General features: G+C 39.6%; 52 protein-coding genes and 2 riboswitches (2 of these 54 only partly in view). Of the genes, 29 read left to right on the forward strand and 23 right to left on the reverse strand.

Translation table 11 applies throughout. From position 1 onward, the window contains the following. Positions 1-840, forward strand: partial view of a lactonase family protein gene (locus tag ACSVI6_RS02495; RefSeq protein ID WP_491717145.1) — the 3' portion only. The gene continues 216 nt to the left of window position 1, outside the view; 840 of the gene's 1,056 nt are visible here — the last part of the coding sequence; the start codon falls outside the window, past its left edge; its stop codon occupies positions 838-840. Between the two features lie 47 nt (positions 841-887). Here ACSVI6_RS02495 and ACSVI6_RS02500 read toward each other — a convergent pair whose 3' ends face one another. Beyond that, entirely contained in the window at positions 888-3,257 is a 2,370-nt protein-coding gene (locus ACSVI6_RS02500) for an ATP-dependent DNA helicase (RefSeq protein ID WP_491717146.1), read from the reverse strand. 130 nt (positions 3,258-3,387) lie between these two features. Between ACSVI6_RS02500 and ACSVI6_RS02505 the strand changes: the two genes are divergently transcribed. Then, entirely contained in the window at positions 3,388-4,233 is an 846-nt protein-coding gene (locus tag ACSVI6_RS02505) for a DegV family protein (RefSeq protein ID WP_491717147.1), read from the forward strand. Here the strand turns inward: ACSVI6_RS02505 and ACSVI6_RS02510 are convergent. Next, positions 4,230-4,928, reverse strand: coding sequence for an aquaporin (locus ACSVI6_RS02510; RefSeq protein ID WP_491717148.1), 699 nt, complete (start codon positions 4,926-4,928; stop codon positions 4,230-4,232). The genes ACSVI6_RS02505 and ACSVI6_RS02510 overlap by 4 nt on opposite strands. A gap of 267 nt (positions 4,929-5,195) precedes the next feature. On the opposite strand from ACSVI6_RS02510, the gene ACSVI6_RS02515 reads away from it, so the two are divergent. Next, a complete protein-coding gene (locus ACSVI6_RS02515; protein WP_491717149.1) occupies positions 5,196-6,482 on the forward strand; it encodes an argininosuccinate synthase in 1,287 nt (428 codons plus the stop codon). After that, on the forward strand, positions 6,472-7,854 hold the full coding sequence (gene argH, locus ACSVI6_RS02520) for an argininosuccinate lyase (protein WP_491717150.1): 1,383 nt from the start codon (positions 6,472-6,474) through the stop codon (positions 7,852-7,854). The genes ACSVI6_RS02515 and argH overlap by 11 nt, the downstream gene beginning before the upstream one ends. Positions 7,855-7,884: 30 nt before the next feature. On the opposite strand, the gene ACSVI6_RS02525 is transcribed toward argH, so the two are convergent. Together ACSVI6_RS02525 and ACSVI6_RS02530 are read right to left on the reverse strand one after the other, a co-directional pair. Then, complete coding sequence (locus ACSVI6_RS02525) at positions 7,885-8,226, reverse strand: hypothetical protein (protein WP_491717151.1); 342 nt, start codon at positions 8,224-8,226, stop codon at positions 7,885-7,887. A 54-nt stretch (positions 8,227-8,280) separates the two neighbouring features. Next, the gene (locus tag ACSVI6_RS02530; protein ID WP_491717152.1) at positions 8,281-8,643 is read right to left on the reverse strand and encodes a hypothetical protein; all 363 of its coding nucleotides are present in this window, start codon (positions 8,641-8,643) and stop codon (positions 8,281-8,283) included. Positions 8,644-8,815: 172 nt separating this feature from the next. Here ACSVI6_RS02530 and ACSVI6_RS02535 point away from each other — a divergent pair, with 172 nt between their 5' ends. Together ACSVI6_RS02535 and ACSVI6_RS02540 are read left to right on the forward strand one after the other, a co-directional pair. Next, complete coding sequence (locus tag ACSVI6_RS02535) at positions 8,816-10,306, forward strand: ABC transporter substrate-binding protein/permease (RefSeq protein WP_491717153.1); 1,491 nt, start codon at positions 8,816-8,818, stop codon at positions 10,304-10,306. Next, a complete protein-coding gene (locus tag ACSVI6_RS02540) occupies positions 10,299-11,036 on the forward strand; it encodes an amino acid ABC transporter ATP-binding protein (protein ID WP_491717154.1) in 738 nt (245 codons plus the stop codon). The genes ACSVI6_RS02535 and ACSVI6_RS02540 overlap by 8 nt, the downstream gene beginning before the upstream one ends. Before the next feature lie 53 nt (positions 11,037-11,089). On the opposite strand, the gene ACSVI6_RS02545 is transcribed toward ACSVI6_RS02540, so the two are convergent. Further along, on the reverse strand, positions 11,090-11,515 hold the full coding sequence (locus ACSVI6_RS02545; RefSeq protein ID WP_491720908.1) for a MerR family transcriptional regulator: 426 nt from the start codon (positions 11,513-11,515) through the stop codon (positions 11,090-11,092). Between the two features lie 89 nt (positions 11,516-11,604). Here ACSVI6_RS02545 and ACSVI6_RS02550 point away from each other — a divergent pair, with 89 nt between their 5' ends. Continuing rightward, positions 11,605-12,345, forward strand: coding sequence for an SDR family oxidoreductase (locus tag ACSVI6_RS02550; RefSeq protein WP_491720125.1), 741 nt, complete (start codon positions 11,605-11,607; stop codon positions 12,343-12,345). A gap of 59 nt (positions 12,346-12,404) precedes the next feature. Here ACSVI6_RS02550 and ACSVI6_RS02555 read toward each other — a convergent pair whose 3' ends face one another. Beyond that, positions 12,405-13,700 (reverse strand): nucleobase:cation symporter-2 family protein, encoded by a 1,296-nt coding sequence (locus ACSVI6_RS02555; RefSeq protein ID WP_491717156.1) that lies wholly within the window; start codon positions 13,698-13,700, stop codon positions 12,405-12,407. 64 nt (positions 13,701-13,764) lie between these two features. Then, positions 13,765-13,863: riboswitch (purine riboswitch) on the reverse strand. A gap of 105 nt (positions 13,864-13,968) precedes the next feature. Between ACSVI6_RS02555 and ACSVI6_RS02560 the strand changes: the two genes are divergently transcribed. Together ACSVI6_RS02560 and ACSVI6_RS02565 are read left to right on the forward strand one after the other, a co-directional pair. Further along, positions 13,969-14,943: an asparaginase gene (locus ACSVI6_RS02560; RefSeq protein ID WP_491717157.1), complete on the forward strand. Its 975-nt coding sequence runs from the start codon at positions 13,969-13,971 to the stop codon at positions 14,941-14,943. A gap of 17 nt (positions 14,944-14,960) precedes the next feature. Next, a complete protein-coding gene (locus ACSVI6_RS02565; RefSeq protein WP_491720909.1) occupies positions 14,961-16,151 on the forward strand; it encodes a hypothetical protein in 1,191 nt (396 codons plus the stop codon). A gap of 30 nt (positions 16,152-16,181) precedes the next feature. Here the strand turns inward: ACSVI6_RS02565 and ACSVI6_RS02570 are convergent, their stop codons facing one another. The 4 genes from ACSVI6_RS02570 to ACSVI6_RS02585 form a co-directional block, all read right to left on the reverse strand. Next, positions 16,182-16,388: an LBP_cg2779 family protein gene (locus ACSVI6_RS02570; protein ID WP_491717159.1), complete on the reverse strand. Its 207-nt coding sequence runs from the start codon at positions 16,386-16,388 to the stop codon at positions 16,182-16,184. 76 nt (positions 16,389-16,464) lie between these two features. After that, the gene (locus tag ACSVI6_RS02575; protein WP_491717160.1) at positions 16,465-17,112 is read right to left on the reverse strand and encodes an energy-coupling factor transporter transmembrane component T family protein; all 648 of its coding nucleotides are present in this window, start codon (positions 17,110-17,112) and stop codon (positions 16,465-16,467) included. After that, positions 17,109-18,539 (reverse strand): ABC transporter ATP-binding protein, encoded by a 1,431-nt coding sequence (locus ACSVI6_RS02580; RefSeq protein WP_491720019.1) that lies wholly within the window; start codon positions 18,537-18,539, stop codon positions 17,109-17,111. Before ACSVI6_RS02580 ends, ACSVI6_RS02575 begins: the two co-directional genes overlap by 4 nt. A 103-nt stretch (positions 18,540-18,642) precedes the next feature. Further along, a complete protein-coding gene (locus ACSVI6_RS02585; protein ID WP_491717162.1) occupies positions 18,643-19,197 on the reverse strand; it encodes an ECF transporter S component in 555 nt (184 codons plus the stop codon). A 92-nt stretch (positions 19,198-19,289) separates the two neighbouring features. Further along, positions 19,290-19,381, reverse strand: a riboswitch (TPP riboswitch). 174 nt (positions 19,382-19,555) lie between these two features. Between ACSVI6_RS02585 and ACSVI6_RS02590 the strand changes: the two genes are divergently transcribed. The 3 genes from ACSVI6_RS02590 to ACSVI6_RS02600 all read left to right on the forward strand — a co-directional run bounded on the left by ACSVI6_RS02590 (position 19,556) and on the right by ACSVI6_RS02600 (position 22,097). Continuing rightward, complete coding sequence (locus ACSVI6_RS02590) at positions 19,556-20,572, forward strand: D-alanyl-D-alanine carboxypeptidase family protein (protein WP_491717163.1); 1,017 nt, start codon at positions 19,556-19,558, stop codon at positions 20,570-20,572. Positions 20,573-20,664: 92 nt separating this feature from the next. Further along, positions 20,665-21,399, forward strand: a complete 735-nt coding sequence (locus tag ACSVI6_RS02595; protein ID WP_491720910.1) for an HAD family hydrolase — start codon at positions 20,665-20,667, stop codon at positions 21,397-21,399. Positions 21,400-21,482: 83 nt separating this feature from the next. Then, positions 21,483-22,097 carry an LVIS_2131 family protein gene (locus ACSVI6_RS02600; RefSeq protein ID WP_491717165.1) on the forward strand — a complete coding sequence of 205 codons (615 nt, stop codon included), beginning with the start codon at positions 21,483-21,485 and terminating at the stop codon, positions 22,095-22,097. A 54-nt stretch (positions 22,098-22,151) separates the two neighbouring features. Here ACSVI6_RS02600 and ACSVI6_RS02605 read toward each other — a convergent pair whose 3' ends face one another. Together ACSVI6_RS02605 and ACSVI6_RS02610 are read right to left on the reverse strand one after the other, a co-directional pair. Further along, on the reverse strand, positions 22,152-23,990 hold the full coding sequence (locus tag ACSVI6_RS02605; RefSeq protein WP_491720911.1) for an FAD/NAD(P)-binding protein: 1,839 nt from the start codon (positions 23,988-23,990) through the stop codon (positions 22,152-22,154). Between the two features lie 11 nt (positions 23,991-24,001). Then, positions 24,002-24,640 carry an NAD(P)H-hydrate epimerase gene (locus tag ACSVI6_RS02610; protein ID WP_491720022.1) on the reverse strand — a complete coding sequence of 213 codons (639 nt, stop codon included), beginning with the start codon at positions 24,638-24,640 and terminating at the stop codon, positions 24,002-24,004. Positions 24,641-24,756: 116 nt separating this feature from the next. Between ACSVI6_RS02610 and ACSVI6_RS02615 the strand changes: the two genes are divergently transcribed. After that, a complete protein-coding gene (locus tag ACSVI6_RS02615; protein ID WP_491720912.1) occupies positions 24,757-25,083 on the forward strand; it encodes a hypothetical protein in 327 nt (108 codons plus the stop codon). A gap of 40 nt (positions 25,084-25,123) precedes the next feature. On the opposite strand, the gene ACSVI6_RS02620 is transcribed toward ACSVI6_RS02615, so the two are convergent. Beyond that, positions 25,124-25,633 (reverse strand): YbhB/YbcL family Raf kinase inhibitor-like protein, encoded by a 510-nt coding sequence (locus ACSVI6_RS02620; RefSeq protein WP_491717169.1) that lies wholly within the window; start codon positions 25,631-25,633, stop codon positions 25,124-25,126. Positions 25,634-25,835: 202 nt separating this feature from the next. On the opposite strand from ACSVI6_RS02620, the gene ACSVI6_RS02625 reads away from it, so the two are divergent. Both ACSVI6_RS02625 and ACSVI6_RS02630 read left to right on the forward strand, forming a co-directional pair. Further along, positions 25,836-27,443, forward strand: a complete 1,608-nt coding sequence (locus tag ACSVI6_RS02625; RefSeq protein WP_491720913.1) for a glycosyltransferase — start codon at positions 25,836-25,838, stop codon at positions 27,441-27,443. Between the two features lie 17 nt (positions 27,444-27,460). After that, positions 27,461-28,987: a glycosyltransferase gene (locus ACSVI6_RS02630; protein ID WP_491717171.1), complete on the forward strand. Its 1,527-nt coding sequence runs from the start codon at positions 27,461-27,463 to the stop codon at positions 28,985-28,987. Between the two features lie 50 nt (positions 28,988-29,037). On the opposite strand, the gene ACSVI6_RS02635 is transcribed toward ACSVI6_RS02630, so the two are convergent. From ACSVI6_RS02635 to ACSVI6_RS02665, 7 genes are all read right to left on the reverse strand, one after another. Continuing rightward, positions 29,038-29,562 (reverse strand): hypothetical protein, encoded by a 525-nt coding sequence (locus ACSVI6_RS02635; protein WP_491720024.1) that lies wholly within the window; start codon positions 29,560-29,562, stop codon positions 29,038-29,040. A gap of 101 nt (positions 29,563-29,663) precedes the next feature. After that, positions 29,664-30,434 carry an ABC transporter ATP-binding protein gene (locus ACSVI6_RS02640; protein ID WP_491720025.1) on the reverse strand — a complete coding sequence of 257 codons (771 nt, stop codon included), beginning with the start codon at positions 30,432-30,434 and terminating at the stop codon, positions 29,664-29,666. Further along, a complete protein-coding gene (locus tag ACSVI6_RS02645) occupies positions 30,427-31,326 on the reverse strand; it encodes an ABC transporter permease (RefSeq protein ID WP_491717174.1) in 900 nt (299 codons plus the stop codon). The genes ACSVI6_RS02640 and ACSVI6_RS02645 overlap by 8 nt, the downstream gene beginning before the upstream one ends. Then, complete coding sequence (trpX, locus tag ACSVI6_RS02650; RefSeq protein WP_491717175.1) at positions 31,323-32,318, reverse strand: tryptophan ABC transporter substrate-binding protein; 996 nt, start codon at positions 32,316-32,318, stop codon at positions 31,323-31,325. The genes ACSVI6_RS02645 and trpX overlap by 4 nt, the downstream gene beginning before the upstream one ends. A 390-nt stretch (positions 32,319-32,708) precedes the next feature. Continuing rightward, positions 32,709-34,325, reverse strand: a complete 1,617-nt coding sequence (locus ACSVI6_RS02655) for an APC family permease (protein WP_491717176.1) — start codon at positions 34,323-34,325, stop codon at positions 32,709-32,711. A gap of 122 nt (positions 34,326-34,447) precedes the next feature. Next, complete coding sequence (locus ACSVI6_RS02660) at positions 34,448-35,119, reverse strand: CPBP family intramembrane glutamic endopeptidase (RefSeq protein WP_491720914.1); 672 nt, start codon at positions 35,117-35,119, stop codon at positions 34,448-34,450. A 20-nt stretch (positions 35,120-35,139) separates the two neighbouring features. Next, entirely contained in the window at positions 35,140-35,520 is a 381-nt protein-coding gene (locus ACSVI6_RS02665; RefSeq protein ID WP_491720027.1) for a VOC family protein, read from the reverse strand. Positions 35,521-35,664: 144 nt separating this feature from the next. Here ACSVI6_RS02665 and ACSVI6_RS02670 point away from each other — a divergent pair, with 144 nt between their 5' ends. Together ACSVI6_RS02670 and ACSVI6_RS02675 are read left to right on the forward strand one after the other, a co-directional pair. Continuing rightward, positions 35,665-37,218: an ABC-F family ATP-binding cassette domain-containing protein gene (locus ACSVI6_RS02670; RefSeq protein WP_491720915.1), complete on the forward strand. Its 1,554-nt coding sequence runs from the start codon at positions 35,665-35,667 to the stop codon at positions 37,216-37,218. 6 nt (positions 37,219-37,224) lie between these two features. After that, positions 37,225-39,555, forward strand: coding sequence for a glycoside hydrolase family protein (locus ACSVI6_RS02675; RefSeq protein WP_491720916.1), 2,331 nt, complete (start codon positions 37,225-37,227; stop codon positions 39,553-39,555). A 29-nt stretch (positions 39,556-39,584) separates the two neighbouring features. On the opposite strand, the gene ACSVI6_RS02680 is transcribed toward ACSVI6_RS02675, so the two are convergent. Next, positions 39,585-40,496: a proline iminopeptidase-family hydrolase gene (locus ACSVI6_RS02680; RefSeq protein ID WP_491720030.1), complete on the reverse strand. Its 912-nt coding sequence runs from the start codon at positions 40,494-40,496 to the stop codon at positions 39,585-39,587. Between the two features lie 45 nt (positions 40,497-40,541). Next, a complete protein-coding gene (locus ACSVI6_RS02685; RefSeq protein WP_491720031.1) occupies positions 40,542-42,986 on the reverse strand; it encodes a Xaa-Pro dipeptidyl-peptidase in 2,445 nt (814 codons plus the stop codon). Positions 42,987-43,081: 95 nt separating this feature from the next. Between ACSVI6_RS02685 and ACSVI6_RS02690 the strand changes: the two genes are divergently transcribed. The 4 genes from ACSVI6_RS02690 to ACSVI6_RS02705 all read left to right on the forward strand — a co-directional run bounded on the left by ACSVI6_RS02690 (position 43,082) and on the right by ACSVI6_RS02705 (position 45,468). Then, on the forward strand, positions 43,082-43,492 hold the full coding sequence (locus tag ACSVI6_RS02690) for a bis(5'-nucleosyl)-tetraphosphatase (RefSeq protein WP_491717183.1): 411 nt from the start codon (positions 43,082-43,084) through the stop codon (positions 43,490-43,492). 13 nt (positions 43,493-43,505) lie between these two features. Further along, positions 43,506-44,090, forward strand: a complete 585-nt coding sequence (locus ACSVI6_RS02695; RefSeq protein ID WP_491717184.1) for a guanylate kinase — start codon at positions 43,506-43,508, stop codon at positions 44,088-44,090. Positions 44,091-44,175: 85 nt separating this feature from the next. Further along, a complete protein-coding gene (locus ACSVI6_RS02700) occupies positions 44,176-44,634 on the forward strand; it encodes a hypothetical protein (RefSeq protein ID WP_491717185.1) in 459 nt (152 codons plus the stop codon). A gap of 12 nt (positions 44,635-44,646) precedes the next feature. Continuing rightward, positions 44,647-45,468 carry a DUF6681 family protein gene (locus tag ACSVI6_RS02705; protein ID WP_491717186.1) on the forward strand — a complete coding sequence of 274 codons (822 nt, stop codon included), beginning with the start codon at positions 44,647-44,649 and terminating at the stop codon, positions 45,466-45,468. 41 nt (positions 45,469-45,509) lie between these two features. Here the strand turns inward: ACSVI6_RS02705 and hflX are convergent, their stop codons facing one another. Then, positions 45,510-46,781 carry a GTPase HflX gene (gene hflX / locus ACSVI6_RS02710; protein ID WP_491720033.1) on the reverse strand — a complete coding sequence of 424 codons (1,272 nt, stop codon included), beginning with the start codon at positions 46,779-46,781 and terminating at the stop codon, positions 45,510-45,512. A gap of 162 nt (positions 46,782-46,943) precedes the next feature. On the opposite strand from hflX, the gene ACSVI6_RS02715 reads away from it, so the two are divergent. The 8 genes from ACSVI6_RS02715 to ACSVI6_RS02750 form a co-directional block, all read left to right on the forward strand. Beyond that, complete coding sequence (locus ACSVI6_RS02715) at positions 46,944-48,014, forward strand: M24 family metallopeptidase (RefSeq protein ID WP_491720034.1); 1,071 nt, start codon at positions 46,944-46,946, stop codon at positions 48,012-48,014. Between the two features lie 212 nt (positions 48,015-48,226). After that, on the forward strand, positions 48,227-49,867 hold the full coding sequence (locus ACSVI6_RS02720) for a peptide ABC transporter substrate-binding protein (RefSeq protein ID WP_491720917.1): 1,641 nt from the start codon (positions 48,227-48,229) through the stop codon (positions 49,865-49,867). A gap of 243 nt (positions 49,868-50,110) precedes the next feature. Beyond that, positions 50,111-51,751, forward strand: coding sequence for a peptide ABC transporter substrate-binding protein (locus tag ACSVI6_RS02725; protein WP_491720036.1), 1,641 nt, complete (start codon positions 50,111-50,113; stop codon positions 51,749-51,751). Between the two features lie 101 nt (positions 51,752-51,852). Then, complete coding sequence (gene opp3b / locus ACSVI6_RS02730; RefSeq protein WP_491717191.1) at positions 51,853-52,782, forward strand: oligopeptide ABC transporter permease; 930 nt, start codon at positions 51,853-51,855, stop codon at positions 52,780-52,782. Between the two features lie 3 nt (positions 52,783-52,785). Then, entirely contained in the window at positions 52,786-53,817 is a 1,032-nt protein-coding gene (locus ACSVI6_RS02735) for an ABC transporter permease (protein WP_491717192.1), read from the forward strand. 13 nt (positions 53,818-53,830) lie between these two features. Further along, complete coding sequence (locus ACSVI6_RS02740; RefSeq protein WP_491717193.1) at positions 53,831-54,907, forward strand: ABC transporter ATP-binding protein; 1,077 nt, start codon at positions 53,831-53,833, stop codon at positions 54,905-54,907. 4 nt (positions 54,908-54,911) lie between these two features. Then, entirely contained in the window at positions 54,912-55,874 is a 963-nt protein-coding gene (locus ACSVI6_RS02745; protein ID WP_491720918.1) for an ABC transporter ATP-binding protein, read from the forward strand. A gap of 310 nt (positions 55,875-56,184) precedes the next feature. Next, positions 56,185-57,671: the 5' portion of a DUF5776 domain-containing protein gene (locus ACSVI6_RS02750; RefSeq protein WP_491720919.1), read on the forward strand. 7,213 nt of this gene lie beyond the right edge of the window; 1,487 of the gene's 8,700 nt are visible here — the first part of the coding sequence; its start codon is at positions 56,185-56,187; its stop codon lies beyond the right edge, outside the window.

The raw sequence follows: 57,671 nt of genomic DNA on the forward strand, positions 1-57,671 counted from the left end.
GATGGTAAGGAACGCCCATCAGGAACGATCGAAACTGACTACGATAAGGGTACCAATCCCGCTTATATCTCAGTCGATGAAGGACGTCAATTAGTCTACACTGCTAATTATCATACTGGTGTGATCAACGTTTACAAGATCGCTTCAGACGGTACCCTTGCAAAGGTAGACGAAGTAAAGCACGAAGGCGAAATGGGTCCCCGTCCAGAACAAGCTGATGGTCCTCATCCACACTTTGCTGACCTAACTCCAGATGGTCGCTTAGTAGTCGTTGATTTAGGCCAAGATCGCGTTTATTTATACGATGTAAGTGACAATGGTAAATTAAGCGAAGTGAGTTACTTAGAAATGGAAGATGGCTTTGGCCCTCGTCATATTCGTTTCGATGCTAAGAAGGGGGTTGCTTACTTAGTTGGAGAATTAAGTAGTAACGTCGCTGTCTTAGACTATGATGAACAAGCTGGTCAATTCTCCGTTCGCGAAGTGCACTCCACGATCCCAGAAGATTGGACTGCTCATAATGGTTGTGCTGCCATCCGTGTTTCAAGTGATGGTCGCTTTGTATACGTATCGAACCGTGGTAACAATACGATTGCAGTTTTTGAATCAGACGCTAAGGGCAGTCTTAAGTTTGTTGAACGCGCTTCTGTTGAAGGTGACTTTCCCCGTGATTTTAATTTCAATGCTGATGAAAGTCTCGTAGTGGTTGTGAACCAAGAATCCGATAATGGAACGGTTTACGAACGCAATGCTGATAATGGTAAATTAACGGTGGTTCAAAAGGACTTTGTTGTTCCCGCTGCCGTTTGTATCGCCCGTGAAGCTGAATTTTTAAACTAGTCTATCTAATCTAAAAATAACCCCCGTTAGGTTTTGCCTAATGGGGGTTATTTTTGATGGTGATAATCCCAAAATGAATTGATCTGATATGTTAATTCTTGAGGGGTGGTAACGTTATCACTAAATCGCCAACTACTAGGGAATAACTTCCGATATCGTGATTGATTAAAACGTTGGTCCATTAATACGATCGTTCCTAAGTCGCTTGCGGTCCGAATTAATCGCCCGGCGGCTTGAACAACGTGGTTCCAACCAGGAAGTTGATATGCATAGGTGAAACCATTCCCGTTTTCGGCATCAAAATAATCGCGAATTAAGTTATTTTCCTCGTTCAAGCCAGGGAGGCCGACACTAATGATTCCAACGCCAATTAATTGATTACCAATAAGGTCGATGCCTTCTGCGAAAATACCACCAAGAATCGCAAACCCACACGTTGGGCTTTCATCGTGATTAGCAAAGTAATTTAAAAACTGCTCCCGTTGTTTTAGATCCATGTTCCGTGATTGGACCACTAGTTTTTCTTTGATGGGGTGATTTCTAAAAAATTCATACACCGTTTCTAGGTATTTGAACGAAGGAAAGAAGAAGAGGTAGTGCCCAGGTTTAGAATGCACCATTGCTTTGATCATGTTATAGATCTGGGGGATGCTATCTTTTCTTTTATGATAAGTGGTTTGAATCGAACTAGTTGTTAAAACGTATTGGTTCTCGGGTGGAAATGGGGATGGTAATCGATAGCTAATACTATCCTCTTCATTGCCTAAAACCCGTTGATAGTAATTCATTGGGGAGAGGGTGGCTGAAAAGAAAATGGTACTACCACCTAAATTAAGGGTCTCTGCAATGAACTTACTTGGATCCATACAAAACTGGCGAAATGTAATGATGAGCCCCTCACGGATCAATCTGGTTCGATAGATCTTTGAATCGTATAAATCATTAATTTTGAGATAGTTCAAGCAATTAATGTAAAAATCTGTCACGGCATCGGTCGTAACATTATCGGGTTGGTTAGGAAGCCATTTATGAATTTCGATCGCAGCTTCGTTTAATGATTTGATGATGTTATTGAGTGATTCTTCAAAGACCATTGTCTCAGCCTTTTCCTTTCCCAATAATCGATAGTAATGATCAAAATCTGTTTTGATGGCTTGAATCTTCTGAACTACTTTTTTATTTTTGGCTGGGGATTGATTCAGCCTTTCGATTAAATCGGCTAAACCAGCGTTATTGATCTCAGTCGAATACATCTCACGAGAGCGGTCAACTAGGTTATGTGCTTCGTCGACTAAAAAGCAATTTTGCTTATTAGGAACGCTAAAAAAGCGTGCCAAGTGAACTTGTGGATCAAAAAGATAGTTATAATCAGCAATGATTACATCACAAAATTCGCTTAAATCGAGTGAAAATTCGAATGGATCGATTTTATACTTTTCAGCATACTTTTCCACGCATTTTTTACTAATGTGCTGATTGTGGTTTAAAACATCCTTTAAAGCTGGCTTGAGCCGATCATAATAACCGATCATATACGGGTTATCTGCAGGCTTTAAGTCCTTTTCAGCAGCGAACGTGATTTGTTCCTTAGCGGTTAACGTGATGCTTTTGGTGTTCAAGCCCTTATTGAGCATCAACGTCATTGCATCCTCTGCCACGCGTCTGGTGCTTTGCTTAGCGGTAAGGTAAAAACACCTATCAACTACTTGTTCGCCCATTGCTTTGATCGTTGGGAACAGTGTCGAAATCGTTTTACCGGTTCCAGTCGGGGCCTCTGCAAAAAGGTGTTTTTCTAACACGATGCTTTTATAAACGACCGCCGCCAAATCCCGTTGGCCATTTCTGAACTTTGCGAACGGAAATTGTAACTGTTTAGCACTTTCAATTCTTTGGTGGGTCAATTTTTCACTTAATTCAAGCCATTCTTGGTATTCATTGATAACCGAGTCAAAGAAACGTTGGGCTTGCTTAGCAGTGATCGATTCGGTCTTAGTGGTCGGGAGCTGTTTAGGAGTCTGAATATAAGTTAGCTTCAATGTCACCTTTTTAACATCTGGCTCATTAGCCATTAGGAGATGGGCGTAAATTTTAACTTGGCCCCAGTATAGATTTAAAACGCTGTTAGGGAGTTCTTTAAAATCAATATCCGAGGTTTTAATCTCTTCAATAATTGGCGTTTTGTTCATGATGACACCATCTGCACGACCATTAACTAAGTATTCATGGTTGTTGATGGTAACCGATTGTTCCAGGTATTTTTCAGATTCATAATTAGCTTCACTATGTTGATTTTGAATTATCCGGTGAATGTAAGCTCCCTGTTTACTAGTGTTTTGACTATTCAAACGGGTGTTCAAGTCACCACTTCTGAGGGTGAACTTGATTAAATCACGAACCCCGATTTTAATGGCTGGCATATTTTTACTCCTTAACGATTTATATTTGCTATAAGTAGATTTGTTAATAATAAATTCATCTAATGTTATCATTTTAATTCAATATCCATTAAAATAGGAATATAGATTAAAACTGAAGGAGATTATTTAGATGATTAAAATTGTTACGGATTCAACCTCATTGATCACTGAAGAACAGGCAAAGCAATATGGGATTACCGTGGTTCCATTAAATGTATTGATTGGAGACGAGGTTTATAAAGACGGCTCCACAATCACTGGTGAACAATTGGTTAATTACATTGAAGATAATCCCGATAAAGATTTTCCAACCACTAGCCAACCTGCGATTGGTGATTTTATTCAAGCATATGAAGACCTTACCAAAGATGGTAGTTACGTCATTTCTATCCATATGACCGAAGTATTGAGTGGTACCATTAATGCCGCCCAGCAAGCCGCACGGATGGTCGGTGAAGATAAGGTGACTGTTATCAATTCACATACGACCGATCAAAACTTGGGGTATGAGGTGATTACAGCCGCAAAAATGGCTCATTCAGGAAATGCTAGCGTTTCCGATATTGTAACAGCAGTAAATCAAATTATTGATAATAGTCAATTGTACATTGCAGTCAGTACCCTTAAAAATCTTGAACGTGGTGGCCGTATCAGTCGGGTCAAGGGCCTCCTTTCTAAGCTATTCAACCTGCATGTGGTTTTGCGTTTGACTAACGAAGACTTGGATGTTGAAGCTAAGGGGCGTGGAAATAAGACCCTTAAAAAGTGGGTTCGTGAATATGTGCAATCGATTAGCGATAAGCAATTAAAGCGCGTCGGGCTTAGTTATACTGGCAGCATTGATTTTGCGAAGTTCGTTGAAGAACAGATCAAAGCGGTTTTTCCAGATGTAGAAGTCCATATTATGTACACCAGCGCAATTGTTTCGATTCACGCTGGAATCAATGCCTGTGGGATGGAATTTATTTTTGATTAGAAGGCAACGATTATTTTCTTAATAATGATAATTACGGCGGCCCCAGTAATTGGACCTAACGTGGGAATCCATGCGTAGTGCCATTGTGACAAGGCTTGGTTAAATTTATGTGAAAAAAATGCTCGTGGAACCAAGTCTCGGGTAGGGTTAAATGCAGCACCCGTAATTGGACAAATAACGGTAATGCAGCAGGCTACCACTAATGATGAAATCGTAATGTTAATAAACGAATTGAATTTAAAGAGGCCAATTACTTGTGAATTAATCGCAATCACCGCGGTCCCGCCAGCTTCCCAGAGAAAGTTGCGTAAGTGGTGTTTTACATTACTAGGAACGGTTGCATAAAAGTTCAAGTTAATTGGCAGGGTGTATAACCAGCGTTCCCAAATCGTCCAAGTGGTTTGGGCGGCAAGCCAGGCAGCAATGATTTGGGCAATGATTTCACCTAGCATGACCAAAAATGAAATTTGGCCATTCACCGCCTGAACAATTGAAAAGACAGGGTTAAAATTCGATGTTCCAAAGATTAGTCCGGTGAGCAGTGATGAAAAATAAATGCCTAATCCCCAGTAAAGACCAGTAATGTACCTAGTTTGTAATTTCGGGTATAAAAAGTAGTTAATTAATTCACTGATTCCAAATCCAAGTGTGAGCATTGAATATGTTCCAATTAATTCACCAATGATTAGTTTCATTTGGAGATTGCCTCCTATTTATTTATAAATTTAAAGATCACCGTTGGTGGTCTTTTTTTATGATTGAAGTTGAATAACTTTATTATAGCCAATTTAACTTGAACATTAAAGCAATCATTTGAAACTATTTAATTGGCTAAATATGCACATATTTTATTAATTAATACATATTTAATCAATTTATTTTGATTTTAGGTTGTATTTATTCATTTGAAGTGATATTATAATGAATAATAAATCAAATTGAACGAAAGACGGTGCATATTTATGAAAAAGAAAGTTGTTTTAGCATATTCCGGTGGATTAGATACCTCAGTTTCAGTTGCTTGGTTGATTAACAAGGGTTACGACGTAATTGCTTGTTGTATCAACGTTGGGGAAGGAAAAGACCTTAAGAAGGTGAAGGAAAAGGCCCTTAAGGTTGGTGCTTCCGAAGTTTACGTGATTGATGGACTCGAAGAATTTGCTAATGATTACTTATCTTACGCATTGAAGGGGAACTTAATGTATGAAAATGCATATCCCGTTGTTTCAGCACTATCCAGACCATTAATTAGTAAGAAGTTAGTTGAAATCGCCCATAAGGAAGGTGCTTCCGCAGTTGCCCATGGTTGTACTGGGAAGGGAAACGATCAAGTTAGATTTGAAACTGCTGTTAATAACTTGGATCCAAACTTGGATGTTTTAACCCCAGTTAGAGATTGGCACTGGTCTAGAGAAGAAGAAATTAACTACGCAAAGGAACACAATATTCCAATTCCAATTGACTTAGACTCACCATACTCAATCGACGCTAATATTTGGGGACGGGCCAACGAATGTGGGGTTCTTGAAAATCCATGGAACCCAGCACCAGAAGATGCCTTTGGAATCACTAACCCAATTGAAAAGACACCAGACACTCCCGCAATTGTTGATATCGACTTCAAACAAGGAATTCCAGTTGCCCTTGATGGCAAGCCAATGTCATTTGAAAAAATCATCGAAGCCTTGAACAAGGTTGCCGGTGAACATGGAATCGGTAGAATCGACCACGTTGAAAATCGGTTGGTCGGCATCAAGTCCAGAGAAGTTTATGAAACACCAGCTGCCTTTGTCCTACTAAAGGCCCACAAGGAATTAGAAGATTTAACGCTTGAAAAAGACGTTGCTCACTTCAAGCCTACGATCGAAGAAAAGATGGCCAACATGGTCTACGATGCCCTTTGGTTCTCACCATTGATGGATGCTTTAAAGAGCTTTATTGACAGTACTCAAAAAGACGTTAGTGGGACCATCAAATTGAAGTTGTTCAAGGGTAACATCATTATCCTTGGTCGGAAGTCAACCAACTCCCTTTACGATGATAACTTAGCTACTTACACTTCATCAGATTCATTTGATCAATTAGCTTCTGCTGGTTTCATCAAGTTATGGAGCTTGCCAACTAAGGTTTACTCCCAAGTGAAAATCAAGAACAAGCAACACGCATTGATGGATAGCATTAACAAGCAAAACGCTAAGCAGCCAGAATACGTAACCGTTAAGAAAGAGGAAGATGAAGATGGCAAATAAAAAGTTATGGGGCGGACGGTTCCAGACCCCAACAAGTAAGGAAGTTGACCAATTTGGCGCTTCGATTTACTTCGATCAACTCATGGCTGACGAAGATATTACTTGTTCACTTGCCCATTTGCACATGTTGGCTAAGACTAAGATCATCGACCAAGCGGATGCAGATAAGATCGAAGCGGGGCTGAATGATATCAAGGCGGACCTTGCGAAGGGCAACCTGCATTTCAGCTATGAAAACGAAGATATTCATATGAATATTGAATCGATCTTGACTGATCGCATTGGTCCAGTCGCTGGAAAGTTACACACGGCACGGTCTAGAAACGATCAAGTTGCGGTTGATTTTCACCTCTACGTGAAACGGCGCTTACCAAAAGTGATCGAGTTGTTAAAGGGGCTTCAAGAAACATTGGTAACGATGGCAGAACAAAATGTTGAGACCATTATGCCAGGCTATACCCATTTACAACACGCTCAACCAATCTCATATGGACACTATTTGATGGCTTATTATCAAATGTTCAAGCGGGATTGTGAACGGTTCGAATTTAACGAACACCATACTGATATGTCACCACTAGGGGCGGCAGCATTAGCTGGGACCACGTTCCCAATCGATCGGGAAATGACGGCCAAGGAAATTGGCTTTAGTCAGGTTTATGCTAATTCACTCGATGCTGTTTCTGACCGTGACTTCGCACTAGAATTTTTAAGCAATGCTTCAATTTTAATGATGCACTTATCTAGATTCTGTGAAGAAATCAGTATGTGGGCTAGCTACGAATTCAATTACATTGAAATCAGCGATGCCTACACCACTGGAAGTTCAATCATGCCGCAAAAGAAGAATCCAGACATGGCTGAATTGATCAGAGGAAAAATTGGTCGGGTCTACGGTGATTTGATTGGCTTATTATCAACAATGAAGTCATTACCATTAGCATATAATAAGGATTTACAAGAAGATAAAGAGGGCGTTTTCGATGCATTCAACACAATTATCCCATCTATTAAAATATTTATGCACATGCTTCAGGGTATTTCGGTAAAGAAGCAAAATATGTATGATGCAACTACCAATGATTTTTCGAACGCAACGGAATTGGCTGATTATTTAGCAACCAAGGGGATGCCATTTAGACAGGCCCATGGAATCGTAGGTAAAATCGTTTATGATTGCATCGTAAAACACATCAATCTTCAAGACGTTCCGCTATCAGACTTTAAAAAGTATTCAGAATTGATTGATTCTGATATTTATGAAGAATTAAAGCCAGAAACCGCTGTTAAAAGAAGAAATTCACTCGGTGGAACCGGATTTGAACAGGTTAAAAAACAAATTCAACAGGCGAAGGCCGATTTACAAGCATAAAAAAAATCATCCATTTGGATGATTTTTTTGTTATTCACTTAGCCAGTGGTTAAATGAATCGATATTATTACCAAGATAAGCAACTGCTTCTTCGGTAATCTTCTTACCTTCTGCATCAGCTTGTGCTGGTTCTAAATCGTATAAGTTTCGCGCACAACCAGCAGCGATATCAGTGAACTTAAGGGTTCTACCGATTCCACCATCGTTGAATAGCGCATCTAAACCAGTTAAATCGCTTTTAAGAGCATTATATACGGTCCCTGCGATGTCTTTGTTTCCGCTTGGTAAAATGTTAACAGCATATGTTAATAAAAAGCTATTCATATCAACGATTGCTTTTTTACGTTCTTCGCGTTCGATCTTACTCTTCATTTAATTATCACCTCATGATGTTAATACTAAATGATTATTAACCAATCTGCAAGACTAATGACGACTTGATCGTAAATTAGAATTACCATTTAGTTTTACGTGATGCCGTTTGAATTTATTTCGGCTTCCATTAGCTTCAAATTTAAAATGGTGCATTCGACCATTGAAGGGTTGGCCCATTAATTTAGCACGAATCCACTGTTGCATTACCTTTTCCATTTCATGGGCTGAATCAACCCGTTTTTGATTTTGTTCCTGTTGAGCGACTGGAACCACGTTAGTAGCAATTTGTTGAATTAATTTTTGGTGGTATTTCAATAATTCCTGGGTAAGTGGTTCATCTTTATAACTATTGAACAGTTTTTCGATGTAACGCATGGCATCTTTAGAGTCCTTTGGTTGGTAGTATCTATTCACATGATCAACTCCTTACTAACTATTTTACAGTATTGGCCCTTCTTTACTCAAATGCGATTTATTAGATATGCAAATTATGTATATTTATCACTTGATTTAAGAAATATATTGCATATTATTACATGCAGTGTTATTATAATAGTATAAATAAACAAGAGGGGTTTTGATTTTTATGAAGGGTAAAGTTGTTAAACTATTAATGGTTTTTATTATGACGTTCAGTATGTTTGCTGGATTCATGAATAAAAATACATATACACAAGCACATGCCAGTGCAAGTGATAGTTATTTAGCAAACATTAAGAAGAAGGGGACCATCGTAATGGGGACGGCCCCAGATTATCCACCTTATGAATTTACTAAAAATGAAGGTGGTCAAGCTAAGGTTTTAGGAGCTGATATTGAATTAGCAAAGCAAATTGCTAAAAATATGGGTGTAAAGCTTAAGATTAAATCCATGAGCTTTGATTCATTATTGGTTGCGCTTCAGACTGGAAAGGTCGACATGGTCATCGCTGGATTGACCAAAACACCAGAAAGAGCGAAGAGTGTTGATTTCACGATTCCTTATTACAATGGTGGCCAAAGCTTGTTGATTAATTCAAATGATAATTCGATCAAGTCATACAAGGACTTGAAGGGCCAACCAGTTGGGGTGCAAACTGGAAGTACTCAATATAATTTGGTAAAGCAACAAGTTAAGGATCCAAGCCTAAAGGGAATGGAAAGTGTTAACGATTTAGTATTAGCGCTAAAGACCAATAAGGTCAAGGCGGTGGCTGTTGAAAGTGCAACTGGGGAAGCATATGCTGCTAATACCCCTGGTATCAAGGCCATTGATGCTAAGTTCAATACTGCTAAGGCCCAAAACGTAGTGGCCTTCCATAAGGGTGCAACATCGTTGGTGAACGCCGCTAACAAGACGATTGAAGCATCGAACAAGAGTGATGAATTTGAAAAGAAGTTCATTCCTGCCGCTTCCAAGGAAATGGGTAAGGGTGCAAAAAGCCAAAAGATTTCCGTTTGGCAACAAATGTACAACTATAAGGATTACTTCATCAAGGGGACTGAATACACGATTTTGATCTCCATTATCGGGACGATCTTGGGGTTGATCTTAGGAATCATCTTGGCATTGATGAGACTATCCAAGAACAAATTGTTCCACGGAATTGCAGTTGCCTACATTGAATTTATTAGAGGAACGCCTTTAATGGTTCAAATTATGTTTGTCTACTTCGGATTAGGAACGATCGTTAACGTTCCTGCACTAGCATCTGGGATTATCGCTGTCTTTATTAATTCCGGGGCATACGTTGCTGAAATCATCAGAAGTGGGATTGAATCGATTGATGATGGCCAAAGTGAAGCTGCTAGATCACTTGGGTTCTCAAGTAATCAAACCATGCAAATTGTTGTGCTACCCCAAGCAATTAAGAACATCCTACCAGCGTTAGGAAATGAATTCGTTTCGTTGATCAAGGAAAGTTCGATCGTTTCGATTATCGGGGTTACCGATTTAATTTACCAATTAAGAATTGTGCAAGCCGATACCTATCAAGGGGTCGTACCAATCTTCATCGTAATGGTAATTTACTTCATCCTAACGTTTGGAATTTCCAGATTGCTCAGTTTACTTGAGGGGAGATTAAAACATGAATAATGATATTTTAAAAGTTGAAAACGTTAAAAAAGAATTTAAAAATAACCTAGTGTTAAAGGGAATCGATGCTGAAGTTAAACCAGGGCAAGTGATTGCTTTGATCGGACCCTCTGGAGCTGGAAAAAGTACCTTCTTAAGATGTCTGAACATGCTAGGTAAGCCTACTTCTGGTGCGGTCTACTTTGATGGACAGGACTTAATGAAGCTTAAGGATAAGCAATTAGATAGCCTCAGAACTAAGATGGGGATGGTGTTCCAAAGCTTTAACCTATTTGACAACATGACCGTGCTCGACAATGTTAAGGTCGCACCGATTAAAGTTAAAAAAATGGCTGATCAAAAGGCAACTGAGATTGCCCATCAACTATTGAAACAAGTGGGATTAGACAACAAAGCTGATGTTTACCCAAGCAGTTTATCTGGTGGGCAAGCTCAACGGGTCGCAATTGCCAGAGCCCTTGCGATGCATCCAGAAGTAATGTTGTTCGATGAACCAACTAGTGCCTTAGATCCTGAAAAGGTGGGTGAAGTGCTCTCAGTAATGCAAGACCTTGCTCAAAAGGGAATGACAATGCTGGTGGTTACCCATGAAATGGACTTTGCCAAGAACGTGGCCAACCAAATTTGGTTCATGGACGATGGTCAAATCGTTGAAAAAAATGATCCAGAAACGTTCTTTAAGGAACCTAAGACCGATCGGGCTAAGGATTTCTTATCCAAAGTGATTTAAGATCAAAATAAAAATGGTAAGTAGCGAGTGATTGCTGCTTACCATTTTTTGGTTTAACATTCGTGATTGGTGTTATCAGTTGGCTGCCATGTATCGGGGTTCATCGGATCATTTTGTGCTCCCTGCATTTCTTCACGGTAAATTTTTTCCTTAGCATTTAGGAAATCCAGCCTTTTGCGGGCGGTGGCCAATTGTTGTTCAGCAATTGCTTGCTGTTTTGTAATTAATTGATACCGTTCTTGAATTGATTGATGTCCCTGTAGGCACAGGGCAACATAGTGTTTAACGGCCTTGATTGGCATGCCCGTTTGCCTAAGGTAGTGACAAGCACTCAGCCAGTCCAATGCATTTTGACTAAAGCGACGGTGGTTATGCGCATCCCGTTGTAGACTTGGGACCAGGCCCTGATCGGTATAATAGCGAACTGTATGTTGTGACATGCCCAGCTTTTCAGCCGCTTCTTTTACTGAATAGTTCATAAATTTGCTCCTTTCGAGATAAAAGGCTTGCCTTCGAGTTACTCGAATCCATTATCATTCATTATAACCTAAAAAAGAAAAGGGGAATTATAATGGATTTATCAAATAAAGTAGTTGTAATCATGGGTGCATCATCTGGAATCGGGGCGGCAACCAGTCGCCTATTGGCAAAGGACAACGCAACGTTGATCATTGCAGCGCGGCGGATCGAGCGCTTAACAGAAATTAAGAATGAATTTCCGAACCAAAACATTCATCCATTCGAAGCGGATGTAACTAACTTTGCTGAAGTTAAGAAGGTCATCGATTTTGCAATCAGTGAATACGGCAGAATTGACGTCCTTTATAACAACGCCGGCATTATGCCAACCGCTCCGCTAGTCGAAGGACGTCGTGATGAGTGGAAGAACATGCTAGACATCAACGTGATGGGGGTCTTGAACGGGATTGCCGCTGCGCTTCCTGAAATGGTCAAGGCTAAGCGTGGTCACATTATCACCACCGATTCCGTTGCTGGTCACGTGGTGGGACCAAGTAGTGCGGTCTATTCTGGAACTAAGTACGCAGTTCGCGCAATTATGGACGGGCTTAGAATGGAACAGGCTGAAAACAACATTAAGACGACCATCATCTCACCAGGGAGCACCGGAACTGAATTATTCAATTCGATTAACGATGCTGATCAAAAGAAGTTTGCAGAAGATTTCTTTGAACAAATTGATGGGTTACATCCCGAACAAGTGGCTTCAGCAGTTGAATTCGCAATTGGCACGCAAGCAAACATGTCAGTTAGTGAAGTAATTGTTCGCCCAACCCGACAATCATTATAATCAGAATCTAAACAAAACGAGGGGCTCAATCAATTAAGATTGAGCCCCTCGTTTTAATTTTATTGTTGTTGTTCAACTGGTTTTTTGAAGTTAAAGATGACGTTTAAGATGACGGCGGATAAACTGGTAATGACCACTCCGTTATCCAAGATGATTTTGATTGAATCAGGAAGGGCGTTTAGGATTTGGGGGTAGAATGTGATTCCCAATCCTAAACCGACTGAGACAGCGACGATCAATAGGTTATCGTTATCATCAAAGTTAACCTTTTGAAGCACCCGAATTCCTTGGACCCCAACGAGACCAAACATTGCAATCATCGCACCACCTAGCACATAGTCAGGCATGATCAATACGATCGCTGCGACCTTTGGCAATAACCCGAGTAGTAACAAGAAGAATGCGGAGTAGTAAATTGGCTTACGACTCTTGATTCCAGAGATTTGAACGACCCCAACGTTTTCTGAGAAGGTCGAATATGGGAAGGTGTTAAAAATCCCCCCTAGAATCGCAGCTAATCCTTCAGCACGGTACCCACGCTTTAGGTCGTCACTATTGATCTTTCTTTCAACGATATCACCAAGGGCGAAGAAGACCCCAGTTGATTCGACCATGGTGGTCAAGGCAACCAAACTAACGGTTACGATCGATGACCATTCAAAGTGGGGCACCCCGAAGTAAAAGGGAATTGGCAATCTGAACCAGCTAGCTTGGCCAATCGCACTCAATGATACTAAGCCCATTGCACCAGCAATCGCGGTTCCTGCTAACATCCCGATCAACACGGAAATTGCCTTGAAGAATCCCTTTGCGAACGCATTTAATAAAATAATGATCAATAACGTTGCTAACCCTACTAGTAGGTGGGTCCCATTTCCAAAACTGGCAGCGGTCGGATCACCGCCACCGATGTCTTGAACGGCAACGGGAATCAATGAGAACCCAATTACTGTGATCAAAGACCCCGTTACAACTGGTGGGAAGAAGCGGCGTAGCTTTGCAAACCAGCCTGCAATCAAGAAGATAAAGATCCCAGCCCCGATAACGGAACCATACATAGCACCGATCCCGAATTGACTACCAATCGCCTTTAATGGTGCGATATATTGAACCGCACACCCTAAAACAACTGGGAGCGCGATCCCAGTTAGTGGGGTCCGTTTTAATTGCAGTAACGTCGCGATCCCACACATAAAGATATCCGTGGAGATCAAATACGTCATGTCAGCGGCACTGAAGTGTAATGCGGTCCCAATTAAAAGCGGTACGATCACGTCTCCAGAGTACATCGTTAAAAGGTGTTGGAACCCCAATAACGCATTTTTAAATTTAGATTCAGAACGAATCTCTTGCAAATTAATCATCCTTCCAAGTGTCTGGAATAATGGCCAAACGGTGGTGATTAAAAAAGTAAACAAAGCGACAATCATCTTTGCTTATAGTCCACACTTTACGGGTGTGGGTAGAAACTAACCAACCTTATTTTGGTATTATATAGGCACATCTATTAATATAAATTACTCTAGCATTTTTTTTGTTAAAAAACAATGAAGATTTGTGAAATAGAGTTTATAATTGTTAATATTAGTGTTATAAACCAAATGGTAATTAGGAGGAATTGAATTGAAGACGATTTTAGCAATTCATACCGGTGGAACGATTTCAATGTCCGCTGATGAAAATGGGGAGGTCATCCCTAATCAAGAAAACCCGATTGCTAGTCATGATGTCACTTTGGATGGCCAGGTTGAACTAATCAACGATCCAATGTTTAACTTACCATCCCCACATGTTACCCCAAGCGTAATGTTGCAATTAAGGGATCGTATCTTAAAGGCTGAAAAAGATGGGATCGATGGAGTCGTGATTACCCATGGAACCGATACTTTGGAAGAGACGGCTTATTTCTTGGATCTGACCTTACCAAACCATTTGCCAGTGGTCTTAACTGGTGCAATGCGTTCATCAAATGAGATTGGCTCAGATGGTTTATACAATCTCCAAAGCTCAGTGGCGGTCGCAGCTTCTGAAGATGCGATCGGCAAGGGTGTGTTAGTGGTGATGAACGACGAAATTCACACTGCACGCTATGTTACTAAGACGCATACGACCAACCTAGCCACTTTTAAGACCCCGACTTTTGGACCATTGGGTATCATTAGTAAACACAAACCATACTTTTTTCAAGAATTGATCAAAAGTGAAGCGTTCAATATTGACCACGTTGAATCAGGTATCTTTTTACTAAAGGCGTTTGCTGGAATGGATGAGACCCTATTTGACGCTTTGAACAATGATCTTACTAAGGGGCTCGTGGTAGAAGGATTAGGATCTGGTAATTTACCTCCAGCCACGTTACCTGGGTTACAAAGAATTTTAGACCGTGGAATTCCAGTGATTTTAGTATCACGTTGTTACAATGGAATGGCCCAAGATATCTATGATTATCAAGGTGGCGGAATCGAATTAGAACAAATGGGAGTCAGCCTTTGTCGGGGATTGAATGGACCGAAGGCGCGAATTAAGTTAATCGTTGGGATTAGCAATGGACTTAAGGGGCAACGCCTCGCTCAGTACATGAGTACTGCAATCTCTTAAAATAACGGGGGGATTGAATGGGAATTGTTTTAAATAATTTAAAAGCAGCGTACCAACGCAATGCAATTGTAAATGTTTATCGCCTAGATGAAATTTTCTTTACTGGGTATGTATACATTTTGGATGAGGATAGCGAAGAGCTTGTCATGCGCACCTATGATGAATGGGGGATGCCTGATGGGATGGTCTATTTAAGCCTCGAGATGGTTTATGATGTGGAAGTTGAAGATAGTCCTGACCTACGGCACATGAAACGCCGCATTGAGCTTGCAAAACGGTATCATTTTAAAGAAATTGCTGAAACTAAGTTGATGCGACTGGATAAGCTAGCAAGTATTCGATTAGAAATATTAGGCCGCTCCTACGTTAATGGCCAAGTGGTAATGATTACCATTAGTAATTTAGAACGGGTTAACGATACTTATAATTGCGTTATTGATAAGATCGATTCTGAAGCGGTCTCGGTTACGGTAATCAATAAAACCGATTTTAGTGATCACTCTAAGCATACCTTCAAATTGAGCGACATTACAACGATTGAATTTCTGGGGAAAGAATTAACGATGTTGACCAAAAATAAAGCATTGTTGTTCGGCCCCTCGGTCAATACTGCAATGATTAACGGTAGTGATCCGCAAATCAATAGTGTCTATGCTGAATCTAAAGCAACTCACCATTTATATGAAATTGAATCGGTGGCTGACAATGGTTATTATTACATTGGCTACGTTGTGAATTACAATTCAGATTACGTCATTTTTAACTTAGTGACCATGAGTGGTCAATTTGGTGGATACGTCTTATTAAGAACTACCATGATTGCAAACATTTACTTAGATTCTGATTATTTACGATTGATCCAACACTTTAGTTTAGAAAACCATAACGCCAATACTTTTTTAGAGCCCGTTTTAAATGATGAACGTGAGTTTGATATGGGCAGCGATGTTTTAGAGTCACTGCTTGAACAGGCAATCAATTTAAATCAATTAGTACGAATCGCATCTGCTGGCGGGATGGGTAAATTAGGTTATCCACTTGATATTACACCGATCACGAAGCAAGTTCATTTTCAAGAAGTTGATGATAGTCGGGATGGATTGGAAGAACGAGAATCAATTCCGCTGAATCAAATTGGTGAATTAGCGTTCGATTATCTAGAAGCGTTTTTAACTGATGATGGATTGAAAAATAATCATCCAGAATAATAAAAAACCAGCCAACTGGCTGGTTTTTTATTATTCTTCTGAATCTTTTTGGTTGTTTTCAATGAAGTTTTCAATTAATTCTTTTTCTTCGTTGGTGGGTTGCTTTTCCATTGACTTGATATCGTGTAATCTTTCAACGCTGATATGTAGGTTGAAAGCTAATTGGGTATCTGGCCATGCGTTGCCCTTTTGAAAATCAATGATTTCCTTTGAAATGTTACTAATTCCGTTAGTCATAGTAAGCCTCCTGAAGTTATTTATTAATTATCATTATATTATAACAAACAATTGATTGAAAGGTTCACCGCTTAGTTTAAAAAATGAAAATTGGTAATTGCACCATGATGAGCCAAAAGGCCATGTAAGCAAAGTCGGTCCAGCGAACGTAGGTTTTTTCAACGTGGGTCCGTGGCGCATCTTCAACGAAACCATGTGAGATCATTGCTTGTGAAAGATCGCTAGACCAGTTAATGGCTGCTAAGATGGCTTTGAAATATAATTTCGGCGACCAGAGTTGCATCGTAACCCCGCGCATTAAACTGGCGTGGCGGATCGTTTGGACTTCGATGATGATCCTTGGTACCAAGTTGAATGCGGTCAATACTCCGTAGGCGAACTTGGATGGGAGTTTGAAGTTTTGTTCCAACGTGAATGCGAGGTCCTTAATGTTGCTAGTCATCGTAAAGGTAGCCCCGAGCCAGACGTAGGTGAATAACCGCGTAAACAGCACCCATCCGATAATGGCGCCATGGGTCCCGTAGATAACTTGTGACATTAAGAGTCCAAAGGCTGGAATGATCGGGTACAGGGTCAAATATGCGATCGACTTTAATTTAACCCGTTTGACCAGGAGGTAAATTAAACTGACTGCTAAGATACAAAGGTTCAATGGGACGCTTTGGATAAATGAAATTTCAACTCCGATGATGATGATCATGAATAATTTAATGGCTGTGTTCATAATAACGACTCCTTATAAGTAAGTTGTTGGTCTTTGAACTGAATGTGATAATCAAATAGCGTTTCCAAACCACTGAGTTGATGGCTAATGATGATGATGGTTTGGTTAAATTTTTGACTCGCATTTTTTAGCATTTCGACTACCGTTTCTAGAGACTTGATATCTAACCCCTTAAATGGTTCGTCCATTAATAAAATGTCAGTTCCCATGATCAACATCTCGACGATTTGCAACTTCTTTTTTTGCCCTTCGCTAAGTGTGTAAACGACTTGTTTTTCCCTGCCGTCGATCTGCAACGCCTTAAGCATGGCATCAATATCTTCTTTGGAGTAATTATGATGGACCGCGTTTTTAATCGAAAGCGATAGTTCTTCTTCAACCGTGATGTCGACGAATTGCATTTCAGCATCTTGAAAGACCAGCGCAACGTGGGAAAGGTATTTCTTCTTATGGATCTTTTGGATGTCTTTATCCTGATATGAAATCAAACCCTCATACTTAAAGAGCCGTGTTAAAGCTTTGAACAAGGTCGATTTACCGATTCCATTTTCACCTGTGATCAATGTGATTTGCTTTGCTGGAAATTTGAATTGGTCAGCCTTTAGCAATACGCCTTGGTTTTGCTTTAGTTCACAACTGTTTAAGATCAGATCGGCTGGTTCGTTATTATCGGGAATCGGGAAGTGGACGGCCGCTAACTCTTGATTATCAAATGGTACTAATAGTTTTTGGACCTCTGCATTACTTAACTGTTGAATTTGAAATTGGTTGGGTTTCAGGTAGAAGAACGTATCGACAATGTTGTCGTAACCAGAAAGGTCATGGTCCACTAAGATGATCGTTTTATTCTTTTGATCACGTAAGCGGGTCAATTGATATAGCAGATCACTTCGCGATTGACGATCTAGACTCGCAAATGGTTCGTCCAATAAAATAACGTCGGAATCCATTGCGATGATGATGGCTAAGGCGACCTTTTGCTTTTCACCACCGGATAGGGCGTTCAAGTCACGGTGCTTTAACTTAGTGATGTTCACGAATTCTAGTGCATCATCGATTCGTTGGGGGATGATTTTAGGATCTAACTGTCTATTCTCAAGTGCAAATTGGAGTTCATCATATACGTTCGTCATCGTAAACTGTTGATTGGGGTTTTGAAACATCATTGACACATAGCCGCTGAAGTCAGTAGGGGCAATGTCTTTGATCTCCTTGTCACCAATTTTAATTTCACCAGTGTAATCACCATTGGCAAACTCAGGATATAAACCGGCAATTGACTTTAAAAGCGTCGATTTACCAGTTCCAGATGGTCCAGCAATCAAGCTAATTTTTTCGTTCGGAAAGGTTAGGTTCACGTCTTCTAATACTGGTTGTGAGCGATGCTGGTAGGTAAATGTAAAATGACTAACTGAAACGGTGGTCATGGTTAATTCCTCCTGGTAATTTAAAAATAAAGCACTTACAAGCTTGGCTTTATAAGTGCTTTAAATTCATTTAAATTTATGAAGCATTGAATCGTTAAAATGATTATGCAATGGCGTGGCTTCTGTTTAGGAGCTTCTTGATGGCCAATGGAATTGGGTCACTAAATACCCAGATTGAAATAAATCTAACGATGAATAAGAAGATCAACATTCCAAAACCGTATGCGTTGTATCCATTCTTGAACCAATCCCAAGTAAAAGTAATGATGGTAGTGAAGATACTACCTAACAATAATTGGAAGTGGCCGTACTTCTTGTAACCAGTAACTGCAAAACCTAATTCAGCTCCGGCACCTTGAATTAAACCTGAGACAACGTTCATAACTCCCCATTGGTCACCCAAGAACATTTCAACAACGGCTCCGGCAACTTCTGAGAAAATGGAAACACCAGGCATTCTGAAAATAGCCCCTGCTAATGGACCAGCAACGATCCAAAGACCAAGTGAAATATCGTTTGCTGCGGGAGCAAGACCAATTGGTGTTAAAACTAGTGTTAATGCGTTATAGATAAAACTAGTCAACCAGAAAATAACCCCACAGACAATTGCAATCAATGCAATTAAAATAATGTTTCTAAGACTCCATTTTTTAGACATGGAAAATCCTTCCCTTCAATAAATTAAACAATTATTTTAGATAGACAGAAAAAAGGGACCTCAAATACTGAGGTCCCCTTCGGAATATGTACACCATTGATAAAACGTTTCCCTCCACCAGTACGGACTGGATCAGGTTCAATGGGTATCATCTCAGCCAAAAAAGGCACCCCAAACATCTATCTATTTAATTAACTAGAACAGTATAACTTAATTTTTTCTTAAATGCAAGTTTGAATATTACAGGCATAAATCTTAAATAACACTTCGTTTACATTTATCAATAATCAATTGTTAATAAAGTGCTAAGGTGTTAACTTATTATTTAGGATATCGAAATCAGAGAAGGGTTGGTTAAATGGATCTTAAAAAGAATTTTAAAAAGATGGCAATTGTATTAACTGCTGTTGTCGGATTAGCATCAGCATCAGAAATTACTCCATTTTTAGATGTTGTTTCGACAAAAACAGTTAATGTCAGTGCTGATTATAATTATGATTATAACTATGACGATGGTGCATCAGGAATCACTACTAATAATATTGTTCCTGGAAACTATAAGATGAAGAATGCAGCGGCTGCAATTGCGATCGATGCTACGAACGGACAGGTCATCTATGCTAAAAACATTAATCAAAAAATGAAGGTGGCATCCACAGCCAAGTTAATGTCATTGTACCTGGTGGTTAGAAAAGCACAGGAGACGAATGGCTGGAATCAAGTCGTTGATACTTCTAATGCTGGCTTACGGAGTATGAGTTACAATAATAACGTTGGTGGTGGCTTTAAGCTGGTTGCTGGTCGTAAATATACCGTAAAACAGCTCTATCAAGCAGCACTGATCCAATCATCAAATGCAGCTACGATTGCATTGGGACAATGGGTCGCTGGCTCAAATGGTCAGTTCGTGAATATGATGAATAAACAAGCAAGGGCATGGGGAATTTCTGCGACCTTTAATTCACCATCTGGACTTGAAAATAATGATTTAGTTCATTATGGTTATAAGTATTCTGGTGGAGCCACTGCTGGGAACATGGTAAGTGCAAAGGCGTTGGCAGTAATTGCGCAACACGTTTTAACTTATTATCCAAAGGTATTAAATGATGCTAGCAGGGGTACGGCCAAGGTTGCGGGGCAAAACCTATATAACTACAACAACCTGCTTAAGGGGCGGACCTTCTATGATGCAAGTCTGCGCGTTGATGGTTTAAAGACCGGCTATACTCCAGCTGCAGGGCTATGTTTTGTTGGAACTGGCCAACTACCAGGGAAGCACCGCTTGATTACGATTACTTTGAATGATCCTTATGAATTTAGTGATCAACGTGATTTGATGAAGTACATTTATAAAAATTCATCCATTTACAATTAATCGTCAAAAATCTGCAAAAATGATATAATAATCACAATTAAAATTAAACTCACGGTTAAGACGTGAGTTTTTTATTTTCGGGAGGTTGCAAAATGACTAAATTGATCTTGGCTGATCTTGATCGTGATTTTTTATCCGCAGATGGTGAAATTAACGCATCTCGATTGTCCAAACAGTTAATGAATTTGGCAAAGCAAAATCTACACCTGGGCTTTATGACGGAAGCTCCGTATGCCAAAATGATTCAGATTTTTCATGGGATAAAGGCTCCCTTAGCGTTTATCTGCGAAGGGGGTGCTGAGACCGTTTTGAATCGCGTGGTTCGTGATGAAACGGTGATCGATTATGAAATTTGGAAATCAGCCCTAAAGTGGTTTCAAGCGCAACGCGATTTTAATACCGCATACATTGTCCTTTCGGGGAAGATGAATGCCTACACCGATGCAAGCAAGGATAGTTCAGCCTACCAACGTTTTAATAAGACGTACCCATCTTTATACCAAATGAATGATCTAGAATTAGTGAGTGATTTAGTCTATCAAATTAGATTGGGGTTTGAGAACGGCGATATGCAAAGTTTAGCCCAAACCTTTAATAGTAATTTTAATGGTAAGTTAGTGGCTCATGCTAAGGGAAACGACCTTTGGATCACTTCATTCGATGCTTCATACCAAAACGCAATTGAGACGTTGAGTGAGGAATTAGATATTGACCCGCGGGACGTGGCTTTGATCGATCAAAAACAATCGCATGCCCCCGTTGATGAGCTTTTTGAAACTGCAACTACTGAAAATGGTTATGATGCCATCGATCAATTTCTGAAATAATAATTGAATTTGTTATCTTCTTACTAAGCAGGTACAATAATGTAATGGTCAGTAATATTACTTTTATTTAAAGGAGCTTGTTTATGATATCAGCCTGGAATCTAATCGGGTTTGCCATCTGGATTATCATTGCAATTAGTTTAATTTCAATGGTTATTTCTATCCGTAGGCAAAAGCGACAGGCCTTATTGCATCAAGATGAAAAGCTAGTAAGCAGAAATAGAATCGTTTTATTTTTTCAAGGGCTTTTAATACTGGGGGCTGCCTTAGCGATGGTGATAATTACGCTAAGAGCTGATATTTCTAGTCATAATGTTTCTGTTTCTAGAAGTTACAAACCAATTGTATTAGATACGAATGGTCGTAAATCATACTATGTTAATGTTTATAATTCTAAAAATAAATCGGGTGGTCAATATTACACCTATTTAACGAAGGGTGAACATTATCAAGTTAGTAGCAATGATTCAACCATCATTAGTGGTGCTAACACCGTTTCATTGCCAACCGAAACCTATCGTTCCAGTGGAAGTCGGTTGAATGACTTAGATCGGAAATACCAGCGGGCTTGGATTGAAACCACTACCGCCAAATATAAGCCGAATTTATTAAATGGATTGGGATTACGGGCGGGCCAGCGTGCTAGTCGTTATGTCATTATCAGAGTCCCAAACCAATCATTTATTTATTATCATTAATAATTTAATGAAATTTAAAAAGCGGAATCGATCGTGAAATCGGTTCCGCTTTTTTTACATTGTATCTCGATATTTAGTATTAATTTTTAAGATTTGATGGCTTATCTGTTCGGCGCTACGGTGGTTTTCATCATTGCCAACCATTGGAAAGACAGTGGTTAACCAGTGAATGCCCTCCGTTAAGGTACTGAAAACGAAAAAGCCGGCATCAATTTCACCACTAGTATTGATGGCTTGATCAGAATCAGCATCGATGTTGATGGCATTAATTTTTACTGCTCGTTCATTAGCATCCTTGAAAGCAGCTGGGGTGATGATTTTATGTTTTACCATTCCGTTAATTAATTCACTTTTGGTAGTTGCGAAGTTCAGCCGAGGAATCCGTGCTTCGATTAAAGCATCGGCGATTACGGGCTCTTTTGGATAGTACTTTGAAAGGGCTACGAAATGTTGGTTAGCACCAATTACGTTCATTTGTGGTCCTAAAATAGTAACCACGCCAGCGTGCATTAGGGCAATTAATTGTTTAAAACGAATTGCAGGGGCACCATTGGAGAGAAACTGGCTGTTAGCTTTAAAGGTAGTTAGAAATTCACTAAGGTAATCAGCTTCTGTAAAGTCGTTTTCTACAATCGTGTCCCGCATCGTTTGACGAACCTCTTTATATACCGTTAGGGCGGATGATAATGGCCCTACGCCAAGGCCCAATTCAGCATCGCTAGCGACCGCGTTTAGCCAGTTGAGCAACGTTTGTTGATAATCGGCGGTGGTTGTGATTGGAGTCCCAGCAACTGGGTTGAGCAATAACTCCCATCTGAGGATTTCATTAGGTTCAAATGGTCCCGATTGGATGGCAGCATCGGGATCTTTTACGAACTGAGCGGTGAATTGATCTATATCCACTTGCGGATGGTCACGCTTAAGGATCATTTGATAGTAAACGATTTCAATTTCACGACGCATTAATTGACGGAATTGCTTAACCGAAAGCTTACCATTGACCTTATGCTTTGCGATGTTTTCTTTAGTCACAAAGTGAGCCTTGAAGTGATATTCGTTCGTCTCCTTAACGACGGCCTTAGGATAATACGTGACCCCTCGTCTGGAGCCTGCAAATATGTGAGGCTCATGTCCAGATGGCTTGTAAATAAAGGTGCCATCTTCATTTTGGATAAATTGTCCCCCACGATCTACGGTCAATTTAATCATTTCATCAAAGAAGCTCATTCCTAATCCCCTGATAATTACGTTTTGGGCATCATCGATTGGATAACTCTTCACATCACCAGGGTAGGTTGGGGCTTGGTAGTAAAGGTTATTTTGTTCAGCATAATCCCTTAATGATTCTTCCGTGGGCGTTAGCTGATTGACATTGGTATTGATCGTTAGGATTACATTATCAAACTGAAAAGTCTGCTCATCAGCATTGATGGACCAACCATTAGCGGCTTTATTAACATTTGTTACCGCCGTTTGATGGTATGTTACTGTAACCCCAGTGGGGAGGGATTTGACCAATAATTGGTAGAACCATTGGGCATAGACTCCCAGTAATACCCGAGGTGAGTATCCGTTGGGGGTCAACGACTGTGCTAATGGTAGTAGCTTTTTATCGTACCCATTTTCATTAATGAAGGCACTGGCTTTAGTTTGTGACCATTGGTATAGGTTTAGCGCATTATCGTCATCTTTAGCTGGCAGTGAGATATCTTCTGCGATTGTGTTCATGATTAGATTAGTCGATTGATCAACTCGCCAGACTTGGCCGCCAGGTAAAAACGGGTCAAAGAGGTGGATCGATAATGAATCGATCTGACTATTATTAAAATTATGGATTAAATGTGATAGTGTGATTAACCCGCGCGGGCCACTACCAATAATTCCAATGTTCATTCTTATTCCTCCTATTGATTGATTTCTTTAGGATCATAAACGCCGATATCATCAACGAATAATTGTCCGCAGTAAGCTTGCCCATTAGTGGAATTCATTCCGTTTTTGGCATAGGCAAACGTTGCGGTAGCATTTGCATGCACTGCGACCCCCATTTCATCACCCAGATCCACGTTGAACCCAGATGGAACATCGATTGCGAGTGTTTTGGCATCACTATTATTGATGTTTTCGATGATTTGTTGATAGTTGCCACTAACTGGTCTTGAAAGGCCAATACCAAATAGGGCGTCAATGATTACTGAGTAGGTATCCCAATTGATATCTTGACTAATAAATTCAACACCATATTTTTTGGCAAAGTCTAATTGTTGGATTCTTTCAATGGTGGCGTGTTTTTCGTTGCCAGCCAATAAGACCTCGACTCTTTTGCCATGGTTTTTTAATAGGCGTGCGATTGCCAGACCGTCACCGCCGTTGTTACCAGATCCGGCAACGATTAGGACTTTATCCAGGGGCCATCTTAAACTATTGAGGTTTTCAACGCTTTTGAGTGCAGCCCGTTCCATTAGAACCAGGGATGGCACCCCGATATCACGCATTGTATATTGATCGAATGCTTTAGCATCACCAGCGGAAATTGTTTTCAAAGCGACACATCCTTTATTAATTATTATGTTATTAACATTATTAAACAAATTAAAAATTAAATAAAGAGACTCGTGTTATAATTTTACCAATAATAAAGTTTGAGAGGTTGGTTAAAATGAGTGAATATATTCCTGAAAATATGCGTGAAGTAAAGCATGCCCTAATCGATTTAGAAGATGCTGGTAAACAGGTCGATCCAGATCAATTTATTGCTAAAACGGTTGAAAATTTGTTTCAAATTTATTTAGACGAAGCAGAAGAGGGGCACTATGATACTGCTAGGCTCACGGCTCCTGATCGATTTCAAATTTTTGATTTAGCTAATCACGTTATTCACGAAGAAAAATCAACTAGTGATAGCTTTGTAAATGATTTTAAAAACGATGCTGATAAGTTATTGATGCATTTAGGCGATGTTGCATACGATGTGGCAGCCCAATAAAAAACAGGCTAGCGAATTTTCGTTGGCCTGTTTTTTTGGATTATTGTAAAACTTTTAACTGAACGCTGGATTGATCAAGAATGTGTCCATTCATTGCGGATTGCATTTCATTGAGCCAAAATCCCTCGTTTAAGTTTAACTTAGTATCTAGCGCATACATAGTTAAGGTATATTCATGGTCACAGTTGGGAGGGGTGGGGCCTAAATAACGCTCGCTGATGATTGGATCCAGTGGCCCTGCTAATGGACCAGCAGTACTATTTTTACCGTGAGTGAGCGGAATTAGGTCCTCGTGACTAGCGTTTTCGGGAATCGTCGTGGTATTAGGATCGATATTAGCAGCGACCCAGTGAATATAGGCAAACCCACAAACTGGAATCGAATCCCAATCGAGCATCACCAGTGATAAAGATTTAGTTCCATCGGGAACCCCACTGATTTCAATTGGAAAAGAAATAAATGGAACGTTTCCGATTTTTTGACTATTTTCTGCATGCTTTGTATACTTATTACCTAGATGGTTATTTTCTAGTGGAACGTTAATATTCATAAGTAAAGACTCCCTTCATTAATATTATTATACGATATTACTGATAAGTTAAATATTAAAGTCTTTCTTAACTATGGTGATAATTTATCATTTATCACTGTTTTAATTTGGCGTTTTATTATATAATAACCTCTAGACAGTACTTGATGTTACTGAAAATAAGCGTTACATAAGGTAGGTAATTAATTTTATGAACTTTTTTATGAACTCAAGCTTTAACGCTAAAAATTCAGGAATCGAACATGCTCAATTAAAAAGAGCGTTTCTTTTCCGTAAGAATAAAGAAGCTTACAAGCTAGTCTTTCGCGAATGGAACCCACTTCTTCATTTCCACTTGAACAACGTTGGGATTCATGATGATGAAATCTTAAACCTTTTTGATTTCTTCCAAGAAGCAGAAGATGTTAAGGAAAAGGCAGTTAGACCAGAAGATCTTGATTTTGGGGTTTCTGATTTAACTTACCAAAATGATGATGAACACAACCGAGTAATTGTTTTCAAAGACAAGTTAATCATTGCTCGTGTTAACTGCTTTGGTAAGGATATTACCGATGACAAGCGTGTTCAATCAGTAGAACTTTTTGATGGTTTTGCTAACTTGTACCGTGTTGATTTCTACGATTACCGTGGATTCAAATCAATGGTTCAATGGTATACTCCAGATAACAAGATCGCTACTGAAACTTGGTACAGCGTTGATGGTCGTCCAGTTGTTGAAGACTACTACCGCTTAAATGCTCAAGGTAAGATGGATAAGTCTGGTTGGAAGACTATTGATCGCAAGGGAACTGTTCGTCAATACGACACGATTGATGGTGTTCTTCTTGAATTCTTAAACGCTAATAACCACAAATATCTTCGTAAAACTAAGCCAAATATCTTCATCATGGACCGTTCTGATCTATATGAAGAATTATTACCAGAATTACGTGAACCTGCATACACTGTATTGCACCTTCATAACTCACACGCTGGTGATGCTCAAAAGCCAAATACTTCTATCATGAACAACAACTACGAATACAGTTTAACTGATGCTAACAGATATGATGCCATCATTTCTGCTACCCATAAGCAAACTGAAGATGTTGAATACCGTTTTGCTCCTAAGGCTGCGATGTTCACGATTCCAGTTGGGGTTATTCCTGATAAGCACTTTGACGAACCACGGATTCCAATGAAGGACCGGAAGTTCGGTAGCGTTATTGCTACTGCTCGTATCGCTCCTGAAAAGCAATTGGATAAGGTGATTCGGGCTGCTGGGATTGCTCGTAAGACCGTTCCAGAAGTGACTGTTGACCTTTATGGATACATTGATCACTCCAATGATGATATTGCAATGAAGCGGATTAATGCTGCTATCAAGGATTACCACATGGAAGATGCTGTGCACATTCACAGTTACGTTAACAACGTTTCCATCGTTCAAAAGAACGCTCAAATCTACGGTTTAGCATCTGTCATGGAAGGTTTTAACTTGGCCATGATGGAAGCTCAATCCGAAGGTGATGTTGGTATTACTTACGATGTTAACTATGGTCCTAACGAATTAGTAGTGGACAAAGAAAATGGTTACATCGTTGATTATGGTGACTACAAGAAGATGGGTCAACACATGACCGACTTATTCACCAATCCTGATCAATTACAAAAGATGTCTGACAAGGCCTACGAACTTTCAAAGCGTTACTCAGAAACTAACGTTTGGAAGGCTTGGAAGGAATTATTAGATGACGCTGCTAAGAAGTGGAAGCACAAGATGGCAGTATGGAACCCTGATATTGAAAAGGGTCTCGAAAAACTAGATTAAGGAGCGGCTGAATAGATATGACTAAAACGTTTTTATTTGTAAACGAAAACATTTTTACATTCAATTCCGGAACTGAATTTTCCGCAATGAATCGTCAAAAATTATTTAAAAAGAACAAAAGAGACTCAAAGATTGTTACTCGTAATTACAATCAAGGTCTTCATCAAGAAATTGAAAAGTATGGTTTGGGTAATGACGACATTTTAAACATGTACGATTACTTCCAAAAAGTTACTGATGTTCCTCACAAGCATGCTTTCTTACGTTATTCAGACATGGTTGATAAAAATGAATACAAGATCGATGGTGTTGATAACAACAAATCATACGTTGAACAAAAGGGTAAGGTTGTTGCACAAGTAAACATCTTCCCACTTACTGTTGGTGAAATTGGAACGGTTGATTTCTACGACCGTTTCGGTAACACTAGTAGTCGTGATGTCTGGGATGGACGTGGTTTCCGTTCTAAGACTCAATACCTTCATCCAGATGGTCAAGTAGGTCATGAAATCCTATTTGATTACGAAGGTAATCCAGTAATGGAAATTACTCACATGAACATCAATGGTCAAGTTCACCCAACCATGTTCAAGTTATTGAACTACAAGGGTAAGAACCACCGTTTCAATACTGAAGATGACCTATTCGAATTCTTCTTAAATGAAATTGCTGACCCAGAAAAGACGGTTCTAATTAACGACCGTCCTACTTTAACTGAAGTTGTTGCACGGATTAAGAATGTTGCTGGTAAGTACCAATTCTTACACAACGAACAAACAACTGATGCTAACTTAGCTGGTAGCGCAAAGGGTAAGTTATACCCAATCCTTGAAACATTATTCCACAATCACTTAGGTGACTACAATGGTTTAATCGTTTCTACTCCACAACAACGTGATGACTTAAGTCGTCTTTTCCCAGAAATTAAGACTTACGCAATCTTCGATACTGCATTATTTGCTGAAAAAGAAGCTGAAATTCGGAAGTCACTCGAAGATGACCGTGATAACAACGTTGTTTATGTTGGTCGGATCTTCCATGACAAGCATATCGATCAATTAATTCAAATTGTTAGTTTTGCTAAGAACCGTGTTCCAAACATCCACTTAGATGTTGTCGGTTACTTTGAATCAGAAGAATATCGTCAAGAATTATTGAACTTAGTTAAGAAGTTAGGTCTTGAAACTAACGTTGACTTCAAGGGTTACCTTGTTGGCGAAGATAAAGAAAAGGTACTAAGTGCCGCCAAAGTAATTATCCAAACTTCATTCGGTGAAGGTTTGAGTATGTCATTGGTAAACGGACTTGAATACGGATTAGCTGAAGTTGCTTACGATGTTAACTACGGTCCTAGAAATATCATTGACAACGACGTTAATGGTTACCTAATTCCTGCAGGAAACGTTCGTGAAGCTGCTGGTAAGATCGATGAAATTTTACTAGACAGTAAACTATTCAAGAAGTTAAGCAACGGTTCATTAGTTAAGGCTAAGGAATTCAGTTCTGAAAACGTTAATAAGCAATGGGATCAAGTTACTAAATAATTTGACCTAAGCAAATAAAAAAACTGTGAATTTTTCAATTCACAGTTTTTTTATTTAGTAAAGTTTAAAACGTAATATCCTTGCCCATCAGATGTAATTGTATAGTTATTATAACCAGCTTGAATCCAACTAGATTGGGTTGCTTTCGCCCAATTGGTGGCATCGGCAACTGAGCTGAATTGACGTGGTGCACTAAAACCTCCATTATTCTGCGGAGCAGGGTTATTTTGGCTTTTTCTATCATTAGCTGGGTGGTTATTAGCGTTAGTTCCCTTATTAGAACTCTTATTAGTACTATTACTATGCGTAGTTTTACTGCTGGAGCTAGCGCTATTTTTGATGGATGAACTAGCACTGGTACTGCTAGCACTAACCATTGATGACGATGATTGTCCAGCTTGGTTATTATCGTTAGCGGTCAAAAACTTAATCCCAACTACTAGCATTCCAATTACGATTACTAATCCTAAAATCCAGGGCCAGACCTTGAAATTTTTAGGATCTTGATTGGGTTGTTTTTGACTCCCATTAAAGTCGTAGCGTTTGACTCGCGATTGCGGTTCTTGCTTACTCAAATATATCCCTCCATAAGTTAATGCTAATCTAGCATTAATTTATATTATAACAAAAAACCGCGACAATGCCTATTTTTGACATTGCTGCGGTTTTTTATTGTTTAATTAGTAGGGTCAAAGAATTGATATAAATCTTGTTTGGTGATGGATTGTTTTTCCGTCCCTCGAATATCATATTCAATCTGGCCTTGATTTAAAACGATTAGTCGATTGCCATACTTAATTGCATCATCTAAATGGTGGGTGATCATTAAGCAGGTAAGTTTTTGTTCTTGAACGGTGTGATTAGTCAATTCCATTAATTCTTGGGAAGTGTTAGGGTCCAATGCAGCCGTATGTTCATCTAATAGCAAGATTTCAGGTTTTTTAATGGTGGCCATTAAAAAGCTGAGCGTTTGTCTTTGACCTCCTGAAAGATTACCAGTAGGGGTGTTTAAGCGGTCGCTAAGGTGATTATGCAACTGACTTGTTATTTGTTGATATTTGCCCATTTGACGCCGTAAATGGCGGGGTGTTAACAAACGTTTTTGTCCACGCTTTTCAGCAAGTAACAGGTTTTCAGCCACCGTCATTCGTGGGGCGGTCCCTAGCTTTGGATCCTGGAAAACACGGCTTAGAAATTGGGTCCGTTTAGCAACTGACGTTTTAGTGATATTCTTGCCATTCAATAATAGTTGTCCAGAAGTAATCGGTAAATTACCACCAATGGCATTGAAGAATGTTGATTTTCCAGCCCCGTTCGATCCTAGGATAGTAATAAAATCACCTGGATAGATATCTAAACTAACGTGGTCTAAAATGTTTAATGGTTGCCCACCGTTTGGGTGGACGGTTTTAACAACATCTTTTAATTGAAAAATTGGTTTATTCATTGCGTTCGAACCCCCGTTTCAAAGTGTGCATTAAGTTGAACTTGTCCTTGAATGCTGGCAAACTCATGCATAGTGCTAAGATAATTGATGAAATTAAGTTCAAGTCGTTGGCATTGAAACCAAGTTGTAGAACGATTAGTAAAACGAATCGGTAGAGGATACTACCAAGCGTAACGGCAACGAGTCGTTGATTCATAGTTAGGTTGCCAAAGACGACTTCGCCAATGATGATGGATGCTAATGCGACAACGATAATTCCAATTCCCATGTTGACATCTGAATACCCATTATTTTGTGCAACAAGGGCACCCCCAAGGGCAATGACACCATTAGAAACGCTAACGCCTAAGCACTTCATTGCATCGGTGTTGATTCCTAATGATTGCGCCATGGTTTCGTTATCACCAGTGGCAATAAATGCTTGTCCTAGGTCAGTTTGTAAGAAGTAAATGATGGCAATCGTTACGATGGTAATGACGATCAATCCTAAGAACACACTGTTGAAGTAATTAGGGAGTCCTTGGAAAATTTTAGCGTTTAAAAGGTTCCCCTTGCCTAATAGTGATACGTTCGCAGCTCCCATGATTCTTAAGTTAACTGAGTAGGCGGCTGTCATGACTAGGATTCCTGATAGCAACACTGGAATCTTGGCCTTGGTATACAATAGTCCGGTCACTAACCCTGCGATGGCCCCACCAATGAATGCACACAGGGTCGCAACGATTGGTGAATACCCATGGGCGATCATGGCAGCAGCGATTGCAGCCCCCATTGGGAAGGTCCCTTCAACCGTCATATCAGGAAAATCTAAAATCCGAAATGTTAAAAATAGTCCGATGCCAAGTACACCCCAGAGGAGCCCTTGACCGATAGCAGATACAATTAAACTCATTTGATAACCTCTCCCTTCGTTTCAGCTTCTTTCATAATTGAAGCTGGAATCTGAATGTGTAGTTTCTTGGCTTGTTTAACGTTAACGATCATCTTACCTTGTTGGAATCTCTTAACTGGGGTGGTAGCTGGGTTTTCACCACGGAGAATTTTGGCAGTCATTTTACCGATGGTTACCCCCATTTGAAATTGATCAACTCCGTAAGTAGCGATTCCACCAGATTTAACCATGAAGTCGACTGAAGGGAAAACAGGGACGTTTGATTTATCTGCGTTGGCAACTAAGGTATCCATGGCTGCAGCAATCGTGTTATCGTTAGGAACGTATACGGCTTGGACTTTGCTAACCATTTGGCTGGAAACTTGATTCAAGTCGTTAGAATTAGCAATTGTGTATGTTTTAAGATCGATGCCTTCCTTTTTGCAAAGAATTGCGAATTGCTTAGCTTGGGAAGTTGATGATGGATCACTAGATGTATAGATAATACCAAGGGTCTTTAATTTGGGCATGAAGGCCTTGATGACGTTCAATTGCTTTTGGAGTGGTGAACCATTGGCGACCCCTGTAATATGACCGCCTGGGTGTTTTAAGTTGGAAACTAGACCAGCGCCAACGGGGTCGGTGATGGCACCTAGGATCACTGGGTTATTATGGATGGTGCTAGCTAATGCCTGAGCGGATGGGGTGGTGATTCCAACCGAGGCAGTGGCGTTTTCGTTGGCAAACTTGGTACTCATGGTCTTTAGATTACTTTGATCATTTTGCGCATTTTGGTAGTCAATTTTAATGTTCTTACCAGGTTGATATCCGCTATCCTTAAGTCCCTGAATGATTCCATGGTGAATGGCATCTAAGGAAGGGTGGGTCATTAACTGTAAGATTCCTAATGTCGGGATCTTTGCGCTAGTAGTGGTGGTAGCGTTCTTTTCTTGGAAGAATGCGAAGCCAAGAAATACGAACAGGATGGTGATGAGTGCATACATTCGTTTCATAATCAATCTCCTTAATATTATTTAAACGTTAAAACCATAATGGAAACAAAAAGGCGAACTACTTAGACAGTCCTAAGCAGTTCGCCTTAATTGGGTTCAGCTTTGACCGGTTTAAGTTTTGTCCGAACAAGCTGAATGATTTCTTTGAAGAAAGAGCCGGTCCAGATACGCCTTTGCATGATAAAAGGAAGCCGTATCTGTTTGAAGATAACGACTTATGACCGGTTTTGCCAACGAATTGATGAGTAAGCTAATTTAATATTATTCATTGGTTCTTTCTCCTTTCTACTTTTAAGATTAGATTTATTTTAATATATTCTTTAAATGTTTGTCAAGCAAAAAAAAAAAGAGATTAGCAATTTTGCTAACCTCTTTCTTGTTGATGTTCAATTATTTTAAATCTCCATCGACCGTATCATTTACTTCTTTTGCTTTATCTAAATCATCATCAGTTTGGAAACTGTAACTAGAAATTCCCCAGTAGTAGAATACCAGTGCAACTACGATAATTACAACGAAGTCGAGTGGGTATGGGAGGAAGTTGATTCCATTAAAGTCCTTACTACCTAGGTATGAGACTGCTGATAAGAAGATCAAGTAGACGATCATCCATAGTGCAGAAATAAATTGTTTTCTAGTTTCCTTCCATTGGTTTTTCCATTCAAAGTAGAAGTAGAATGGAAGCCCCAATAGGATTACTAAGATAACTTGAACCGTTGTTGGCCATTTAGCCCAGTAAGTGGCTAAACTAGCCATCACAAAGGCAAATGGGGCCATGAAGTTTAATAACTTCAATCGAATTGGCCGCGTAAAGTTTGGCGCAATTCTTCTTAAAGTGGCCACCGTTACCGGTCCAGTTAGGTAGGCAATCAATGTGGAAGTAGAGATAACGCTGGCAAGCGTAGCCCAACTTCTAAACGATGCCACTAGCAATACTGAAATAATCAAGTTGGCAACCATCGCAACCCGTGGCACACCCCAACGTTTGTTGATTTTACCTAAGAATTTAGGCATGTGTTCGTTGGTAACCATTGCGGCAAGGGTCCGACTAGTTTGAGCAACGAATGAAACTCCAGTTCCAAATGGTGATACGAACGCATCTGCATATAGCATCACTGTTAACCAGTAAAGGTTAAGTCCCATTGCGATATCAGCAAATGGGGAATTGAAGTTAACACCGTGCCAACCATGGGCAAGGTTTGCAGGTTCGATCGAACCAATAAATGTAAATTGAAGTAATACATAAATCACAGTACTAATTCCAAGTGAGATAATAATCCCACGTGAAATATTCTTTTTCGGATTTTCAATTTCACGTCCCATATTAATAACCACTTGGAAGGCATTGTATGAGAAGATGATCCCAGAAGCAGTCGTAGCTGCAAAGATGGAAGCACTTCCGTATGGCATAAAGCCACCTAATGCAGGGTTATTAAAGTCTTGCGGTGTGAAACCAGATACTAACAACATGATGATCGTGATGATTGGAACCCCTAGCTTAAAAATTGAAATAAAGCTAGTAAAGTTCGCTAATAAATTAACTGACCAATAATTCAAGAGGGTAAATACCAAGATGAATAAGAAGACAATTAATAGTCCTTCATTAGTAATTTCTCCATTGCTTAAAAACCCTCTGGTCCAGTTCGCCCATGACCAAGGCCATGAACTCATGTATTGAACCGCGGCAACGGCTTCAATTGGAATTAAAGTAACTAGGGATACCCAGTTTGCCCACGCCGCAATGAACCCTAGCAAGGATCCATGCGAGTATTGAGCATACTTACTCATTCCACCACTTTCAGGAAACATCGTTCCCAATTCAACGTAATTAAATGCGATTGAACCAATCACGATTGCCCCAACGACCCAGGAAATAATTGCAGCTGGTCCGGCGACTTTTGAAGCCTCCCAAGAACCGAACAACCATCCTGAACCAATAATGGAACTTAAACCTAACATTACAATTTGAAACAAACCAATCTTACTTTTACTATTTTGTTTTGACATAGTTCTCCTTTCACGGTCTTTTAGTATTTTATCAAATATAATAATAATTGCAAATTAAAAAATCAGTATTGGCGGGATGTTAAACGCTTTCATTCCGTTAACCAATACTGATTTCACAATCTTTATAAAAAGCTAGATAAATTATTGAGCATGTGAATGGTGATGCTGTAGCGAACGTCCTTAAAATGCAGGTAGGTGAATGCTAGGATCCAACCGATTGCTGAATAGAACATCCAATTTACGCTGAAATTAAGGGTATGCATAAAGCCGAACACCATTCCACAGACGATGATTCCGCACCACTTATGCAGGCCATCCTTCTCAATTGCAAAGAAGTAGTTGAAAAAGATGCCGCGGAAAATGAATTCCTCAAATACGGGGCCGATAAAACTAATATCAATAAAATTAGGCCAAAACATTTGTTTTACTGATTGATTGAGGGCATTTTCATTGCTGGGTTCACTCAAGAACTTGGCGTTAATTAGTGCTTGCCAAACAAATTGCATGGTCATCAAGAGTGCAAAGATTAAGCAGAGTTGGATGATTGCCCGTTTGTCAATCTTTTTGGTGCCAAAGCCAAATGGATTGCGCTTGTTGAGTTGCTTGTTGTAACGCCAGATAATAAAGGCCAGACAAAACAAGGCCACGACCAAAGCAATGACCAGCCCGAAGAAGATGGTGCTGGTCGATTGATGAGGGGACACAAAGCTCAAAAAGAAATCACCAATTAAATAAACGAGAATGAAACCAATGAATTTGAGAATTTTGAAGCTTTGGGTTTTGATGTATTTCATAATAATGCCTCACTAAGTCCTTACTTGGTTTCACAAAGTTGAATTAGATTACGGTCTGGATCATAGACCGTAACGGCGTTCATTTTACCGTTGCTACCTTGAATTTCGGAAGGGCCGCTGACGATGTCGACACCATAATTCGCCATGTGGTTTATAACATAATCGAGTGAATCCTTTACGATCAATGAAATGCGACTGCTCCCAGGAGTTGGCATTGCAATTGATTCTTCACTAGCAACTTCTTTGGTTACAAAAATGATTTTTTGATGACCAACTTGAATTGCAAGGTGGTCCCCATCCATACTAATAATTGGTAAGTCAAATACTTCATGGTAAAAACGCATGGTGGTTTCTAAGTTAGCAACGGTCACTGTAATGCTGTCAATATCTTTAATTTTCATTTTAAATTTCCTTCCTATCTTGAATTAACAGAAACATTATAACATAGCCGCAAAATCTTAATCTTAAAGTGGTGGTAAAAGCGGGCTGAACAGTTTACAATATAATTAGCAGATTGTACGAATAAAAATAAGGAGTGAAACATTTTGGCATTACTTGATGTTCAGGATTTGAGCATGAGTTTTGCAGACAAAACCCTTTATGAAGATGCTGACTTCCAACTCAATAAGGGAGAGCACATGGGAATTGTTGGGCAAAACGGAGTCGGGAAAAGTACACTGATTAAAATTATTACTGGTGTCGAGCTTCCTTTGACGGGCTCAATCAAGTGGCAAAAAGGGGTCAGCATCGGTTATTTGGACCAATATGCTGATATTCCAGATGGGATGACGTTGATTCAGTTTCTTCATACCGCATATAAAGATCTTTATGATATGAATGACCGTATGGCTAAATTATACGAAGAATACGCTACTAATATGGATGATAAGCTTTTGGAAAAAGCGGGACGCATCCAAGAACAATTAGAAGCAAATGGTTTCTATGATATCCAGACCAAAATCGAACAGGTGATTACGGGATTAGGATTAGATGACGTTGGTCGTGATCAACCCGTTGCCAAGATGAGTGGGGGTCAACGTTCCAAAATTATTCTGGCAAAATTAATTTTGGAAAGTCCAGAAGTGATCTTGTTGGACGAACCGACTAACTACTTGGATACGGCTCATATTGACTGGCTGGTAGATTATTTAAATCATTTTGATGGCTCTTTTATCGTTATTTCCCATGACTATGACTTTTTGGAACAGGTCACTAACTGTATCTTAAACGTTGCGTTTGGCCAAATCCATAAGTACCGTGGTAGTTTTAAACAGGCGATGCGCCAAAAGGATGAACGTGAAAAAGCCCAAGAAAAGGCTTATGAAAAGCAACAAGTTGAAATTGAAAAGGCGAAGGCATTTATTCGCAAGAACAAAGCGGGGAGTAAGTCTAAGATGGCTAAATCACGTGAAAAGCAACTTTCCCATATGGACATCGTTGATCCGCCTTCAGCAAATGAACATGCTAAGTTTGATTTCCCATACTTAGACACTGGTTCGCAGAATGCATTATCCGTTGACCATCTTTCGGTTGGATACACGAAGCCCCTGTTACAACCAGTGACGTTTACCGTTACGACTGATCAAAAGATTGGCTTACAGGGATTCAATGGGGTTGGTAAATCGACCTTGATCAAGAGTATCTTGGGTAAAATCAAGCCACTTGGTGGTGAGGCTGAATTTTCGCCTTCTGCAAAGGTAAATTACTTTAGCCAAGACTTAGTATGGAGTAATCCGCAGATGACCCCAATGCAAATTGTTCAAGATCGTTTCCCTAAGCTCGAACAACGTGAAATCAGAACCAAACTGGCTAAGTGTGGAATTGGTCCTGATAACGTTAGCAAGCCAATGAATGACCTCTCTGGTGGGGAACAAACTAAGGTCAAATTAGCAATGATGGAATTTGTCCCTAGTAATTTCTTGATCATGGATGAACCGACAAATCATTTGGATGATGAAACAAAGGATTCTTTGAAGCGGGCAATTAATAAGTTTCCTGGCAACGCCATTATCGTTAGCCACGAATCATCATTTTATGATCATTTGATCGATAAAGTAATTGATGTTGAAAAGCTGAGTTTAAGAGCTCAGCCTAAGTAATATTGAGTGCCGAAATGGGTTGAACCGTTGCGGCACTTCTTGTTTAGTAAGGAGCGAAATCAAATTAAAACGAACGTAAAACCATATTTATACGCTACCACATTGTTATTAACATTGGCAGCGACAGGTGCTTTTAATCAAACCGCAAGTGCAGATAGCAATAACCAAACGCAAGCGACCGCAATGACTACAGCTGCAAAAGATACGGATACCAAAGATCAAGCAAAGAAGGCTAAATCATCAGCATCTAGCTCATCGAGTAGTGCGAATAAGGCATCCTCAGCTGCCTCAGTTGCATCGAGTAGTGCAGATGTAATTAATGGCAGGGCAATTTCTTATGCGAGTGCAAGTGTGGATGTAAATGCCCAAACGATTAATACAATGAATAGCTTTGTTGCTAAAAATCCAGACGTAGTTGATTCGACTTGGAACCAAAATTTCCATTTTAATGCCTCCGATGGATATTCAAACGATATTCAATCCATGATTCCCCACTATAATAGTGATGGATCAGTGGAATACTGGGATATTTACTATCTAGCACAGCCACTCGCTAAGGTGCAAGGGGTCCAATACGAATGGAAGCACATGGTAACGACTGATTTTAAGACCTTTAGGGACTTTGATCCATCGAATCGCTTTAGTATTAATAACGTTGCAATTCCTGATAAATACTATACTAATAGTACTAACGGGACTTCATTTCAAGTAGCTGACACTAATCTCAACGGCCTACCTTGGGGGGCAGCAGCTTCTGGAACGGTCTTGAACAATGATGGTCATTTTACAAAGGATGAATACGGCAACACCATTTTAAAAGATGCTAAACTAGCTTATTTTACTAACTTTTCTGGTGGCCAGACCATCTTCTTAGCGTACAGTAACAATGATGGCCAGTTCCATCCATACGGGCCAACCCCAGTTATGGATCCTAAAAAGATCGATGGACTGCAGACTAAGGATGATTTTAGAGATCCATACGTTACTAGACTCAAAAACGGTAATTTTGTTGCTTACGTTGCTGGTGGATTAGACGATCGGATGTATGTATTAACTAGTTCTGATGGGTTAAATTGGGATTATCATCCTGAATACACAATTGACCTAACTGGTTATCATGTGTCTGAAATGCCAGTTATTAAGGAAGTTAGTGGGCAACCAATGATGTTCTTTATTGCCGGAAGTAAGGACTATACTGGTAACCAAAGTGGTAGTTATGTATTAACCGGTTCATATAACTCTGATGGGATTTTTGTTAAGGATTCCGATTCTAAGGTTACGAAGATGGATGATGGGTTTGATAACTTTGCTGCTAACTACACCTCAGTGAACTCCAATAAGTTAATTTCAATGGCTTGGTTAGGCAATTGGACTTATTCACCGAACCTTTTCAACTATAATAACATTAACCACTTTGGTAGTTATACGCTAGCACGGACGATTACCTATAAGAATGGTAACTTCCTAGTCGATCCAATCGAACCCAATTCAAGTAAGATTGGCACTTACGATGTGAAGGCTAAGTCCTCATTTTCAGTGGGAACTAATAATAAGGTGGACTTAAACTTCAGTGGTAATCAAACCATTAAGCTGACAAGGCAGGATGGGACTAACAATAACGTTAATCTGCAATTAAAGGGTAAGCAATTAACGATTAGTAGGACTTGGGATATTAACAAAACGATGGATAAAACCGAAACCATTAACCTCGGGACAACGGTTAAGAATGCGGTCTTGTATGTTGATAATAGTTCGATTGAAATATACCTACCAGAAATTCATAAAATGTACACGTTAATGACGCTTAGTTATAAGCAAAATAGTGGTTATAATATGGTGGTTTCTAACGATGCAACAGTCAATTATTCAGCATTTAAGGTTGATAATCAGACCGTTACTAGTGATAACAAGCAAGCATTGTTCACGGCTGCTAAGCAACAAGCTCAAACACGTGTGAATGCCTATCAAAGTAATCTGATTCGTTCTTTTAAGGCGACCTTAAATCGGACAGAATATAAATCGGTGGCATCTTCAGTTAAAAGTCAATTACAAACGACCCTTAGCGGATTAAATGATGCGCAAACCAATGGTAGCCTTGTTAAGATTGAAAGCAAATTTACGAAATGGTTAAACAATCTCTCTGCTAAAGTTGCGAACAACGTAAAACAAATTACCCTGAAAAAGGGAGCTAAACTTTACACGAATCCGAATGGGAGTAAATTTAGCGTAATAAGTAAAAAATCTAAGGGCGTAGCAGTCCAAAAGATGGTTAATATTAATGGCCAATACTGGTATCAAGTAAAGGTTAATAATAAGGTTGGCTACGTTACTAAATAAAAAAGACCGCTAAATGCGGTCTTTTTTATTTACTTGTTAAAAGTGTCGTTTTCGACGGAACGAATAAAGTCTGCCAAGTGTTTGTAATAAACGGGGGCATTATCGATCATGTGGTGGTGTCCACCTTCTGGTGTTGAAACGAATTGGGCGTTTGGAATCATTTTGGCCATTCGTTTTCCAGTCTCAATCGGCATGGATTCGTGTTCACCAAACGTAACCAGTGTGGGGACGTGATTATCCTTTAAGTGATCAGTATTATGCCATTCACCTAATTTACCAGTGATCACAAATTCATTGTCACCTTGGAAAGCATTGTAAATAGTGGTATTAGCGGTGCTAGTCAAGTGTGAAATGGCAGGCGGTTGTTTTCTATCAATGTAGCCGCGGTTAAGCTTATCAACGTCATTTTGATAACGTTCATTATCATAATCATTGTTAGCTTCACATTCCTTCATGAATGCTAATTCGGTTGGTGAAAATTCCCGTTCACGAATTTGATTTAAATGCTTAGTATAATCATCAATTTCATCGACCATCGAAGAAATGATTGCACCCTTGAGGTGTTCACCGAAGTTTTGGGCGTATAGTTGGACCAACAACCCACCCCATGATTGGCCAATTAAGTAGAACTTATCGATCCCTAGCTTTTGACGGACTTCTTCGACTTCATTTAAAAAGTAGTCGTAGGTCAATACTTTTTTAGCGACTTCTGGGTCATCAAAATCGGGAGAATCAGAGTACCACGATCCTAGTTGATCATACATGTGGACTTGAACTGATAGCCCCTGTTTTCTTAATTGTTCAGCAGTGTCTTCCCAGTATTCATGATTGCCACCAGGCCCACCATGTAAAGCGAGCAGGTGAATTGACCCGGTGCCTGAAGTATGGGTCCAAAGATGGTACCCGTTATCTAAGGTAATGATTTTAGTGCCTGGTTTCATTTAAAGTCCCCATTTCTAATTATTTAATTATTATCTTACCACTTTTTAATCTTTTTTGTGAAGCAGGGGCACTGTAATTGAGGATTGATTAGTGTTTAGGTGGTAGCTTACGCCCATTGTACCGCGTACGGTCATCGATAGATCAGTTGCATATACAACTAGGCCAAGTTTTCGACCTGCGGGGATGGTATAGAAAGTTGGTTGTAGCTCGAAGGATAAATTGTAGTATTGGTTGGCCTTGAGTTCGTTGACGCGGTAACTATTTTGTCGATTTTGCATGTTCAAATGGCCAATTGAAATCATCTTGAACGGGGTCGGATTGTCTTGGAGCGTAAATTCCTTCAAGGAGTCCTTCGTCCATTGGTAACCAGCATTAATTACGTTCAAGCCAAGCGTGGTTGGGTGGACGTTCAATCGCTTAGCATCACCATAGTCAATCAGCATAGCACTCACTAACCCGACGTTATGGTCACTGGCCATCGTGAGGTCTAATTTAACCTTACCATCGATGGTGATTGAATTTTGAAGGGGCTTAGATTGAAAAATTAACCGCGTATTAGCGATGGGCGAATTGCTTGTGGCAACTAGGTCGTTCAACCACTGATCATATTGCCCAGTTTTTTCATTCTTAGTGTATTGAGCCATTTGTTCGGCACTGAGTTGATCCTTAAAGGATGGGGTAACGTGGTCGTAAGGATGGCTAATTTGATTTTGATCGTTCAAATTAATTTGTTTAGTTACTTGGTTACTACTCCAGTCCGTTAGTTGATGCCAAGTAGCTGGTTTGACGTTATCTTGAATCGTAACCGAAGGAATCAAGTCGTTTGCCGAATTGTCGACATCGAGAAGTTTGTTGGATAACCATAGGTTCATCATGTCAGTAAAATCGAGCGATTGAAAGTTATTGATATAGATGTGTTGCCCTTGGTGCAAGAATAGTTTGGTTTCAACGGGGACCTTTTTTAATGCTTGATAGAGATTTTCCACATTGCGCGGTTTGACATTCCAATCGTTCAGCCCATGAACTAATACCATGTCGGCCTTAATGTTTTGCACCTGTTTAAGGTAGTTTCTTGCATCCCAGAATTGATTATAGTTACCAGTGGTTCGATCTTGTTCCCTGGTAATATCAGCAAGCTGGCTTTGCCACTTATTCTTGATGCGGTAATAATCACCTGCTTTTTGTTCCCGACTGAACGTTTCTTCGGCTAATACATCGGCATCTTCACCTTGAAATCCACCAGGGGCTACGACAAGCCCGTTTTCGCGGTAGTAATCATACCAGTTTGAAATGGCTGCTTCTGAGATACAGGTTTTAAGGCCTTCGACTCCGGTCGTAGCCGCAGCGGTTTGTAAGGTCCCAAGGTATGAGCGCCCCGTCATCCCAATGTGGTGATTGGACCACCAAGCTTCGATCTTGACTTCTCCACAACGGTTAGTAAATGCGTTGCGCTTACCATCCAACCATTCAATGATGGCCGTAGTTGAAAGGGTTTCAGCATGATCACCAGTGGTTCGCAATCCATCAGAATCCTTAGTCCCGATCCCAGCAGCATACACCACCGCAAAGCCCCGTGCTAAGAAATAGTTGTTCAATGTGTATCCCCAACCGTTATTAAAGTGTTCTTCGGCATGTTTAGTCGTCTTCCCGTTGCCAGGTCGCTTAGCAGGTAGTGGCTTATTGATTGGCTGACTTTCAATATCTGATAATTCTAATTGGTTCGGCTCTTTCCGTGCAATCGGTTGGTCAACCCGATGGGTCAATTTAGCCCCCGCAATATCATTGGTCCCTTGATCATATGGACTCGCAGTGTAGAGCGTCGGGACCTTTAAACCATGTTCAGTTTCTGATGGTCTAATGACGTGTGCCATTAATAGATCGCGCTTGCCATCGTTGTCGGTATCTAGATCAGATTCAATATAAACGACTTCGCGAATTAAATGGTCAGTATTAAAAACTGGTTGGGTCTTGCCGTTGAAAATTAGCGGCTTTGGAAGATCAGGAAACTGTGCTAGATAACCATTTGATGCTAGATCATCGAGGTAGGTCTGCCCGAACTTAGTGTGGGTATTTAACAATTGATACCACGCCGTGATGAGCGTTTTAGAATCAAATGGACTTGTTTGCTGCTCTGGCAGCGGCAGGTTAAATTCTCGCCACTTTACTAGTGGGTTTGCAAGTGAAAAATCTTCGTTGGTTTGAAAATGTAATAATTGCAACGCCAGGTTATAAAAATTAGTTTGGGTAACGGGGCCATTTTGTTTAAAAAAACTGCTGGCGTCTTGTTTTTCATCAACCATTAGGTCGAAAAGTGCAATTTGTTTGCTAGTATTCGTGCGGTAATTAACGAGGACCCGATTTAAAAAACTGTGCAGGAGTTCTTTGACGGGGAGTTGCTCATTTTCAGCATCTAAGAATCTAATCGTATGTAATTCCGTAACGATTTTCGGAAATTCAGTGGGAACTAAAGCAAATTGATGGTTTTTCATCTAAAAACCTCCTATGATTTGTTATAATTAAAATAGATATTAACAAAATTATGAATTAAAAATAATAAAATAACAATAGAAAGGGTGGATAATTTATGAAAACAGAATTAGATGGTGGTGCCATCGTGTATCGGATGGTTGAAAACCATCCTGAATATTTATTGTTGAAGAGTGCCACTAGTAATTTTTGGGGGTTCCCCAAGGGGCATCTAGAAGGCGCTGAAAGTTATGAGGCCGCTGCAATTCGGGAGGCCAAAGAAGAAACTGATTTGGATATTAAATTGGATACTCAATTCAATCATGACCTAGAATATGATATGAATAACGGCAACCATAAAGTCGTTAAATTTTTTATTTCTGAAGTGGCTGCTAATTCAAATATCACTAGGCAAGAAGCAGAAATTAGTAATTATGGTTGGTTCGATTATGAACAGGCACGTCAACAATTAACTTATGACAACTTAAAAATGTTACTAGACGTAGCAAATAAATATCTGACTAAATAGTGGGTGGAGCGATATGAAAAAGATGGTGCTAGTAATTACAGGAGCAGCCGGGAGCGGAAAGACGACGATTTGTAAGTACATCTGTGCCAAATATAAGTTACCTAAGGTGGTGACCCATACCACTAGGACCCCACGTAAGGGTGAGCAGAATGGTGTTGATTATTACTTTGAAAACGACGCCAGTTTTGCTCAAAAACATTTTTTAGAATCAGTTCATTATTCTGGTGCTCAGTATGGTTCTTCAATGGAAGGCATATCAGAAGCTTGGAAATCGGCTCCGCTCGCGTGCATTGTTTTAGATACTAAGGGAGCGATCGAATATCAAAATAAGCTCGGTGACCAGGTAGTAATAATGTATTTAACTGTGAATAACGGGCAAAATAGTTCGGAAGCACTTCGTAAACGCATGGAAGGACGGGGCGATGACCCAGCTAAAATTGCCATTCGGCTGCAAAGCGCTGAGAATCAACGTGATCAACAGCTTCCTCCTGAATTAAAGGATCATGCAGTGGTGATTCAAAATAACGAATTGTCAGCTGCTAAACATAGCGTAGATGCATTTATGATGCGCCTACTGAATAAATTGAAAAGTTATTAATCTTTAATGCTTACTTAACAAATCCTTTATAAATATCTGGTAGGATGATTCTTATTAACTTGAAATGAAATCGGGATGATTTAAAATGGATAAACGAACTCCGCCAATCATTACGCCATTCGCAATCCTATCAATTGCATTGGCAATGAGTGCGGTCAATATCGTAAACAATAAGGTAACCCATACTAACGAAGGCGCACCCGTCCAAAGTTCTTCAATTAGTGGGTTTCATCAAAGTAGTGACAGTAGTAATAAGGATGCCCCTAAGGATAAGAACAAGGACTCAAGTAGTGACTCTAGTAGTAATGATAGTACTGATAGCTCCGCTAGTTCTAGTTCTGATAGCAATAAGGACACCACTAGTAGCAGTGATCAATCCAGTACGAATCGTACGGATTCTAGTTCCAGCAGCAAGGAAGAAAGCGATAGCAGTAGTTCTTCTAGCTCTAGTTCTAGTAATGATAATCAAAAAACAGACACCAACAATGACACTACTGATAACACCCAATCATCTAGCAGTAGTGATCAAACACAAAATAATTAGGGGGTAAAATTGATGTTTACTTTTTTAGATGCAGTGAATCAATATCTGGGGTACATTAATTTTAGTCCCAAATTAAAAAATCAAATTTATACAGTTGTTGGTGGGGTGGCCACTGCCTACATGATATATGCAGGGATTCGGTTCTTGATTAACGGAGTGGTCCTACAGGGGATTTTATTCTTGATCGTGGGACTATTGATGTTGTACTTCTTATTTTTAAATGTGGTGTACTTCTTTACTAAATATAAAGCCCCATTTGATATTTCGCCTAAAATTGAAAAGCTATTTAGGATCAAGCCCCGTCAACCCCAAGCTGGTGTTTCAACGAAGCCAGTGATCGATGACATTCAAAATCCCCTTAATATTCCAATGGATGGCTTTTATGACCCTAAGCATGTCTTACCAGCAAGGGTGGTCAGTAACGCTAGTGATTTAAAAAATATTAACATGATTGCCCATGACATGCTTACGAACTCACTAATGACCGATAATTATGCAGGACTAACGGAACAAGAATTAAGTAATTATTTAAGTCGGAGTCGTAAACCAGCTTATGCGATTTGTGCAGGGGCGTTAGTTCCCCACTTTAGTTTGAAGCGGGTGGGGCAAAAATACGTTGCCTATGCTGGAATAAACCAAGCCCATTTACTGCAGGTTGGAACCGTTGTGCGGGTAGGGCTACAATCTGCTCGTAATTTAAATCCAGATCGGATTCAACTATTTGCCGCATCAGCCATTTTAGTTGGTGGTAATTATAAGACCAGTGGCCGTTCGGGAACGATTGATCAAAAACAGGGGTATCAAATTCAGATGCGGATCGCATTCAATCAATAAAATAAAGCGTCGCTTAGAGGGGATCTAAGCGACGCTTTATTTTATTTTTGAACGTATTGATCAAATCGATTAATTTCTTCCGCTGACATTTCAACGGTTAGCTTAGTGCCATCGTCAACGTATTTGGTATCTAATACGGTAGCGTGGTCGTTTAACTCTGAAACGATTTGGCCATCGCTGAATGGGATCAGTAATTCCTTAGTAACGTAGTTTTTAAAAACATTTTCCTTAATTAGCGCTACTAAAGCGTCGATCGATTGCTCGTCATTAGCGGACATAATTAAGTTATTTCCTTCTCTGAATGGGTATCGACTATCAGTTAAATCCGCCTTGTTCATGATGGTGATCATTGGGATGTTAGGGACCCCAATTTCTTCGAGGGTCTGTTCGGTCGTGTTCATCATTAATTGGCGATCGTCATCTGAAAAATCAACCACTTGAACTAATAGATCCGCACCAGCAGCTTCTGCCAAGGTTGAGCGGAATGCGCTGACTAACTGGTGGGGCAGCTTACTAACGAATCCAACGGTATCACTGATCAAGAGTTTTTTATGATCTGGGAAAACTAACCGCCGAACGTTGGTATCTAGGGTGGCGAATAGCATATTCTTGACCATGACCTGCTTATTTTCGTCTCCAAAGCGGGTGAGGAGTTTGTTCATAATCGTTGATTTACCGGCATTGGTATACCCAACTAGCGCGATGGTGGGAACTTGATTCGCTTCCCGTTGTTTTCGCTGGGTCTGGTCTGATTTTTGAATCTGCTTTAATTCATGTTTAATGTGGGAAATTTTATCTTGAATGGTCCGCCGATTCAATTCATATTGTGATTCACCAGCTCCCCGACTGGTAAAGCCGCCCCCACCTGCACCTGTTTGTTGATCTAATCGTTGACTAGCACTGGTGTGGAGTCTGGGTAGTTGGTATTGTAATTTGGCCAATTGGACTTGCAGCTTAGCTTCGTGGGTGCGGGCACGGTTGGCGAAAATTTCCAAAATCAAACCGGTGCGATCAATGATTTTAGCCGTGGTTTGTTTTTCTAGGTTACGGATTTGACTGGGGCTGAGTTCATCGTTTACCACAACGGTATTGACACCGTCGTCAGCTAAAATGGTGGCTAGTTCAGCGACTTTCCCCTTACCAAAGTAGGTAGCAGCATCCTTATGGTCAGATTTTTGAACTAGTGTTTCAATTACTTGCATGTTATTAGCAGTTGCTAGGTTGTTCAATTCATCCATGGAGTAATCAAAATGTTTATCTTTGATGTTTAGGCCAATCGTAATAACTGGTGTTAATTCTTTTTCTTCGTTCATTAAATGCCTCCTGAAATTAATAATACTTCTATTTTAGTCTAGATTATATAATTTCCCAACTATTTGTTGTTGATTAATTTTATCTGTGAGTATATCGTTGATTTTCATCAATAATTAATTTAACATTAATGATAAACTAAATTGGAAATGGGGAATTGTAAAATGGATAATCGGATTGAGGAGACCCGCGCAGCAATGCATAAGGCGGGGGTAAATGGTTTAATTATAACGGATGTTTTTAATTTAATTTACCTCGCTGGATTTCATAGCTTACCAGGTGATGGGTGTTTAGTGATTAATGATGACCGCGTGGTGTTGATCACCGATAGTCGTTATGAAACTGAGATGTCAGAACGATTAGCTGATTCGCCCATTGAACTAGAAATTACGCGTGATTACTATGAGACTGCATATAGTGAGTTGGCAGATACCGCTGGTACAATCGGTTTTGAAAACTCACTTAGTTTTGCTACATACCAAATCTTACAATCAGAATTTGGAACCAGATTGACCGCAGTTGACCAATTAGTAGAAAAATTACGCTACGTTAAGGATCCGAGTGAAATTAATGCGATTAAAAAGAGTTGTCAATTGGCAGATGAAGCCTATTCAGCAATGTTGCACTACGTTCACGCTGGATTGACTGAACGTGATGTGGAGCGCTTCTTGTATGACTGGTTAACTGGGCATGGTGCTAGTAAACCTAGCTTTGATACGATTGTGGTAAGTGGTTATCGCTCTGCATTGCCGCATGGAGTGGCATCTGAAAAGAAGATTCAAGAGGGCGAATTGGTGACCGTTGATTTTGGCTTTTACTATCATGACTATACATTTGACATGACTAGGACGTTTGCGGTTGGCGATCCCGGTGATGAACTGCGGAAAGCATATGCAGTGGTTCAAGAGGCGCAATCACGAATGATCCAAGCGATGCATAGTGGTGTTGATACTCGAATTGTAGATGCAGCGGCCCGTGATTACATTGCAGAACAAGGATATGGCGATTTCTTTGGCCATGGTAGTGGTCATGGTATTGGGTTAGACATCCATGAAGGACCACTGATGGGGCCTAATCGTAAGAACCAAATTTTTGATGGATATGTGATGACCGCTGAACCAGGTATCTATTTACCAGGTAAGGGTGGAATTCGAATTGAAGATGATGTGTTGATCAAGGGCGATAGTTTCGAATTATTGACCCATAGTAATCGAGATTTAATAGTGATTGATTAATATTAATGGGAACGACCTAATTTGATTTTAATTTTAGGTCGTTTTTTATTTACCTTAAATCACTGTTTAATCAGCGTTTTAATTACCCATCAATGGATTTAAAAGTGGATTATTTTAAAATAAATTAAAATAAAATGTGTAAATGTGTTGATTTTAATTTGTTTTTAATTTATTATTGAAAGTGCTTTTAATTCACAAGGGGGAATTTACATATGAAAGTAAAAATGTTTACAAAGGTCGGAAGTGTGGCTTTGATTGCTGCCTTTGGACTAGCTGCCTGTAGTAGTGGCAGTTCCAACAGCGGTTCAGGAAATACAAAGACGTTAACGTTTCAAGAATCAGCTAATTTACCTACCCTAGATCCATCATTAGCCACTGATAGTGTCAGTGCACGGACGATTAATAATAGTAACGAAGGGTTATTAATGATTGGGAGCGACAATAAGGTCGAACCAGGGGTTGCTAAATCATATTCCGTATCAAAAGATGGAAAAACATATACGTTTAACTTACGTAAATCAAAGTGGAGTGATGGTTCCGAAGTCACAGCAAAGGATTTCGTTTACGGAATCCAAAGAACTGCTAACCCTAAGACGGCATCTCAATATTCTTATTTGTTAGATCATGTTAAAAATTATGATGCTATTTCTAAGAAACAAATGCCAGTTTCAGACTTAGGTGTGAAGGCAGAAGGCGATTACAAGCTGGTTGTTACGCTATCCAAGCCACAGAGTTACTTTAAATACATCGCAACAATGACACCACTCTTCCCACAATCACAAAAGGTAGTGGAAAAGGATGGCTCAGCTTATGGAACTAAGAGTACTGATCAAGTTTACAATGGTCCTTATAAAGTAACTGGTTGGACTGGGACCAACGATAGCTGGAAGCTTACTCGTAATAAATACTACTATAATAATAGTAAGACCAAGCTTGATAATATTAAATTTGTGGTTTCAAAGGATGCAGAGACTACGCTAAATCAATATCAAGATGGTAAGTTTGATATCGCGACCCTTTCTGGAAAACAACAGGTTAATAACTTCAAGAATTCATCTGAATTAAAGAAGTTACCACAATCAGCTACTTACTATGTTGAAATGAACGAAAAGAAGGATCCAGAATTCAAGAATGCCAACATCAGAAAGGCTCTTTCATTAGCCATTGATAGAAAGTCATTGACTGATGATGTCTTAGGTGACGGTTCCATTCCTGCCAAGGGGTTAGTACCAACTAAATTGGCTACCCATAACGGAACTGACTTTGCTGATGCCGCTGAAGATTCTAACCAAACCACTAATGACGTTTCATACAACCTAGCAGAAGCTAAGAAGTACTGGGCAAAGGGACTAAAGGAAATTGGTAAGAAGAGTTTGAGCTTGACTTTACTTGCTGATGATACTCCTAACGGGACTAAGACGACCGAAGCTTTGCAAAGTAACCTTACTAAGTTGCCAGGACTGAAAATTACTAACCAAAACTTACCTTACAAGACCCGTTTGAACTACTCAGTTAGCGGTAAGTTTGACTTAGTTGTTAGTGCTTGGATTGCTGATTATCCTGATCCAGTAACGTTCTTACAACTCTTTACTTCTGGTAACGCATACAACAATGGAAAGTGGAGCAATTCTAAGTACGATTCATTGATGGATGCAGCAGAAGGAAAAGATGCAAATGATACTAACAAACGTTGGGATGACATGGTGAATGCTGAAAAGACATTGATGGATGATGACGGGATTATTCCGCTTTATCAATCAGTAAGACCACAGGTACAAAAGAGTTTTGTTAAGGGAATTCAATACTCACCAACCGGAGCTGGATTTAATTTCAGAGAAACTTATCTTAAATAGTAAAATCCGAACGATCCTAAAATGATTTAATTTTAGGATCGTTTTTTGTTTCTTTTAGACAATCGTTCAATCGTTGTTATACCGATTATTATCCTATCTGATGAGCGTTCTTTCTGAAACTTACATTAAAATAAAATGTGAAAAGGTATTGATTTTAACCTAAAATTAATTTATGATTATAAATACTTAAAGTTTTGAAATTACGCCATTCAATCAATGATTGGTGCAAGGGGGATTTTTAAAATGAAGTTAAAGACACTAGCAAAGGTTGGGAGCGTGACACTAGTTACCGCACTGGGTTTAGCAGCCTGTGGAAGCGGTAGTAGTAGCAGCGAATCCGGCAGTACTAAGACTTTAAATTGGCAGGAATCTGCTACGCTACCTACTTTGGATCCATCAAAGGCTACCGATGCCGTAAGTATGCGAACACTGAGTAACAGTAATGAAGGGTTATTAATGGTTGGAAGCGATAATAAAATTCAACCAGGAGTGGCCAAGAGCTACACGGTTTCTAAGGATGGAAAGACTTATACATTTGACCTACGTAAGTCCAAGTGGAGCGATGGTTCAGAAGTAACTGCTAAGGATTTCGTTTATGGAATTCAAAGAACTGCTGATCCTAAAACGGCTTCTCAATATTCCTATCTATTAGACCACGTTAAGAACTATGAAGCGGTTTCTAAAAAGCAAATGCCTGTTTCATCACTTGGTGTTAAGGCGGATGGTAATTACAAGCTTGTAATTACACTTTCTAGACCACAAAGTTACTTCAAGTACATTGCTGCAATGTCACCATTATTCCCACAATCTGAAAAGGCTGTTAAAGAATATGGTGCTGCTTATGGAACTAAGAGTGCCGACCAAGTTTATAACGGCCCTTACAAGGTGACGGGCTGGACTGGGACTAACGATTCCTGGATTTTGACTCGGAATAAGGATTACTACAATAACAGTAAGATCAAGTTAGATAAAATTAAATTCTCTGTATCTAAGGATGCTGGAACAACTTTGAACCAATACCAAGCTGGCAAGTTTGACGTTGCAACGCTATCAGGGAAACAACAAGTTAATAACTTCAAGAACTCTCCTGAACTACATGATTTGAAGACGGCGGCGACTTTCTATCTTGAAATGAACCAAAAGAACAATCCTGATTTAAGAAACGCAAACATCAGAAAAGCAATCTCATTAGCAATTAACCGTAAGGCATTTACTAATGATATCTTAGGTGATGGCTCTGTTCCTGCACAAGGATTGGTTCCAACTGGATTAGCAACACACGATGGTAAGGACTTTGCGACTGCAGCTAATAGTAATAACCAAGATACTAATGGTGTATCATACAACTTAACAGAAGCTAAGAAGTACTGGGCTAAGGGACTTAAGGAATTAGGTAAGAAGAGCATTAGCTTGAATTTACTTGCCGATGATACTCCAAACGGAACTAAGGCTACTGAAACTTTCCAAAGTAACCTAACTAAGTTACCTGGTTTGAAGATTACCAACCAAAACTTGCCATTTAAGACCCGTTTGAGTTACTCACAAAGTGGTAAATTTGATTTAGTAATCAGTGCTTGGAGTGCTGATTATCCTGATCCAATTAGTTTCCTCCAACTATTTACATCTGATGGTTCTTACAACAATGGTCACTGGAAGAATGCTAAGTATGACCAATATGTTACTGATGCAGAAGGAAAGGATGCTAACAACGTTAACAAGCGTTGGGATGACCTTGTTAATGCTGAAAAGATCTTAATGGATAACGCTGGGGTTGTACCAATTTACCAACAAGTTCAACCACAAGTTCGGAAAGACAAGGTTAAGGGACTTGAATACTCCACTACTGGAGCTAACTTCAATTTCCGTGACACATATCTTAAATAGAATTTACTATTAATATTAACCAAAAGTAATATCATGATTATATTGATATTACTTTTGCTGTTTTTAACAGAATTATTGAATTAGATTGCGAGGGAAAGCGAATGGTAAAGTATCTGAGTAAGCGGATTTTTTACTTGGTTTTAACATTGTTTATCGTAACAACGATTACGTTCTTTATGATGAAGTTGATGCCAGGAACTCCGTTAACGAATCAAGAAAAATTATCCCCATCAGAAATTCATACTATTTACCAACAATATGGGTTGGATAAGCCCGTTTGGCAACAGTACTTGAACTATCTTGGTGGAGCGGTCACTGGTAATTTTGGAACATCATTCCAATTTAGTGATCAACCAGTTTCATATTTAATTTTTAGTCGAATTGGTGCCTCAATTCAATTGGGGATTCAAGCAATGATTATTGGGGTGTTAGCCGGATTAGTCGTTGGGGCAATTGGTGCGATCAAACGGAACACGTGGATTGATACCACTACGACAATCATCTCCATTTTAGGAGTTTCGGTTCCATCATTTGTGTTGGCCGTATTACTTCAAAACTGGTTTGGATTGCAATTGCGTTGGTTCCCAATCGCTGAATGGGGTGGCCCAATTTACACGGTGCTACCAACTTTAGCGTTAGCAGCATTGCCATTTGCGGAAACGGCACGGTTCATGCGGACTGAAATGATTGATGTTTTAAGCTCCGATTACATTGAATTAGCGAAGGCTAAAGGATTCAGCCAAACGGGAATCATTTACCACCATGCGCTTAGAAATAGTTTGATTCCAATTATTACCATCATTGGACCGTTGTCAGTAAACATCATGACTGGTTCGATGGTAGTTGAAAACATTTTTTCGATTCCAGGAATTGGGGAACAATTTGTTAAGTCGATCCTGACTAATGATTACCCCACCATCATGGGATTAACGATCATGTACAGTTTTATGCTCTGTGTAGTGTTATTACTTACTGATATCGTTTACGGAATTATTGATCCTAGAATTAGAATTACAGGAAAGAAGGGTTAGTCGATGGCAGATAAAGAAACTCAACAATTACCAGCTGATGCGTTTGATCGTCTTCCTGACGGTGCGCATTTAGATAGTGAAAAAATTGCTGCGCCATCATTGACCTTTTTGCAAGATTCATGGCGACGGTTAAAACAAAACAAGGCAGCAATGGTTTCACTTTGGATTTTAGTAATTCTCTTCGTATTAGCATTTGGTTCTATGATTTGGTCTCCAGCCAATCCGAATGCTACCAACCCTGGGCATGCTAATTTACCACCACGGATTCCATTCTTAGAATTTATCCCTGGGTTTAATGGGACCCTAGTTCAAAGTGGCGAACGGGTGAATGCATATGCACAAGCCCACGTTGCTAACGGTGTGAACTACTGGTTAGGGACTGACTACCTTGGTCGGGATCTTCTTTCTCGGATCCTCTATGGGACGCGAATTTCATTGACGATTGCGCTTGTGGCCACTTTCTTTGATTTAACAATCGGGATTGCTTATGGAATGTTCTCAGGTCTTAAGGGTGGAGCCGTTGATAACGTTATGCAACGGATCATTGAAATCATGCTCTCAATTCCAAACTTGATCGTAATGGTATTATTGATCTTGATCTTGAAGCCAGGAATGCCTGCAATTATCATTGCGATTGCGTTCACTAGTTGGATTAACATGGCACGTTTAATTCGGGCTCAGACTTTGGAATTAAAAGACCAAGAATTTGTGTTAGCTGCACGGACCCTTGGGGAAAGTCAATGGAAGATCGCAACGAAGCACTTGCTTCCAAACTTATCAAGTGTGATTATCATTAATACGATGTTCACGATTCCAAATGCGATCTTCTTCGAAGCATTCCTTTCCTACATTGGGATCGGGATTTCAGCACCAAAGGCTTCGTTGGGGACGTTGATCAACAACGGGCAACAAAACTTCCAGTTCTTACCATATCAAATGTGGGGACCTGCAGTTGTCCTAATTATTTTGATGCTAGCCTTTAATATCTTAGGTGACGGGATGCGTGATGCCTTTGATCCAAAATCTAGAAAGTAGGTGCTAATTTACGATGGAAAACCAAAATGATATTCTTGAAGTTCGTGATTTAAAAGTAAATTTTGATACTTACGCTGGTCAGGTCAAGGCGATCCGTGACGTTAGCTTCGATTTGAAGAAGGGTGAAACCTTAGCAATCGTTGGAGAATCTGGTTCTGGTAAAACGGTAACGACTCGAACGATTATGGGTCTAATGGCCAACAACGCCAAAATTGCTGGTGGTAGTATTAAGTATAAAGATAAGGATTTGCTCAAACTGAGTGAAAAAGAGTTAAGTGGATTGCGTGGTAATGATATTGCCGAAATTTTCCAAGATCCGATGACGTCACTTGATCCCACAATGAAGATTGGGCGCCAAGTTGCCGAACCTTTGATGATTCACCAAGGGTTGGATAGAAAAACAGCGATGGGAAAGGCATTAAAGATGCTTGAACTGGTGGGAATCACCAATGCCGAAGCGCGGATTAATGACTTTCCACACCAATTTTCTGGTGGAATGCGCCAAAGAATCGTAATTGCGATTGCGTTAGTTAATAATCCAGAAATTATCATTGCCGATGAACCTACTACTGCTTTGGATGTTACCATTCAAGCTAAAATATTGGACTTAATGAATGAATTGAAAAACAAGATCGATACTTCGATTATCTTCATTACCCATGATTTAGGGGTCGTTGCCGGAATGGCAGACCGTGTGGCGGTTATGTACGCTGGTAAAATCGTTGAATATGGAACGGTTGATGAAATTTTTTACAATCCTAAACATCCTTATACTTGGGGATTATTGAATTCAATGCCAACCATTAGTACGAAGGGCAACGAATTACCTTCGATTCCTGGGACCCCACCTGATTTGTTAGATCCACCAAAGGGGGATGCGTTCGCACCACGGAACCCATACGTCTTGAAGATCGATACATTAGAACAACCACCGTTCTTTAAGGTTTCTAATACTCATTACGCTGCCACTTGGTTATTAGATAAACGGGCACCTAAGGTAACACCACCCGAACAAATCGTAGAGCGGCAAAAAACGTACGCTAAATTAAAGGGAATTTCACTTGAAGAAGTTCAGAACGGGGGTGAATAGTAAAATGGAAAAGAAGAATGCACCGGTTATTTTAAATGTTGAACATTTAAAACAGTATTTTAACATTACTAAAAAAGATGCTGTTAGGGCTGTTGACGATATTAGCTTTCATATTTTCAAGGGGGAAACCTTTGGTCTAGTTGGTGAATCCGGTTCTGGAAAGACGACGACTGGTCGAGCAATCATTCGATTATACGAACCAACTGCCGGGAAAATTACCTTTGAAGATGAAGATGTTTCAAAGCTCAAGGGTAAACAACAACTGCAAAAGTTTCGGCGTGATATTCAAATGATTTTCCAAGATCCATACGCTTCATTGAACCCACGGATGAAGGTTCGAGACATCATTGCTGAGGGGATTGACATCAATCACCTTGCTAAGGATGAAAACGATCGTAATCAACAAGTGGATGAACTATTAGAAACGGTTGGATTAAGTAAGGAACATGCTACTCGGTATCCGCATGAATTTTCAGGTGGTCAACGGCAAAGAATCGGGATTGCACGGGCATTAGCAGTGAAACCTAAGTTTATCATTGCCGATGAACCAATTTCTGCACTAGATGTTTCGATTCAAGCCCAAGTGGTTAACCTATTAAAGAAACTCCAAAATGAACGGGATTTGACATTTCTATTCATTGCCCATGATTTATCAATGGTTAAGTACATTAGTGATCGAATTGGGGTAATGCACTACGGTAAAATGTTAGAAATTGCGGATGCAGATGAACTCTATGCGCACCCACTTCATAACTATACACGGAGTCTATTATCATCAGTGCCATTTCCAGATCCTGAATATGAACGGAATCGGAAGGTCATTGATTACGATGCTGCCGAAGAAAATGACGGTAAGGAACGCTCAATGGTTGAAGTAGCACCTGGTCATTTTATTCGTGCAAGCGAGGATGAAATTCCTGAATATAAAAAGCGTTTATCAGAAACACCATTATTTAAAGAAGTTTAGCATTAAGGTTCAATCCGAATTGGGTTGAACCTTTTTTGATACGTCATTAGAACTTTTAATAGTTTTAATGGCGTTTTTTTATATTTTAAATATGTGGATTAATTACAATTTAAATACGATTATTAAATGAATATAAATTAATAATTTGAATTTTATTTTGCACGATTTGTATGCACTGAATTAAATTGTTTATAATGGTTAAAAAAAGGTTTTAATCGTTGTATAATAGTATTTATAAAACACAGCCATAATAAGTGCACTATAAAAACCCCCGCTTTTTTAAACTACATAAAAAAGGAGATATTGATTTATGAAATATAATAAATTCGAATATGAAAAAATAAATGATAAAAAAATAATGAAAAAAGTCAAAAAGAACTGGGTCGTGGTTTCCTTTTCAGTTCTTGGCATTTTGAGCACGGGTTTTGTTTACCAAGATAGTGTTCATGCCCAAACGACTGGCGATAACTATAGTTCATTATCAAGTAGCAATGCCGACAGTAATACGACTTCAAATGGTGATAGTGCAAGTAGTATTGCAAGTACTGGGTCTAGCTCTGCATCAAATAATTCACAAAGTACTACAAGCGGTTCTACAAGTGCTGAATCGCAAAGTAATTCCGGATCTAGTGGTGCCGATAGTAGTTCATCCGTTAACAGTACTACTAGTAGTGCCTCAGTAGCTAGTGCTGGACAAAGTAGTGACAATTCAGCAGCTCCTTCAAGTGCTGATAATGGTTCAGTAACGAGTGATAATGATGATGGCTTAGACTTTAGGGATGCTTCTTATGGAGTAACTGATAATAATGGATCAGATTCAGCACTTCAATCTCAAGCTGTTAGCGCTGCTTCAGCATTAGATTCATTTTTAGCTTCGCTCAGTAATGCTAGTGCTGATGGTGTTGGATCATTATTTGCCAGATTCTCTGAAAATAGCACCGCTGCTTCCAATAGCCTCAGTGTTCTTAGCAGTGTTAATAATAGAGTTAGTTCACAAACGGCCGAAAATTTATTTTCATATAATGGTTCTACTCAATCAAACGCATTAGCTAATTCGCTTGCTACATCAGTATCTTTCGCATATTCGAGTGCGGCTTCAGCCGTTTCTACTTATAGTAGTTTATTCTCACAATATAGTTCTGCAAAATCATCAGTAAATGTCGCACTTGTTGGCCTTTCAAGTGCGCTTTCGAATGCCATTAGTGCAAATTCAATTAGTGTTGATTCCATTAATGCCATTAACAGTCAAATTAGTACTTATAGCAATTTAGCTAACGAATATGAATCAGACCGAGTTGGTCAAAATAATATTATCTTCAAGGCTTCTAATGCCGCTACCAGTCTTGCTAATTTAGTTGATAAGGCAATTTCAAATGCCAGTAGCGTAGCTTCAATGGGGAACAGTAATCCAGCTAGTAGTTTAGCTGCTTTTGTTAGCAATAATGCAAGCAGTATTGCTAGCATCGATAGTAATGCATCTTCATATATTAATAAGTACAATAGCATTTCTACTGCTAATAATAATTTATTAAATTCATACTCATCGCTATCTGGAGAATATAGTTCATTAAATTCTTGGTATAGTAGTGTGGCTGATACTTATGCAAGTGACGGCATTAAATCAAATTCTTTATTTGCTAATTTCCAAAGCGATTATAGCGGGATCGTTAGTTTGTTTTCTAGTGCGATGTCTGTTATGAGTAGTACCAATAGTGTTAACTCTAGTAACATGGCAATCGTTTCAAAAGCAAGTAGCGACCTATCTTATGGATCAATCGCATCATATGCAAGTTCATT

The organism is Nicoliella sp. ESL1106, from assembly GCF_058509965.1.

Coding starts and splice junctions, on each gene's coding strand:
- ACSVI6_RS02740 (WP_491717193.1), top strand. CDS start 53,831: ATGGAAAACCAAAATGATATTCTTGAAGTTCGTGATTTAAAAGTAAAT.
- ACSVI6_RS02685 (WP_491720031.1), bottom strand. CDS start 42,986: ATGAAAAACCATCAATTTGCTTTAGTTCCCACTGAATTTCCGAAAATC.
- ACSVI6_RS02720 (WP_491720917.1), top strand. CDS start 48,227: ATGAAAGTAAAAATGTTTACAAAGGTCGGAAGTGTGGCTTTGATTGCT.
- ACSVI6_RS02545 (WP_491720908.1), bottom strand. CDS start 11,515: ATGAACTATTCAGTAAAAGAAGCGGCTGAAAAGCTGGGCATGTCACAA.
- ACSVI6_RS02700 (WP_491717185.1), top strand. CDS start 44,176: ATGGATAAACGAACTCCGCCAATCATTACGCCATTCGCAATCCTATCA.
- ACSVI6_RS02590 (WP_491717163.1), top strand. CDS start 19,556: ATGGATCTTAAAAAGAATTTTAAAAAGATGGCAATTGTATTAACTGCT.
- ACSVI6_RS02585 (WP_491717162.1), bottom strand. CDS start 19,197: ATGTCTAAAAAATGGAGTCTTAGAAACATTATTTTAATTGCATTGATT.
- ACSVI6_RS02500 (WP_491717146.1), bottom strand. CDS start 3,257: ATGCCAGCCATTAAAATCGGGGTTCGTGATTTAATCAAGTTCACCCTC.
- ACSVI6_RS02645 (WP_491717174.1), bottom strand. CDS start 31,326: ATGAGTTTAATTGTATCTGCTATCGGTCAAGGGCTCCTCTGGGGTGTA.
- ACSVI6_RS02505 (WP_491717147.1), top strand. CDS start 3,388: ATGATTAAAATTGTTACGGATTCAACCTCATTGATCACTGAAGAACAG.
- ACSVI6_RS02680 (WP_491720030.1), bottom strand. CDS start 40,496: ATGAAACCAGGCACTAAAATCATTACCTTAGATAACGGGTACCATCTT.
- argH (WP_491717150.1), top strand. CDS start 6,472: ATGGCAAATAAAAAGTTATGGGGCGGACGGTTCCAGACCCCAACAAGT.
- ACSVI6_RS02665 (WP_491720027.1), bottom strand. CDS start 35,520: ATGAAAATTAAAGATATTGACAGCATTACAGTGACCGTTGCTAACTTA.
- ACSVI6_RS02580 (WP_491720019.1), bottom strand. CDS start 18,539: ATGACCACCGTTTCAGTTAGTCATTTTACATTTACCTACCAGCATCGC.
- ACSVI6_RS02600 (WP_491717165.1), top strand. CDS start 21,483: ATGATATCAGCCTGGAATCTAATCGGGTTTGCCATCTGGATTATCATT.
- ACSVI6_RS02640 (WP_491720025.1), bottom strand. CDS start 30,434: ATGAATAAACCAATTTTTCAATTAAAAGATGTTGTTAAAACCGTCCAC.
- ACSVI6_RS02725 (WP_491720036.1), top strand. CDS start 50,111: ATGAAGTTAAAGACACTAGCAAAGGTTGGGAGCGTGACACTAGTTACC.
- ACSVI6_RS02570 (WP_491717159.1), bottom strand. CDS start 16,388: ATGACTAACGGAATTAGTAACATTTCAAAGGAAATCATTGATTTTCAA.
- hflX (WP_491720033.1), bottom strand. CDS start 46,781: ATGAACGAAGAAAAAGAATTAACACCAGTTATTACGATTGGCCTAAAC.
- ACSVI6_RS02625 (WP_491720913.1), top strand. CDS start 25,836: ATGAACTCAAGCTTTAACGCTAAAAATTCAGGAATCGAACATGCTCAA.
- opp3b (WP_491717191.1), top strand. CDS start 51,853: ATGGTAAAGTATCTGAGTAAGCGGATTTTTTACTTGGTTTTAACATTG.
- ACSVI6_RS02630 (WP_491717171.1), top strand. CDS start 27,461: ATGACTAAAACGTTTTTATTTGTAAACGAAAACATTTTTACATTCAAT.
- ACSVI6_RS02510 (WP_491717148.1), bottom strand. CDS start 4,928: ATGAAACTAATCATTGGTGAATTAATTGGAACATATTCAATGCTCACA.
- ACSVI6_RS02655 (WP_491717176.1), bottom strand. CDS start 34,325: ATGTCAAAACAAAATAGTAAAAGTAAGATTGGTTTGTTTCAAATTGTA.
- ACSVI6_RS02735 (WP_491717192.1), top strand. CDS start 52,786: ATGGCAGATAAAGAAACTCAACAATTACCAGCTGATGCGTTTGATCGT.
- ACSVI6_RS02525 (WP_491717151.1), bottom strand. CDS start 8,226: ATGAAGAGTAAGATCGAACGCGAAGAACGTAAAAAAGCAATCGTTGAT.
- ACSVI6_RS02620 (WP_491717169.1), bottom strand. CDS start 25,633: ATGAATATTAACGTTCCACTAGAAAATAACCATCTAGGTAATAAGTAT.
- ACSVI6_RS02565 (WP_491720909.1), top strand. CDS start 14,961: ATGGGAATTGTTTTAAATAATTTAAAAGCAGCGTACCAACGCAATGCA.
- ACSVI6_RS02540 (WP_491717154.1), top strand. CDS start 10,299: ATGAATAATGATATTTTAAAAGTTGAAAACGTTAAAAAAGAATTTAAA.
- ACSVI6_RS02605 (WP_491720911.1), bottom strand. CDS start 23,990: ATGAACATTGGAATTATTGGTAGTGGCCCGCGCGGGTTAATCACACTA.
- ACSVI6_RS02660 (WP_491720914.1), bottom strand. CDS start 35,119: ATGAAATACATCAAAACCCAAAGCTTCAAAATTCTCAAATTCATTGGT.
- ACSVI6_RS02715 (WP_491720034.1), top strand. CDS start 46,944: ATGGATAATCGGATTGAGGAGACCCGCGCAGCAATGCATAAGGCGGGG.
- ACSVI6_RS02535 (WP_491717153.1), top strand. CDS start 8,816: ATGAAGGGTAAAGTTGTTAAACTATTAATGGTTTTTATTATGACGTTC.
- ACSVI6_RS02615 (WP_491720912.1), top strand. CDS start 24,757: ATGAGTGAATATATTCCTGAAAATATGCGTGAAGTAAAGCATGCCCTA.
- ACSVI6_RS02705 (WP_491717186.1), top strand. CDS start 44,647: ATGTTTACTTTTTTAGATGCAGTGAATCAATATCTGGGGTACATTAAT.
- ACSVI6_RS02595 (WP_491720910.1), top strand. CDS start 20,665: ATGACTAAATTGATCTTGGCTGATCTTGATCGTGATTTTTTATCCGCA.
- ACSVI6_RS02695 (WP_491717184.1), top strand. CDS start 43,506: ATGAAAAAGATGGTGCTAGTAATTACAGGAGCAGCCGGGAGCGGAAAG.
- ACSVI6_RS02745 (WP_491720918.1), top strand. CDS start 54,912: ATGGAAAAGAAGAATGCACCGGTTATTTTAAATGTTGAACATTTAAAA.
- ACSVI6_RS02575 (WP_491717160.1), bottom strand. CDS start 17,112: ATGAACACAGCCATTAAATTATTCATGATCATCATCATCGGAGTTGAA.
- ACSVI6_RS02690 (WP_491717183.1), top strand. CDS start 43,082: ATGAAAACAGAATTAGATGGTGGTGCCATCGTGTATCGGATGGTTGAA.
- ACSVI6_RS02515 (WP_491717149.1), top strand. CDS start 5,196: ATGAAAAAGAAAGTTGTTTTAGCATATTCCGGTGGATTAGATACCTCA.
- trpX (WP_491717175.1), bottom strand. CDS start 32,318: ATGAAACGAATGTATGCACTCATCACCATCCTGTTCGTATTTCTTGGC.